Source organism: Dactylosporangium sp. NPDC006015, from assembly GCF_040614215.1.
Lineage (GTDB): Bacteria > Actinomycetota > Actinomycetes > Mycobacteriales > Micromonosporaceae > Dactylosporangium > Dactylosporangium maewongense.
The window spans coordinates 1-57671 of the sequence record NZ_JBEXUD010000031.1; the positions used below are offsets into that span (position 1 = coordinate 1).

Below are 57671 nucleotides of genomic sequence, written 5' to 3' on the forward strand. Positions count from 1 at the left end.
CCGGCGCGGCGGTGCCCGGCACCGGCATGCCCGGCGCCATGCCCGGCGCCATGCCCGGCATGCCCTCCGCGAACGGCAACATGCCCGTCAACGGCGCGCAGATGCCCGCGTACGGGGCCGCCTACGGCGCCGCGGCCGGCGTCCCCGCGATGCCGTCGCCGATGTCCTCCGTGCCGGCGCCCGGCTCCTACTACTCGTCCACGTCCTCCCTGACGTCGGAGGGTCACGCGTACGAGGTCCGGGCCCGCTGGCAGGAGCTGCAGCTGCGGTTCGTCGACGACCCGCAGACCGCGGCGGGCGAGGCGGAGCGCCTCGTCGACGACGCCCTCGCCGGGGTGACCGCGTCGCTGAACGCCCGCAAGGACCAGCTCAGCACCTGGCGCGCCAGCGGCCGGGACGACACCGAGCAGCTGCGCGCGGCGGTCCACGGTTACCGCGACTTCCTGACGCACCTCGTCGGTCCATAGTTACTGGTTTCGTTTGATACGCACTGTCTGGCGGGCATACCTCCTGTGAAGGAGGACCGCCATGACAACCACCCAAGTTCTCATCACGATCGTCGTGCTCCTGGTGATCGCGGCGATCGGTTACGGCATCTGGTTCGTCACCCGGCGGCGGGCGCTGCAGCACCGGTTCGGCCCCGAGTACGACCGGGCCGTCGCCGAGGGTGACAGCCGCGCCGCCGCCGAACGGGAGCTCCGCGAGCGGGAGCGCCGCCACGCCGAGCTGGAGCTGGAGCTGCGCGAGCTCACCCCGGAGGCGCGCACCCGGTACACCACCGCATGGACCGAGATCCAGGCCCGCTTCCTCGACGACCCCGCCGGCGCCGTCCGCGACGCCGACGCCCTCGTCACCGAACTGGTCGCCGAGCGCGGCTACCCGACCGGCGAGTACGAGGAGCAGGTCGCCCACCTTTCCGTCGAGCACGCGCGCACCCTCGGCCACTACCGCGACGCGCACGAGATCAGCGACCTCAGCGACCGCGGCGAGGCCACCACCGAACAACTGCGCCAGGCCGTCGTCCACTACCGCACCCTGTTCTCGGACCTGCTCGGCGTCGACGCCACCCCCGGCGCCACCCCGTCATCCGCGGCCCCCTCCGGTACTCCTATCTCCGGCGCTGCTATCTCCGGCGCTGCCGCCTCCGACGACGTCCGCGCTGCTCATGCGGTCCGCGCCGATGACGTCCGCGCCGATGACGTCCGTGCCGACGGTGTCCGTGCCGACGGTGTCCGTGCCGACGGTGTCCGTGCCGACGGTGTCCGTGCCGACGGTGTCCGTGCCGACGGTGTCCGTGCCGACGGTGCCCGCGCCGACGATGGCCGTGCTGACGGTGTCCGCGCTGACGGTGGCCGCGCCAATGCGGTCCACGCTGATGACGCCCGTGCCGACCATGTCCGTGCCGGCGCTGTCCGTGCCGACGATGCGGCTGACGCTTCCGCCGTCCGCGACACCGACGTGCCCGGGCAGCGCGACCCCGAGGACGTTCCCCGCGACACCAGCCGCCGGTCGTAGGCCGGGAAAGGAAACCCCCGATGCAGGATCAACGCGGCAACCTCGACGAGACGCACGTGCCCGGCCCCCGCCACCCCTCCGACGACGACAGCACCGACGACACCGCCGTGGGCACCGCTCACACCGACCACGAGACCGGCGTTGTCCACGACGCCGACGCCCGCACCGACGACGCGCGAGAAGGCGAGACGTACCCGGCGGGAACCTACGCCTCGGAGTCCGCCCTGACCGACGCCGACCACGACGGCATCGCCGACCGCGACGACGTCAAGCTCGTCGACCACGACCAGGCCCTGGAAGAAGAGCGCGCCGAGGACCGCGCCGACGGCGACCGCTCGGACGACACCCTGTCCGACGGCGGCTCCGACGACTGGACTGGGAACCGTGCCGGCGACGACCGCTCGGACGCCACTCAGGCCGAAGGTGGTCCCGACGACTGGGCGGGGGACCGTGCCGACGACGCGCGCTTGGACGACACCCTGGCCGACGAACGCTCCGACACCCGGGCCGACGATGGCTCCGTCGACCACTCCGACGATGGCTCCGCCGACTGGACCGGCGAGCGCTCCGACGACCGGGCTGACGACGGCTCCGGTGACCGGACAGACGATCGGAGCGGTGACTGGGCCGGCGGCGCGACGGACACCGGCAACCCCACCCGTGACGAGACGGCCGAGGAGATCGCGGCCCGTGACGAGGACGAGGCCCGGGGCGACGCCGACTTCGTCCCCGCGGACATCGAGTCGCGCGCCGACGAGCGCGGCGAGGAGGAAGCCGCCGCCGCGGAGGACGCCGAGGACCGTGCGTGGGCCGCGGACCACGCGACCCAGCTCCGGGCCGGCTCCCTGCCGGAGGACCAGTCGGACACCCGCGCGGGCGACCACACCGCAGTCCTCGCGGACGACCGCACCGACGACGAAGCTTCCGGCACGCGTTACGCCGACACCGCCGTCCTGACGGACGACCACACCGACGACAACGCCTCCGACACGCGCGACGCCCGCACCGACGGACGCATCGACGACGCGCCCACCTACGCGGGGGCCGACGACGCGTCCGCCTTCACCCACGCCGACGACGCGTCCGACTATGCGGCAACGGGCAACCGTGCCGACGACGATGCGGATGTCGATGTCGCCGACGACACTGATGCTGACACCGCGGACGACCGCCGGGACGGCACCCTCGCCGGGCCGGTCCTGACCGACGACCCAGTCGTGACCGACGAGCCCGTCACCGCCGGCGAGGACGGCGCCAGCAGCGAAGCGCTCGAAGGTGGCGAGGCGCTCGACGCCGGCGACGTCGTCGCGGTCCCCGTGCCGGCCGGAGCGGCGGACGGCGACACCACCGGCGCGGAGGGCGGGGCCGGGCAGGACCTGCGGCCCGGGGCGGTCGAGACGGTGCCGGTCGGAGCGATCTGGGCCGAAGGCGCCGCCGACGGCCTGCGCGAACGGTGGCGCGAGCTGCAGCTGCGCTTCATCGACGACCCGCGGTCCGTCGCCGGCGAGGCCGACCAGCTCGTCACCGAGGCGGTCACGGCCGTCACCGGAGCCCTCGAGTCGCAGCGGGCGCAGCTGAGCGCCTGGCAGCAGGAGGGCAGCGAGGACACGGAGCGGCTGCGGGCCGCGGTGCGCCAGTACCGCGACTTCCTGGACCGCCTGCTCGGCCTGTGACCGGATAGCTTCCCCGCGAAGATACCCGGTGGTAACCTCCCTGGTACCAGTCGGTACCAGGGAGGCTGCATGCACGTCAGGATCGCGATCGTCGGTGCGGGGTTCGGCGGCCTGGGCGCCGCGATCCGGCTCAAGCAGCGCGGCCACGACGACTTCGTCGTCTTCGAACGGGCGGCGGACCTCGGCGGCACCTGGCGCGACAACTCCTACCCGGGCTGCGCGTGCGACGTGCCCTCGCACGTCTACTCGTTCTCCTTCGCGCTGAACCCGGCCTGGAGCAACACGTACTCCCCGCAGCCCGAGATCTGGCAGTACCTGCGAAGCTGCGCGGACCGCTTCGGGCTGCGGCCCAGCATCCGCTTCGACACCGACGTGCGGCTCGCGTGCTGGGATGCCGCCGCCGGGCACTGGCGGATCGAGACGTCCCGCGGCGAGTGGACCGCCGACGTGCTGATCAGCGCCGGCGGCCCGCTCAACGAGCCGGTCGTCCCGAAGCTCGCCGGCCTGGAGACCTTCCGCGGCGAGACCTTCCACTCCTCCCGCTGGAACCACGACCTCGACCTGACCGGCCGCAGGGTCGCCGTCATCGGCACCGGGGCGTCGGCGATCCAGTTCGTGCCGGCGATCCAGCCCTCCGTCGCCCGCCTGACCCTCTTCCAGCGCACCGCCGCGTGGGTCATGCCGCGCAACGAACGCCCACTGCGTCGCTGGGAGCACACCCTGTACAAGCGGATCCCCGGCTCTCAACGCCTGATGCGCACGATCGTCTACTGGGCGATCGAGTCCACGGTCATCGGCTTCCTCCGCCCGCCCGTGATGCGGCTCGCGCAACGGATCGCGCTGCGCAACCTGCGCTCCGCCGTCACCGACCCGGCGCTGCGCGCCAAGCTGACCCCGGACTACGCGATGGGCTGCAAGCGGGTCCTCAAGTCCAACACCTACTACCCGTCGCTGACCCGGGACAACGTCGACGTGGTGACCGAGCCGATCGCGGAGGTCCGTCCACAAGGGATCGTCACCCGCGACGGCGTCGAGCACGAGGTCGACACCATCATCTTCGGTACCGGCTTCCACGTCACCGACCTCCCCATCTCCGAACGTGTCCGTGGCCGCGACGGCCGCAGCCTGGCCGAGGTGTGGCAGGGCAGCCCGCAGGCCTACCGCGGCACCACCGTCGCCGGCTTCCCCAACCTCTTCCTCCTGCTCGGCCCTAACACCGGCCTCGGCCACAACTCGGTCGTGCTGATGATCGAGGCCCAGATCGAATACGTCCTGGGCGCCCTGAAGACCCTGGATCGTGCGCGCAGCATCGAGCCGCGCGCGGAGGCGCAGCGTGCCTTCACCGCCGCCGTCGACCGCCGTATGACGAAGACGGTCTGGGCGACCGGTGGCTGCAGCAGCTGGTACATCGACACGACCGGCCGCAACTCCACCCTGTGGCCGGGGTCCACCTGGCGCTTCCGGCAGCGGATGAAGCGCTTCGACGTCACGGCATACGAGGTGACCGCATGACCGCACCGGAGCGCAGCGGAGGAGTGGGCATGACCCTGCACAGTGTCCGCAAGGGAACTGGTGAGCCGCTCGTGCTCATCCACGGCATCGGCCACCACTGGCGCGCCTGGGAGCCGGTCATCGACCTGCTCGCCGAGCACCACGACGTGATCGCGATCGACCTGCCCGGCTTCGGCCGCTCGCCCGCCCCGGCCGACAACCAGGGCATGCCGAGCGCCGTCGCGGCCCTGGCCGAGTACTTCGCCGAGACGGGCCTGGACCGGCCGCACGTCGCCGGAAACAGCCTCGGCGGTGCCATCGCCCTGGAGCTCGCCGCCGCCGGCCACGCCCGCTCGGCGACCGCCCTGTCGCCCGCCGGCTTCTGCACCCCCGCCCAGGTGCGCCGCGCGCTGAGCATCCTGCGCGGCCACCGTGTCGGCGCCTTCACCCCCACGCCGCTGCTGAAGGTCTTCTACCGCACCGGCTTCGGCAAGGCATTCTCCTTCGGCTGGCTGGTGCGCGACCCGAGCGTCCTCACCGCCGAACGCGCCCTCGCCGACACCCTGGCCCTGCGCGGCGGCAGGGGCTTCGGCGCCGTCGCCCGCCACGGCCGCGCCTACGCCTACACCGCCCGCCCCGACGTCCCGGTCACCGTCGCCTGGGGCTCCCGCGACCGCATCTTCCTGCCGGTCCAGGCAGGCGTCGCCCGCGAACGCCTCCCCGACGCCCACCACGTCGCCCTCGACGGCTGCGGCCACGTCCCCATGAGCGACAACCCCACCATGGTCGCGGAGGTCATTCTGCATACGACCACCGCCGCGACCATCCGTCCGCGCGCGCATTCATGACCGCCAGCGCCTCGCGCCGAACACCGTCTGGATCGCGGCGCAGGCGGGCGTGGGTGAACCGCACGACGGTCAGCCCCTCGGCCTGCAGCGCCGTGTCGCGGCGCAGATCCCGCTCCCGATCGGCGAGACCGGCGTGGAACTCCGTGCCGTCGAGCTCGAAGTCGACACCGGTGCGCGGGTCGAAGGCGTCCAGATACACCGTGTGCCCGCCCACCCTGACCGGTGCCTGCCATCGCAGGCCCTCGAATCCCGCACCGGCGAACACCCGCTGATACCCCCACAGCTCGAGGTGGCTCCTGCACCCCGCCTGCAGCAGCTCGACGAGCCGTGCCAGCCCGCGCCGCCCACCGATCCGTGGCGCGCGATCCAGGGCCGCCATGAGCCGATCGGGTGTCGTCATGCGGCGGTTGACCGCGACGATCGCCGCCGCCCGCCCCAGGTCCCGCTCCAGCAACGGCCAGCTGTCGACCACCGCCCGCTCGACGCGGACGACCCGCAACCCGTCGCGGACGACGACGTCGTCCAGCGGGGCCATCCGGCGATGGACACGGACGCCCGCCGCTCCGCGCAGGAAGTGCCCCGGCCCGATGGTGAGATGGATCGGGCCGGTGGCCGGCACGGGAAGCCGCCACACCTCCAGCGCACTGGTGTGTGACAGCGCGCCGCTCTCGCCGCCATACCGGGCGACGGCCCGCAGCAGTGCCCGCCTGTCGTCTGCCAGAGCCGAGTCGACGAACGTCTTCGGGCAGACCCTGACGATCTGGCCGCAGCCGGCGGCACGGTCGACAACAACCCGATCGACGACGCGGACGGCGGCGCGTCGGAGCACGACACCGTCGTTGGAGTCGGCGAACTGCTGGAGTGACCGGTGCATGCCTGAATGCTGCCCCGCCCGCGCTTTTCGCGCTTCGCGGCCTGCGCCGATCTGTGGATAACTGCCCGCTTGTGGACAACCGCGAAACGGCCACGGCCGCGCGCATGCGGATAGACGTTGCGCGATCTACCCACATTCCAGAGATCATTTTGTGGGTGGATCGCGCAGCGTCGATGGCGCAATTGGGGCAAGTTGGGGCATTGATCAGCGTATGTGTGAGAGGGGTGGCCGTGAGGTGCGGTTCGAGGTGAGGTGTGGCCGAGGTGCGGCGCTGGAGGTGGCGCCAGTGCTGCTGCGGGATGCGGTTCGAGGCTGGGTGCGACCTGAGGGGTGGGGCGGCGTTGATGGGTGCAGAGGGGGTGAATCGGGGCATTGATCAATGTCTGTGCGGATGGCGGGAGGCCGCGAGGTGTGGTTCGAGGCGAGGTGCGGCCCGAGATGCAGTGCTGGATGTGACGCCGGGTGCAGTGCGCGGTGTGGTTCGAGGGGGCGGGGCCAAGAAGTGCGCTCGCCGTGGGGCGAAATCCTGGGTGGAGCGGGCGTCAACGGCGCAACGGGCGGGCGTCGTGCCCCGCGACGGCCCCGCCGCCGGCGGGCGGCCGCACCCGCGACGGCCCCGCCGCCAGCGGCGGCCGCACCCGCGACACGTCCGCCGGCCATTGCCGGGTCGGGAGCGCGGGTGCGGGCGCCCGGAGTGACGTCAGAACCGCACGAGGGTGCGGGCGCCGACGCCGGAGCGCATGCGGTCGAAGGCGGCCGGCACCTCGGCCAGGGAGACGTGGTCGGTGACGAGGGCGGCCAGGTTCAGCGCCCCCGAGCGGTAGTGCGACAGCAGCACGGGCACGTCGACGGCGGGGTCGGTGCTGCCGTACATGCACCCGGTGAGCGTCCGGGCGAAGTACGCCACCTCCAAGGCGTTGAACGTCACCTCGTCGGTGCTGGAGCCCAGGCCGAGCACGGTGGCGCGCCCGCCGCGGCGGGTCACGGACCAGGCGGCGCGGATCGTCGCGGCGCGGCCGACGCACTCGATGGCGTGGTCGGCGCCCCGGCCGGAGGTCAGCGCGCGGACCTCCTTGGCCAGCGACGGGCCGGGGGCCAGGAAGTGGGTCGCGCCCAGCGACAGCGCCAGCGAAGACTTCGACGGGGACGCGTCGACGGCGATGACTGTGGACGCCCCGGCGATGCGGGCGCCCTGCAGGGCCGCGAGACCGACGCCGCCGAGGCCGATCACGACGACCGATTCCCCGGAACGCACCCGGGCGGAGTTGAGGACCGCCCCCACGCCGGTGAGGACCGCGCAGCCGAGCAGGGCCGCCTCCTCGAGCGGGATGTCCGCCGGCACGGGGATGCAGGCGTGCGCGCCGATGACCGTCTCGGTGGCGAACGCCCCGGTGCCGAGGCCCGCGTAGAGGTCGTCTCCGAGCGCGGTGCGCGCGTAGGGCACCCCGCGGGCGTCGTCGGCGTGCGAGCACAGATACGGCTCGCCGGCTGAACAGAACCAGCAGGAGCGGCATGGCGGCGACCAGTTCAGCACCACGTGGTCGCCGACCGAGATGTCCGAGACGGAGGACCCGACCTCCACGACGACGCCGGCGCCCTCGTGGCCGAGCACCACCGGGAACGGCTGGCGGAGGGTGCCGTTGGCCAGGGACAGGTCGGAGTGGCAGACCCCGGCCGCCGCCAGGCGCACCCGCACCTGCGACGGGCCGACGGGGTTCAGCACGACGTCCTCGACCGAGGCGGGACCGTCCACCGCTCGCAGTACCAGCGCGGACGTCACAGCTGGATCGCCTTCACCGACGTGAACTCCTCGAAGCCGTGGACGCCGAGCTCACGCCCGTATCCGGAGTCCCCGATCCCGCCGAACGGCGCGAGGGGGTTGAACGAGCCGCCGTTGACGTCGACCTGACCGGTCCGGAGGCGGCGGGCGACCGCGAGCGCACGCTCGGGGGACCCCGACCAGACGCTGCCGGCCAGGCCGTACGGCGTCCCGTTGGCGATCTGGACGGCGTCGTCCTCGTCGCGGTACCGGATGATCGACAGGACCGGCCCGAAGATCTCCTCCTGCGCGATGACGGAGGCGGGGTCCACGTCGGCGAAGACGACCGGCGCCACGTAGTAGCCGACGTCGGGCACGGAGCCGTCGCCCAGCGCCATCCGGGCACCGTCGGCGACGCCACGCGCGATGTAGGACCGCACGCGGTCGCGCTGGGCGGCGGAGGCGAGGGGTCCGAGACGGGTCGCCGGGTCGGTGGGGTCGCCGACGGTGTACTTCGAAGCGGCCGCGACGGCCAGGTCGACCACCTCGTCGTGCTGGGACTCGTGCACGAGGAGGCGGGTCCAGGCGGTGCAGGTCTGGCCGGAGTTCAGGTAGCAGTTGCCGATGCCGACCTTCACCGCGGCGGCCAGGTCGGCGTCCGGCAGGATCACGTTGGCGGACTTCCCGCCGAGCTCGAGCGAGACCCGCGCGAGATGCGACGCGGCGAGGGCGGCCACGGTACGGCCGGCGCCCGTCGACCCGGTGAACGACACGAGATCCACCCCGGCGTGCCCCGCCAGGGCCGCCCCGGTCGGGTCGCCGTAGCCGGTGACCAGGTTGTACACGCCCGACGGCAGCCCCGCCTCGCGGACCAGCTCGGCGAGCCGCAGCGCGGACAGGGGCGCGACCTCGCTCGGCTTGTGCACGACGGTGTTGCCGGCCGCGAGGGCCGGGGCGAGCTTCGCGACCGTCTGGTGCAGCGGATAGTTCCACGGGGTGATCGCCGCGACGACCCCGACCGGGTCGCGCACGACGAGGGAGTTGCCGATCCGCTCCTCGCACTCGTCGCGGTTGAGCAGGTCGACCATCGAGGACAGCACCGCGATCGGCAGGCCCACCTGCACCTTGCGGGCGATGGCCAGCGGCGCGCCCATCTCCGCGGTGATGATGCCGGCGAGCTCGTCGGCGTGCGCGACGAGCAGGTCGCGCAGCGCCGCCAGGTGCGCGGCGCGCTCGGCCCGCGGCAGCGCCGACCACGGCCCGAGGGCGGCCCGGGCGGCGGCAACGGCCGGGTCCACGGAATCGGTCTCCGGAACGGACCCGATGACCTCCTCGGTCGCCGGGTTGTAGACGTCGATGCTCATGCCGCCACCTTCCGCTGCGCTCCGCTCATTCAGGCCCCCTAGACGAACGCGTTCACGCCGGTGAGGGCGCGACCGATGATGAGTTTCTGGATCTGGCTCGTCCCCTCGTACACGGTAGTGACCCGTGCGTCGCGCAGGTACTTGCCGACGGGGTATTCGTCGATGTACCCGTAACCGCCGAAGACCTGCAGCGCCGCGTTCGCCGAGCGGACGGCGGCCTCGGAGGCGTACAGCTTCGCGGTGGACGACTCGGTGGCGAAGGGCAGCCCCCGGTCGATCAGGTCGGCGACCCGCCAGGTCAGCAGCCGCGCCGCGTCGGCCTCGACGGAGATGTCGGCGATGAGCTGCTGCACCAGCTGGAACGAGGCGATCGGCCGCCCGAACTGAGAACGCTGCTTCGCGTAGGCGACGGCGGCGTCGAGGCAGCCCTGGATGATGCCGACGCAGCCGGCCGCCAGGGACATCCGGCCTTTCGCCAGGGCCGACATCGCGATCTTGAAGCCCTGGCCCAGCTCGCCGAGCAGCGCGTCCTCGCCGACCGTGACGCCCTCGAAGGTCAGCGCCGCGGTCGCCTGCCCGCGCAGGCCGAGCTTGCCGTGGATCTCCTCGATCCGCAGGCCCGGCGTGTCCGTCGGCACCAGGAAGGCCGACACCCCCTTCGGGCCCGGTCCGCCGGTGCGGGCGAAGACCACCGCGACCTGCGCCCAGGTGCCGTTGGTGATGAACATCTTCGCGCCGTCCAGCCGCCAGCCCCCGTCCACCCGGGTCGCCCGCGTCGACAGCGCACCCGCGTCGGAGCCCGTGTCGGGCTCGGTCAGCGCGAAGCAGCCCAGGGCGTCGCCGGCGCACAGCCGCGGCAACCAGGCGGCCTTCTGTTCGGGCGTGCCGTAGCCGTTGATGCTCTTGGCGACCAGGCCGAGGGACACCGACACGATGCCGCGCACCGACGAGTCGCCCTTGCCGAGCTCCTCCAGGACCAGGCAGTACGTGGTGTGGTCGCCACCGCTGCCGCCGTGCTCCTCGGGGATCGTGATGCCGAAGATCCCCAGGTCGGCGAGCTTCTTGACGATCGCGAGGTCGACGTGCTCGGCGCGGTCCCAGGCGGCGGCGTGCGGGGTGATCTCGCGGCTGACGAAGTCGGCGGTGACCTGGCGGATCGCGCGCTGATCGTCGTTGAGCGTGAAGTCCATGCAAGCTCCAAGAAACCCGGTCCGTTAACTAACGCCGTTAGTTTCTAAGATCGTAGCCATGGTTCGCCCCAGAACGCCACTCCTCAGCCGTGACCGCATCGTCGAGGTCGCCACCGCGATCGTCGACGCCGACGGGCTCGACGCGCTGTCGACCCGGCGGCTGGCCCGCGAGCTGGGCGTCCAGGCGCCGTCGCTGTACAACCACTTCGCCACGAAGGAGCAGATCGTCGACGCGATCGGCGACGCCATCGTCGCCGGTGTCGACCTGTCCATGCTCGGCCGCGACCCGTGGCCGGAGGCGCTGAAGGCGTGGGCGCGGGCCTACCGGGCGGCGTTCCGCGCGCACCCCAACGTGGTGCCGTTCCTGGCGCGCGGCCCGGCCCGCCGGCCCGCGTCGCTGCGCCTGGCGGACGCGGTCTACGGCGCGCTCGTGGACGCCGGGTGGTCGCCGGGGCACGCGACCCGGATCGGCGCGACCATGCGGTTCTTCGTCGCCGGTTCGGCGCTGGGCTCGTTCGCGCTCGGCTTCGTCGACGACCCGGACCTGTACGCGAGGGACTACCCGCACCTGCGCGACGCCCATCGCCTGGCGGAGCGGCACACCCACGTCGACGACAGCGCGTTCGAGCTGGGCCTGGAGGCGCTGGTGGACGGCCTGGAGCGCAAGTTCGAGCGGCTTCAAGAGTCGGATTAGGACAGGGGCCAGGCCCCGCCTCCTGCGGCATGACAACCCGTGGCACGACCGGCGGTGGCGCGACCGGCAGTGGCACGACCGACAGTGGCACGACCGGCGGTGGCGCGACCGGCGGTGGCGGCGCGCCGCGCGAGCGCGGCTAGGCCGCGACCTCCTGCGGCATGACCAGCAGCAGCTGGCCGCCGGGGCGGGTGCTCATGCGGACCGGCAGGCTCATCATCCGGCCGGCGCGGATCAGGACCGTGGCGGTCTCCAGGTCGGGGACCCGCAGGCCGGGGGAGCCGGACCGGGACGGCCCCGACACCATCAGCACGCCCCGCCACGCCGACTCGGCGAGCTGGCGGGCGTGGCGGATCTGGCGCGCCGACCGGGGCAGCTCGGGCGCGCCGCACAGGTCCGCGTACCCCTGCTGCCAGGCGCGGTCGAGGAAGGAGACGGCGTCGCAGAACACGCGGAAGATCTCGTAACGGTGGCGGGTGCCGGCGGTGTAGCGGTGCACGCTCGCCGAGTGGCCGGCCGCTCCGAGCAGCTCGACCAGCCGGTCCGCGGCGACGGAGCGGTTGAACTCGGCGAGCACCCCCGCTGGCACGTGTGTGAACGCGGAACGGACCCGGGCACCCCCCAGCGCCCGGGCTCGTCCTCCTCCGCCACACACCCCTGCACATCGCACCAGCACGGCCGCCTCGAACGCGGCGACGGTCGAGGCCCGATAGCGCTCGCCGGTTGACACGATGTCCACCCGTTCACCGTGGCGGTTCGGACCGTACCGGCGGAATCGCGCACGTCGTTCCTTGAGAGAAACTTGACGCTGCGAAACCGGGCCGAAAAGGTCAGACCGCCATGAGAACCTGCGTGCAGCGGCTGGCCGCAAGCGTGGTGCCGTCGGCGTCGTACAGCTCCGCGGCGCAGAACACGACCTTCCTGGTCCGGCGCAGGACGGTGCCCACGGCGCGCAGCGTCCCGGGCCGGGTCGGCCGGAAGAACTCGACCCGCAGGTCCGCGGTCAGGAACAGCTCGTCGCGGTCCAGCGTCGTGAAGCAGGCGCCGCCCATCGCCGAGTCGAGGATCGCGGTCACCAGGCCGCCCTGGATCACCGGGCCGCCGGGGGTGGTGAAGCCGTAGTCGACGGTCGCGTCCCACTCCACGGTCGAGCCGCCGGGCTCCCAGCCGGTGCGCCGGAAGCCCAGCGTCCGCCACAGGTTGGGGCCGGCGCTTCCGTTGACGCCCCGGCTGGAGCCCCAGTCGCCGACGTCGGCGAACCGCTCGCCGGCGGTGATCGGACGGTCCGTCATGATGCGGCTCCCTCGCGAGGACTTGACAGTACCCAGGTATCGGCATAGTCAGTGTAGAAACATTGCGACTGGAGGTCGTCGATGCCCAACCTCGCCCGCCTCGCGGAGGCGTCCCTCGACCGGCACGGCGACTACCCGGCACTCTGCTTCGAGGGCGCCTGGCACACGTCGGGGGAGGGGCACGAGCGCGCGACCCGCATCGCCGGAGGGCTGCGCGCGGCCGGGGTGCGCCCCGGCGACCGGGTGGCGGTCGTCATGGCCAACTGTCCCGAGGTTTCGCAGGTGTACGAGGCGGTATGGCGCGCCGGCGCGGTGGTCACACCGGTGGTCTTCCTCGTCACCGCCGACGAGCTCCGTCACGTCCTGCGCGACTCGGGCGCCGTCGCCGTCGTCACCTCGCCGGAGCTGGTGCCCAAGTTCGGCGACCTGTGCCGCGAGCTCGGCGTGCCCGCGATCGTCGTCGGCACCCCGTCCTTCGACGCGCTGCTGGCGGCCGACCCGATCCCGGTCGTGGACCGGGACCCCGGTGAGCTCGCGGCACTGCTGTACACCGGCGGCACCACCGGACGGAGCAAGGGTGTCGCGCTCAGTCACGCCAACCTGGCGCACGCGGGGCGGGTCTCGCGGGAGGCGGCCCACACGCCCGGCCTCAACACCGGCATCACCGCACTGCCGCTGTCGCACTCCTACGGCCTGATGGTCACCGTCGGCGCGATGCAGGCCGCGGAGCCGCCGGTCGCGGTGCTGCAACGGTGGTTCGAGCCCGCCGGCTGGCTGCGGCTCGCCGCGGAGCAGCGGGCGCAGACCGCCGCCGTCGTCCCGTCGATGATCGTCATGCTGCTCGGCCAGCCCCTGGCGGAGCACGACCTGAGCGCGCTGCGGTTCGTGTTCTCCGGCGCCGCCCCGCTGCCACCCGCCGCGGCCGCGGCGTTCGAGCGGCTGGTGCCGTCCGCGCGGGTCCTCGAAGGGTACGGCTGCACCGAGACCGGCGGGATCGTCAGCGGCAGCCCCCTGGACGCGCCCCGCCGCGGCACGGTCGGCAAGCCCCTCGAAGGCATCGAGGTCCGGCTCGGCGACGACGGCGAGATCCTCGTCCGCGGCCCGAACGTGATGCGTGGCTACTGGGGCGCGCGGGACAGCGGCGCGACGGGCGGGTGGTTCGCGACCGGCGACATCGGCGCGATCGACGGCGACGGGTACCTCAGCATCATCGACCGCAAGAAGGACCTCATCATCCGGGGCGGGTTCAACGTGTACCCGCGTGACGTCGAGGACGCGTTGACGGCCCACCCCGCCGTCGCGATGGCCGCCGTGGTCGGCCGGCCCGACGAGCGGCTCGGCGAGGAGGTGGTCGCGTTCGTGTCGCTGACGGCCCCCGGCGCGGCGACCGCCGACGAGCTCGACGCCTACGCCCGCGAGCACCTCGCCCCGACGAAACGGCCGCGGGAGATCCGCGTCCTGGACCAGATCCCGCTGACCAGCGTCGGCAAACTCAACCGGAAGGCGCTGCGGACCCTCATCTGAGCACACGCGCTGTTGCCCTTGCGAATACCATGGCGCACGATGCGAGTGATGCTGGTCGAAGATGACGCCCGGGTGGCGGCCGCGCTGGCCACCGCCCTGCGCCGGCGCGGGCACGACGTCGCGCACTGCCCGACCGCGCAGACGGCCCTCGACACGTTCGCGGGCGAGCCGTTCGACCTGGTGCTGCTCGACCTCAACCTGCCCGACGGCGACGGCATCGAGGTGTGTCGCACCCTGCGCCGCAAGGACGAGTCGGTCGCGATCATCGCCGTCACCGCCCGCGGTGAGGAGCGCGACCGGGTCATCGGGCTGCAGACCGGCGCCGACGACTACGTCGTGAAGCCCTACTCGATGGCGGAGCTCAACGCGCGCATCGAGGCCGTGCTGCGCCGCGCGACGCGGGCGCAGCAGAGCGCCGTCGAGGTCCTCGCGGCCGGACCGGTCCGGGTCGACGTGGCCGCCCGCCAGGTCACCGTCGCCGGCCGGGACGTCGCGCTCACCCGCAAGGAGTTCGAGATCCTCGCCGTGCTCGTGCGCACGCCGGGCGTCGTCGTCACGTACGACCGGCTGATCCTCGCCGTGTGGCAGACCAGCTTCGTCGGCCGGCACACCCTGGACGTGCACGTCGGCTCGCTGCGGGCGAAGCTCGACGTGCCGGGCCTGGTGCAGACCGTCCGCGGCGTCGGTTACCGCCTCGTGCCGGGACTCTGACCGTGCGGGTCCGCCTCGTCGCCACGTACGTGCTGCTGCTCCTGCTGGTGCTCATCGCGCTCGAGGTGCCGTTCGCGCTCAGCATCGCGAGCCGCGACACCCAGCAGGTCGTCGCCGACCGGCTCGCCGACGCCAGCCGCTTCGCCACGATCGCCGAGCCGGCGCTGCGGGCACCCCGCGAGACCGACGAGCTCGCCGCCGAGCTGGCCCGCTACGACGCGGTCTACGGCATCGCCGCGATCGTGCTCAACCAGGACGCGGTCAACATCGTGTCGTCCCGCCCCGGTGCCAACCTGGTCGACCTCGCCGACAAGGCGGTGCTGCGGCAGGCCCACCGCGCCCTCGAAGGCCGCGAGGCCAGCGACGACGGCACGATCTGGCCGTGGCGGACGGCACCCTTCGTGGTCGCGGTCCCGGTCGGCCGTGGCGGCGAGGTCATCGGGGCCGTCGTCACCGTCTCGCCCGTCGGCGGACGCGTCACCGGCGTCCGCACCACCTGGAGCATCCTTGCCGGCGGCGGGCTGGTCGTGCTGTTCGTCGGCATCGTCGCGGCCTGGTCCTTGGCCCGCTGGACGCTGCGCCCGGTCGCCGAGCTCGACGCGGCCGCCCACGAGCTCGCCGCCGGTGACTACGCCGCCCGCGTGCCCGCCGCCGACGGCCCGCCGGAGCTGCGCCGCCTCGGCACCGCGTTCAACGAGATGGCCGCGACCGTCGCCGACTCCCTGGAGCGGCAGCGGGCGTTCGTCTCCCACGCCAGCCACCAGCTGCGCAACCCGCTGACCGCGGTGCGGCTGCGGGTCGAGGACCTCGGCGCAGACCTCACCGACCCGCAGGCCGTCGAGGGCCACCGGCTCGCCGTCGAGGAGGTCGAACGCCTCGGCGAGGTGCTCGACAGCCTCCTCGCGCTCGCCCGCGCCGAGCGGGGCCGCTTCGAGCTCGCCGACATCGACGCCGGCGAGGTCGCGTGGGCGCGGGTCGTCGCGTGGCAGCCCGTCGCCGCGAAGAAGCACATCACGCTGCGCTACGTCCGGCCGCCGCACGCCCTGAAGGCCCGCGCGCTGACGACCGCGCTGGACCAGGCGCTGGACGCGCTGATCGACAACGCCGTCAAGTTCTCGGCCGAGGGCAGCACCGTCACGGTCCGCCCCACCGCCGACAAGGGCGGCGTCGCCGTGCACGTGATCGACACCGGGCCGGGCCTCACCGAGCAACAGCGCGAGCTGGCCACCGAACGGTTCTGGCGGGCGCCCGGCACGCAGAACGTCGACGGCAGCGGTCTCGGCCTGCCGATCGTCGCGGTCCTCGTCGAGGCGTCGTCGGGCCGCCTGGACCTGCTCGCCAACGAGCCGAGCGGCCTGCACGCGCGCCTGTGGTTCCCGAGCCCCTGACCCGAGCCCCTGACCCCGGCCGGGGTGGCGACGGTCGGGGCGGCGACGGCCGGGGCGGCGACGGCCGGGGCGGCGGCAACCGCCGGGCGGTGCGGAAGAACTGGCGGATCGGCGGACCGGCGCGGACACCCGACGCATCGAGCGCTGTGACATCGTGGCTCCGTGAACCCTGAGACACGCATCGTGGTCGGCGACAGCACGGCGGACACCGAGGAGCTGTGGCGGTGGCTGCGGGAGGAGCCCGAGCTGCGCGGCCGGCTGCGGCTCGCCCAGGAGCCGCCGCCCGAGGGCACCATGGGCGGCACGACCGCGCTGGTGGTGCAGGCCGCCGCGACCGTCGCCGGGGCGGGCGCGCTGTGGGTGGCGCTCGCGAAGTCCGTCGGCGTGTGGCTGACCCAGCGGCGTGCCGACATCGCGGTCACCGTGAAGACCCCCGACGGCAGGGAGATCACCCTCGACGCGAAGCGGGTCGCTGACCCGCAGGCGTTCCTCCGCGAGGTCCTGAACCAGCCCGCGATCGAGCCCGGAGCCCAGCCCGGAGCCCAGCCCGGAGCCCAGCCCGGAGCCCAGCCCGGAGCCCAGCCGGCCGGTCAGGGCTGACGGGGTGCGGCTCCCCGACCCGGCGCGGTCCCGGGCGGTGCTCATCGGCACCGGCACGTACGCCTCCGCGGCGCTGCCCGACCTGCCCGCCGTCGCCAACAACCTCGACGCGATGCGCCGCGTTCTCACCGACCCCGACCTCGGCGGGCTGCCGCCGGAGCACTGCGTGGTCATCCAGGACCCCGCCGACGACACGTCCGTCCTCGACCAGCTGTGGAACAGCGCCGTCGAGGCCGAGGACACCCTCATCGTCTACGTCGCCGGGCACGGCCTGCCGGGCCCGCGGACCGGGGAGCTGTACCTGGCCATCGGCACCACCGACGTCGACCGGCTGCCGTTCCGCACGCTGCGCTACGACGACCTGCGCACCGTCGTCATGGACCGGGGCCGGTTCCCGGCCGCGAACCGGGTCGTCGTGCTCGACTGCTGCTTCTCCGGCCGGGCGATCCCGGCGATGTCGGGGGAGAGCATCGTCGGCCTGACCGGCATCGAGGGCGTCTACATCCTCACCGCCACCGCGGCGAACCATCTCGCGCTCGCGCCGCCCGACGCGGAGCACACCGCGTTCACCGGGGAGCTGGTGTCGCTGCTGCGCTCCGGCGTGCCGGACGGCCCGGAGCTGCTGACCCTCGGCCTCATCTACGAGCGGGTCCTGCACACGATGGTGTCCCGCGGGCTGCCCCGCCCGGAGCAGATCAACCGGGACACCGCCGCCCGGCTCGCGCTGAGCCGCAACGCCGCGTTCGCGGCCGTCCTCCCGGCACCGCGGCCGGCGCCCACCGCCGCCGTCCCGGCGTCGCCGCCCGACATCAGGGTCGTCGGCATCGGCGGCGGCGGGATCAACGCGGTGAACCGGATGATCGAGGAGCGGATCGACGGCGTCCGGTACATCAGCGTCAACACCGACGCGCAGACGCTGCTGATGTCCGACAGCGACGTGAAGGTCGACATCGGCGAGGCGGTCCGCGGCCTCGGCTCGCGCGGCGACCCCGAGACCGGCCGGCTCGCCGCCGAGGCGCACGAGGCCGACCTCAAGGCCGTCCTCACCGGGGCGGACCTCGTCTTCCTGGCGTGCGGGGAGGGCGGCGGCACCGGCTCCGGCGGCGCGCCCGTGGTCGCCCGCGTCGCCCGCTCCCTCGGCGTGCTGACGGTCGGCGTGGTGACCCGGCCGTTCGCGTTCGAGGGCCGCAAGCGGCAGGCGGTCGCCGACGAGGGCATCACCGAGCTCCGGAAGCACTGCGACACGCTGATCGTCATCGCCAACGACCGCCTGCTGAGCCTCGGCGACCGGAGCGTCAGCATGATGGACGTGTTCCGGGAGGCCGACCGGGTCCTCGACACCGCGGTCCGCGGCATCGCCGGCCTGCTCACCGCGCCCGGCATCATCCGCATCGGCTTCGACACGGTCCGGGCCGCCCTGACCGGCGGCGGCACGGCCCTGATCGGGGTCGGCCAGGCCGGCGGCGACCAGCGGGTCGTCGCCGCGGCCCGGGCGGCGGCCGGCGGGCTGGAGCACCTCCTCGACGACCGCGTCGACGGCGCCCGCACCGTGCTGGTGTCGGTGTCCGGCGACGCCGGCGTCACCTACGACGAGGTCGCCACCGCGATGGAGGAGATCGCCGGCCGCGCCCACCCGGACGCGGAGATCGTGTTCGGCGCCGCGCTCGACGGCGCCCTCGGCCCGCAGGTGCAGGTGGTGGTGGTCGCCGTTCAGGCCTTCTGAGCGCGGTAGTAGCGGACGGCGCCGGGGTGCAGCGGCAGCGGCGGGGTGCTGATCGCGGAGCGGATGTTGAGCCGGGCCGCCGCCTGGTGCGCCTTGGCGAGCTCGTCGCGGCCCTCGAAGAGCAGCCGCGTCACGCCGTAGGCGAGGGGCTCGGGCATCGACCCCCGCACGACGAGATAGTTGGCGATGCCGATCGCGACCGTCGGGTTGATGCCGTGGTACGCCGAGGCGGGCACGACCCGCTCCGCGTAGTAGTTGCCGAACGCCTTGCGCAGCGGCTGGACGAACGTGTCGAGGGCGAGGAGCCGGATCGGGAACTTCTCCGCCAGCTGCCGGATCAGGCCGACGGCCAGCCCGCCGGAGAAGAAGAACGCGTCGATCTGGCGGGCCTGCAGCGCCTTGACCGAGTCGTCGAGGTTGAGCGGGCGCTGGATGATGCTCGCCTTGAGGCCGGCCCCGGCGACGTCGAGGATGTGGTCGGCGGTGCCCGCGGTGCCGGAGCCGGCGGCGCCGACCGACACCTGCCTGCCGTGCAGGTCCGCGACGGTCTCGATCGGGCTGTCCCGGGCGACGACGAGGTGCACGTAGTCGTCGTAGATGCGGGCGAGCGCGGCGAGCTGCCCCGGCGCGGCCCGGTCGCCCTCGCCGGCGGTGTCGGCCTGGGTGAAGCCGAGCTCGGCCTGGCCGGCGAGGATCGCGCCGACGTTCTCCTTCGACGCGTTCGTGGTGAGGACGCTGGCGTGGACGTCCGGCAGGTACCGCTTCGTGAGGTCCGCGATCGCCTTGCCGTACTGGTAGTAGACGGCGCCCGTGCTACCGGTCGCGATCCGCAGGTTTCCGGTCGCCCCGGCGCCGTCCGACTCGCACGCCGAGAGCAGCAGGGCGCCGGCACCGCCGAGCAGGAGCGCCCGGCGGTTCACGAGAGCCCGCCCGTCGGGAGCGCCCGGCGGTTCACGCCGGCCCGCCCGGTAGGAGCGCGCCCGCTCATGCCGGGGCGTCCTGCAGGCACGCCGTCAGGATCTCCAGGGTCTCCTCCGGGGTGCGGTGCCGGACCGTCGTCATGCCCAGCGCCCGCGCCGGCTTGAGGTTGCCCGGCAGGTCGTCGACGTAGACGCACTCCTGCGGCGGCAGCCCGATCGCCGCCGCGCCCAGCACGTAGATCTGCGGGTCGGGCTTGCGCACCCCGACGTCGCCGGAGATCACGATCCCGTCGAACAGCTCGTCGAGCAGGATCCGGTCGTACCGCTGAGAACCCCACGAATTGGAGATCAGGCCCGTGCGGATGCCGCGGCCGCGGGCGGCCCGGACGAAGTCGAGCATCGCCACATCGGCGGTGGTGGCGCCGAGGAGCCGCTCGATGAGGCCCTCCGGCGACACCCCGAGCAGCGCCGCGAACCCGGCCTCGAACTCGGCGTCGGGCAGCGTGCCGTCCTCCAGGCCGCCGAGCAGCGACCGGGCGGCCGGGTCGTCGCGGAAGAGGTCGCGGACCGTGCCGGGCGGCAGGCCCTCCCGGGCGCAGAACGCGTCGAAGGAGGCGAACACGTCGGTGGTGAGGACCCCGCCGTAGTCGACCAGCAGCCCGCGCAGCGTCATCCGGAACCTGTCCCTTCGGCCGTCTCCTTTGCCAGGGACTGTACGACCTCGCGGTGGTCCTTGAGCGCCCGCTGCCGGGTCGCCGACGTGCCGCGCCCGCGGAGGTCCTCCAGGAGGTCGACGGCGATCTCCCACTCGCCGCGGGCCTCGAGGGCCGGGCGGACGTGCTCCATCAGCGCGTCGACGCGGGCGATCGCCGGCAGCGCGGACCGGGTCGACGGGTCGACGAGGTGGCCGCTGAGCCCGGACCGGGCGGCCCGCCACGTCGCGGCCCGCAGCAGCACCTGCGGCGCCTCCGGCAGGGGCCGGCCGGCGGCGTCGTCGTCGGCGGCGACCGTGACGAGACCGCGGGCGAGCGCGGCGAGCAGCACCGCGTCGTCGACGTTCGGGCACGAGTCGGCGACCCGCACCTCGACCGTCGGGTACCGCGCGGACGGCCGGGCGTCGAAGTAGACCATGCCCGCGTCGCTGATCACGCCGCTCTCCACGAGCGTGTCGACGACCCGCTGGTATTCCGCGGCGGAGCCCAGGTCCGGCGGCGGGCCGACGGTCGGCCAGCGCGACGTGACGACCGTGCGGTAGGACGCGTAGCCGGTGTCGTTGCCGGCGAAGTACGGCGAGCTGACGCTGAGCGCGAGCAGCGCCGGCAGCCACTCCCGGATCCGCCGGGTGATCCGCACCGCGAGGTCCCTGTCGGGCACGCCGACCTGCACCTGGCACGCGGCGACCTGCTGCTCGTCGACGAGCTGCCGGTACTCCTGGGCCATGCGCTCGTAGCGCTCGTCCGGGTAGACCCGGCTCGGGGCCGCGCCCGAGCCGGGGACCGTGCCGGCGGCGACGATCGCCAGGCCGTGCCGCCCGGCGGACTCCACCAGGGAGCGGCGCTTCTCGATCAGGTCGGCGCGCAGCGCGGTGAGGTCGGTGTGCACGGCGGTGGCCGTCTCGACCATCGACCGGTGCAGCTCCGGCTCGGCGTCGGCGCCGCGCAGCACCCGCCGGGCGGACGGCGACAGCTCGCCGGTCTCCGCGTCGACGACGTGGAACTCCTCCTCGACACCGATGGTGTCGCCAGTCGCTACCACCTGCTGTGGACCGACTGGCGGATGAGGTCGTCGTACACCTCGCGGACCGCCTCATGGGTGGCGGCGGGCAGCGGGTCGGCGCTCCCGACGGCCGCGTTGGCGCGGGCCTGCTCGCCGCTGCGGGCGCCCGGGATGACCACCGACACGGCGGGGTGGTCGACGATCCAGCGCAGCGCGAACTGCGCCATCGTCAGCCCTTCGGGCTTGAGCGGCGCGAGCCGGCGCACGGCGGCGAGCCCGGTGTCGTAGTCGACACCGGAGAACGTCTCGCCCTGGTCGAACGCCTCGCCGTGCCGGTTGTAGGTGCGGTGGTCGTCGGCGCCGAACGTGGTGTGCTCGTCGTAGCGCCCGGACAGCAGGCCGCTGGCGAGCGGGACGCGGGCGATGATGCCGACGCCCATCTTCTCCGCCGTGGGCAGCACGTCGTCCAGGGGCTTGAGCCGCAGCATGTTGAAGATGATCTGCACGGTGGCGACGCCGGGCCGGGCGATCGCGGTCAGCGCCTCGGCGACCGTCTCGACGCTCACCCCGTAGGCCTTCATGCGGCCTTCCTGCACCATCAGGTCCAGGCCGTCGAACACCTCGTCGGTGGAGTACACCTCCGACGGCGGGCAGTGCAGCTGGACCAGGTCGATGGTGTCGACGCCGAGGTTCTCCCGGGACCGGTCGTTCCACGCGCGGAAGTTGTCGAGGTTGTACCGGTCGGCCTCCTGCGGCACCCGGCGCCCCATCTTCGTGGCGACCGTGATGCCGGGCCGGTCCTTGATGAAGGCCCCGACGAGGCGCTCGCTGCGGCCGTCGCCGTACACGTCGGCGGTGTCGATGAACGTCACGCCCGCCTCGTGCGCGGCGGCGAGGGTCGCGAGCGCCTGGTCCTCGTCGACCTCGCCCCAGTCGGCGCCGAGCTGCCACGCGCCGAGCCCTACCACGCCGACCGGGGCACCGGTCCGTCCTAAGATCCGTTCCTGCATGCCGCCCAGAGTATGGCGTTACGCGAAGACCGGCACGTTCTCCCGCACGAGCCGCCAGTTCGGGGTGAAGAAGTCGGCCGGATCGATCGAGCCCTTCGCCTGCGCCCAGTCGATCAGCAGCTGCCGGATCTCCTGCTGCGCGTTGTACACCTGCGACTTCACGATGCCGGGGAAGTTGCCGCCGCCGGAGCGCCGGTAGTTGTTCACCGCGACCACGAACTGCTCGGTGTCGCCGACGGGCGTGGTGGTGCCCGGGTGCACGAGCCGCGTGATGCGCTGCCCGACCGGCTTGCTGATGTCGATGTCGTACTCGACGCCGGAGATCACGTCGTAGTTGTAGTCCGGCACGGACGGGTCGTTGATCGTCGCCGGGTCGACGGGCGCGCCGACCGGCAGCGTCACGAAGTACTTCGCCGAGTACTCCAGGTAGGCGCGCACCTCGGCGCCGGTCAGGACGACGGCCTCCAGGGTGTTGTCGTAGATGTACAGCCCCGCCACGTCCTTGATCTTGACGTCGCCGGCGGGGAACACCGCGGTCCGCGAGAACGGGGCGGCGATCGACAGCACCGGCAGCGCCGTGCCGAGCGCGGCGGTGACCGTGTCGGTCTGGACCTTGTTGATGTAGTCCAGGATCGCGGTGTCCTTGTAGCGGGACTCGGCCGCCGACAGCGTCTCGGTGGAGGTCGCGACGACCTGGTTGACGTAGGCGACGGTCTTGTTGTGCTGCGCCCGCACGGCGGCGACGACCTTCGGGTCGGCCTCGACCGTGTTGGTGTTCAGCGACGTCGACGCCTTCGACGTGATCACCCAGCGGCCGCGGTCGCGGCTGAGCTGGAAGTCCATCCGGGTCAGCCGCTGGCCCCACCGCGACGGCTCCGACAGCAGCACCTGCGCGCCGGTCGCCGTGTTGGTCACGAAGCGCTGCGGGATGTCGCTGTGCGCGTGGCCGAAGAGGATCGCGTCGATGCCGGGGACCTGCTCGGCGATGAGCGCCGACGGGTTCTCGTTCGGCAGCTCCGGGCCGTAGCTGGACTTGCCGCTGTCGCCGCCGTGCGCGGAGATGAGCACGATGTCGGCGCCGCGGCGGCGCATCTCGGGCACGTACTTCGCGGCGGTGGCGACGCAGTCCTCGAAGCGGAGCGTGCCCTCGACGTTGGCGCGGTCCCAGATGGCGACGCCGGGGTTGGTGAGGCCGAGGATGCCGACCCGGAGGTTCGGCGCGCCGTGGCCCAGGTCGACCTTCTTGATGACGTACGGCACGAACGCGGGCCGGCCGGTCTTCACGTTGACGGCGTTCGCCGCAAGGGCCGGGAAGCCCAGCTGGCGGATCCACAGGGCGAGCAGCGGCAGCCCGTAGTTGAACTCGTGGTTGCCCAGGGTGACGGCGTCGTAGTCGATGACGTTCATCGCCCGCGCCATCGGGTGCTTCTCGCCGGTCGTGGTGATCGGCTCCTGCTTGGCGTAGTACGTCGCCAGGGGCGTGCCCTGGATCGTGTCGCCGGCGTCGAGGACGAGGGTGGCCTTGCCCCGCCGCTCGGCCCGGATCTGGTTGACGAGCGTGGCGACCTTCGCCAGGCCGATGTCGTTGTGGGCGCTGTCGTCGTACTCGGCGTCCTTGTAGTAGTCCCAGTTGTAGACGTTGCCGTGGGTGTCCGAGGTGCCGAGCAGCGTGAGGTCCCAGGTTGTGGGTTTCGCCGCGGGTGCCGCGCCCGCCTCGCCGCCGGCGACGAAGGGTGCCGCCGCCGTTGCCGCCGCGGCGGCCAGGACGGTCCGCCGGGAGGTGCCTGAAGGGTTGTTCATGTCCGGCACCTTATGCGTGTATCAATGCGATGAGCGAATCGAAAGCTTGACGCATTTCGATGTCTCTCGGGACCATGGCAGACGGCCAGGCGGCTGACGGCTGACCTCTCCCGCCGGGCCGTGACCCCCTCGACCCCCGGGAGCTGTCCACGTGAAGAAGGTCCGCACCGTCGCGCTGGCGGTGGCCCTGGCGGCCACCGCGCTGCCGGCGCCCGCCTCGGCGGCGCCGGCGAAGATCCTGCTCGCCGCCGCGCCCAACATCTCCGTTGCCAACGTCAAGGCGCACCTGAGCCAGCTGCAGAGCATCGCGACCGCCAACGGCGGCAACCGGGCCCACGGCCGGCCCGGCTACCTGGCCTCGGTCAACTACGTGAAGGGGCAGCTCGACGCCGCCGGGTACACCACGGTCGTGCAGTCGTTCACGTACAACGGCGCCACCGGCTACAACCTGATCGCGGACTGGCCGGGCGGCGACCCCGACGACGTGCTGATGGTCGGCGCCCACCTGGACAGCGTCACCGCCGGGCCCGGCATCAACGACAACGGCTCCGGCTCCTCGGCCAACCTGGAGGTCGCGCTCGAGGTGTCCCGGCAGGCGCTGAGCACCACCAAGCACCTGCGTTTCGGCTGGTGGGGCGCGGAGGAGCTCGGGCTGCGCGGCTCGACCGCGTACGTCAACAGCCTGTCCGCGGCCGAGAAGGCGAAGATCAAGGCGTACCTGAACTTCGACATGGTCGGCTCGCCGAACGCCGGCTACTTCCTCTACGACGGCGACAACTCCGACGGCGTCGGCTCCGGCCCCGGCCCCGCCGGCTCGGCCGCCCTCGAGCAGACGCTGAAGGACTACTTCACGTCGATCGGCGTGCCGACGGAGGGCACCGACTTCGACGGCCGCTCCGACTACGGCCCGTTCATCGCCAACGGCATCCCCGCGGGCGGCATCTTCACCGGGGCGGAAGGCACCAAGACCGCGGCCCAGGCCACGAAGTGGGGCGGCACGTCCGGCACCGCGTTCGACGTCTGCTACCACCGCGCCTGCGACACCACGAGCAACATCAACGACACGGCCCTGGACCGCAACAGCGACGCCATCGCATACGCGGTGTGGACCATCGCGACCAGCACCCCGGTCCCGCCGGGCACCACCGTCTACAGCGACACGTTCGAGACGGCCACCGGCTGGACCACGAACCCGTCCGGCACCGACACGGCCACGGCCGGCGCGTTCGAGCGGGGCGACCCGGCCGCCACCAGCTCCGGCGTCGCGCTGCAGCTCGGCACCACCGTCAGCGGCAGCTTCGACCTGGTCACGGGCGCGGCGGCGGGCAGCAGCGCCGGGACCTACGACGTGGACGGCGGGGTCACCAGCATCCGCTCGCCCGCGATCACGCTGCCGGCGGTGCCGTCAGGTGGCACGCTGACGCTCTCGTTCTCCTGGTACCTCGCCCACCTCAACAACGCGACCAGCGCCGACTACCTGCGGGTGCGCGTCGTCGGCAGCACCACGACGACCGTGTTCACCCAGGCGGGCGCCGCGTCGAACCGGGCCGGCGCGTGGGCCACGGCCTCGGTGAGCCTGACCGCCTATGCCGGGCAGTCGATCCGGATCCTGATCGAGGCGAACGACTCCGGCACGGCCAGCCTGGTCGAGGCCGGCGTCGACGACGTCAAGATCACTCGGTCGTGACGGTGCGGGGCCGGTCCTCGTGGCCGGCCCCCATCAGGGCCGCGATGCCGCTCATGTACGACTCGCGGTCGACCTCGCCGATGAGCACCCGCTGCAGGATGTACCCCTGGATGAGCCCGAAGAGCGCCGAGCCGATCGCGACCGGGTCGGCGCCGGCGGGCAGCTGGCCGCTCTCCTGGGCGCGCCGGGCCAGGGCGACCGCGTTGCCCCGGATCCGGCCGTAGATCTCGGTGATCAGCCCGGAGAACTCGGGGTCGTGCACCGCCTCGCCCCACACCTGCACGGCGATGCGGACCGTGCCGTCGTCGGTGAGGTTGATGTCGATCTGGCGCAGCAGGTCGTCGATCACCGCCAGCACGGGTGGCGGCGGGTCCTGCCGCAGCAGGTGGTCGGCGGTCGCCTGCACCACACCGATCTTCTCGCCGGCGATCGCCTTGATCAGCGCGGCCTTGCTGTCGAAGTAGCGGTAGAACGCCCCGACGGACAGCTCCGCCTCTTTGATGACATCCTGCATGGACGTCTGGTGGAACCCGTTGCGCAGGAAGCAGCGCGTCGCCGCGTCGATGATCTGTTCCCGGCGGGCGGCGAGGTGGGCTTCGGAGACGCGCGGCATCCTCTGATTATAGAGCGAACGCTCGCTTTCCAAATCGGGGCGTGCGTTTTCCCCGCCCAGGTGCCATGATCCACCGCTGTGACCGCTCTGCTCGCCCGCCGCTGGCGGGTGCCCGCCGTCCTCGCCGTGATCGCCGTCTGCGCCTGGGTCTCCTGGTTCACCCAGGTCGGCCACGAGTGGTTCACCCAGGCGGTGGCGCTGCCCGTCCCCGCCCTGATCGCGGTGTTCATCGCGCCCACCTGGCGGGTCGGGGTGCCTGCGGTGGCCGCGCTGCTCGTCGCCGCTCCCGCGCTCGTGCTGCTGTCGACCGGGCGGGCCGGGGTGCTGCAGCCGCCGGCGACGGACTGGTTCGTGCCGTACGTGCTGCTCGCCCTGATCGCCTGGGCGGCCGGCTTCGCGTTCCGGGTCCGGGCGGCCGGGCCGGACGCCCGGGGCACCCTGCTCATGATCGGCGGCGGGGTCGCGGCCCTGCTCCTGTGCGTCGGGACCATCGTCGTCGGCGGTGGCGGCAGGGCGCTGCCGTCCGGCGACGCCAGGCAGTGGGTGCACGGCGACGACCTGCCCGACGGGGTAGGGCTGCGCCGGATGGTCGTCCGGGGCGGCTGCGAGACCGGGGAGGGCGAGATCGTGGAGTGCCCGCAGGCCAGCGAGTTCTGGGCGACCGACGGCCGGTCCACCGGGGAGGTCATCGCGCAGCTCGTCGGGGAGCTGCGCGCGCTGGGCTGGCCGGTCACGGAGCAGGCGCCGGGCTTCTACGTCGGGTGCCTGCCGATGCGGGGCGTGCTGACCTGGGACGACAGCATCTGCGCCGAGGTCGCGGCGGCCGGCGAGGCATCGCTGCGGCCGGATGAGCCGAACAGCCCCACGTCCGTCATGCTCACACTCGGGTAGCACCGCACCCTCGGACGCAGGTAGCGCTTCAGACGCGGGTGGCGCTGAAGATCATGGTGGTCATGACGACGCCGCCGGCGCCGGCGTTGGCCAGCATCAGCCTGGGGGAGAGGCGGGTCACCGGGTTCGTCTTGTCGACCGCGGTCGCCTTGCGGTTGCCGGTCGAGAAGGCGGTCAGCTCGATCCCGCCGTCCGCGGTCGGCTTGCAGGTGACCTGCAGCGGCGTCGAGGCGGTCGGCGGCGGGCCGGCGTTCTTCGGCTTCGCCGACGCGGCGAGCCTCGCCGGCTGCCCGCCGGTCAGCTTGAAGATCTCGATGATGCCCTCGGGGCCGACCTCGAAGGTGTAGCCGTTGCCCAGGTCGGCGCCGTCGAGGCAGGCCGCGCCGATCTTGGCGCCGCCGGCCGCCTTGCCGATCGCGGCGAACTCCAGGTCCATCGTGAAGCCGGCGCCCTGCACCGCGAGCCGCTGCTCCGGGCCGGGCGCGACGCAGCGGATGTTGGGCTGCTCCGCGGTGACCCGCAGCGCGTCCGGCACCTCGACCTTGCAGCCGCCCGCGGCGCCCCACGGCACCTTCTGCTGCAGCGCGGCGACCGTCTTCGTGCCCTTGAGCGTCCACGGCCCGACCGACGTGACGGAGCACGCGATGACGGGCCGCTGCGTCCAGCCCGCCGGGAGCATCGGCTTGTCCAGGGGCAGGAACGACTGGCCGTACGGGACGCCGAGGTACGCGCCGTAGGACTGCTCGCAGACCGCCTTCGCGGCCGCGTCGACGGCCTCGCGGCCCGGGTCCTCCAGGAACGGCAGGTGCCCGACGTACGTGACCTCGCCGATGTGCGCGGCGTTGCACGGCGTCACGTAGCGCAGCTGCGACGACCCGCCGATCCAGTCGAAGCACTCGCCGGCCTTGAGCTCGAACTGGTCGCCGACGAACAGCTCGGCGGCCGCCTTCGACGGGTCCGCCAGGGCCCGCGCGATCCGGTCGCCGTCGTCGTTGCCGGTGACCTGCAGCCCCTTGTCGAGCAGCGCGACCAGCGACGGCGCCAGGCCGTCCACGGGCACGGCGGTGTCGTGGACCGCCTGCCGGTGCGACGGGGACAGGCCCGCGACGACGACCACCTTGCCCTGCTCGGTGCGCAGGTAGTACTCGAAGCCGAGCCAGTGCCCGGCGCCCGCACCGACCAGCGGCACCAGGACCGCGACGGCGAGCACCGAGTAGCCGGCGACGGTGCCCCACGCGCGGCCGACGGACGCGGCGATGACCGCCGCGGCGCCGACGAGGACCCCGCCGAGCAGGCCGATCGCGCCGCCGGTGGACAGGATCAGGCGCAGTGGCTCGGCGAGCAGCCAGCCGGCGAGCCCGCCGGCGCGGGACGTGCCGCCGTCCAGGAGGCTCGGGTTGCCGCGGACCAGGTGCAGCAGCCCGAGCGTGGCCAGGGCGATGCCGGTGGTGCGGGTCAGGACCCGTTCGCGCAGGTAGTGCCCGGTGGCGACGGCCAGGTCGCGCAGTTCGGCGCCGGTCCACAGCCGCCGGTCGACGATCGGCACCAGGGGCAGCTGCCACGGCCAGGTGGCCCGGGGCAGGCGCGGCAGCGGCCAGAGCAGCAGCAGCGGCAGGACCGGCAGCACGTACGCCGCGTAGCCGAACCCGAACGTGAGGATCGCCGTGGCGACCCCGTGGACCGGCACCTGCGGCACCCACAGCAGCGCGACGAGCACGACGACGACCGCCGCGATGATCCCGATCCGCCGCCACGACGGCCGCTTCGGCCGGGGCCGGGCGGGCTTCTCGAGCGGCTGGTCAGGGTCCTGGACGGGAGCCGGCCCGCGGCGGCCCCGCCGGTGCGACCCAGCCTCGGCGGTGGCCGCGCCCTGCCAGTCAGTGAGGGCGGCGCGGACCTGGTCGGTGGCGGCGACGCCCAGCAGCAGGCCCGCGACCAGCGTCAGGACGACCTGCCAGATCGGCGGCGCCGCGGCGATCCCGAGCAGCGTGGACAGGCCGAGGACGGCCGCGGTTGCCAGGGTCAGCAGCGCGACCGCGGGTAACGCCGCGCGGACGCGCGCACCGACCTCGGACATGGCTCTGGAGCATGGCACCCGCCGTACCCCATCGCAACTGGCCTAAGTCTGGCTTAAAAGTTTGCGTCACATCTCGGTGCGGTTGGCGGCGCAGGCGTCGATGACCGGCTTGAACGCGTCACGCTCCGCATCGGTGATCTTCAGCTCCGTGTACAGCGGCGGGCCGCCGTCGAGGCTGAGCCAGGCGGGGAACACGTACGGCTTCTTGATCTCGGCGAGGGCGTGCGGGGTGCAGCGCTCGCCGTCGACCACGACCGGGACCGTCACCTCGGTCTGCCCGGGCTGCAGCACCGCGTACGGCTTCGGCGTCTGCTCCCGCGCGGGCAGCGGCAGCACTTCGAGCAGGATGCTGCCGACGAACTCCTGCAGCGTCACGGTGCCGGTGTACCCCGTCCGCTTCAGCACCACGGTGCCGTTGAGCCAGCCGCTCGGCAGGTGCGTCCAGGGGCCGAACGTGAGCGAGACCTGCCGGTCCAGGTACGCCTGCTGGCAGTCGATAGCGAGCAGCTTGTCGAGCATCGGGTCCGGGTCGGGCAGCGGCAGCCGCAGTTCGTGGAGCTTGCCGTCCTCGGTACGGACGGCGAATCCGACATGCGAGGCGGCGCTGCGGGGCTTGAGCTCGTCGCCCTGGCAGATCCCCGTGCCGTAGGAGACGGGCACGTCGACGCGCAGGCCGCCGACGGGCAGCGGGGCGTCGACCGCGACCGGCCCGACCCCCTTGAACGAGGGCGCCTGCAGCTCGACCCGCTCGACGGTGACCTTCGCGGGGCCCTCGTTGTGCATGGAGATCTGCACCGTGTGCCGGACCTCGTCGACCCGGCCCTGGGTCAGCTCGATCCGCAGCTTGACCGGGCTCTCCTTCTCGCCGCCGCCGTTGCCGCAGCCGGCCAGAAGGGCGAGCACCACCACCAGCGCCACCCGCTTCATAACCGCCTATGTTGGCACGATCCAGTGCAGGAGCGCACGGGCCGCTTCGAGCACGAGGTCGCGGTCGTACGTGAGGGCGTAGGTGAACCGCCGGTCGTCGTCGGGTCCGTCGTCGGCGAGGTCCCGCGCGACGAGGGCGCCGGCGAAGTGCGGCCCGACGACGACCACGTTCCACTCGCCGCGCAGCGGGTCGTCGCCGGCGATCGCGGCGCCCCTGACGCCCGGCACCGGTGCGCTCGGGATCTCGGTGCCGAGGGCGCAGACCAGGGCGGCGGTCCGCGCGACGGTCGCGTAGCGGCGGGCGGTCGGCGGGGTCAGGAACCGCGCCTCCTGGAAGCAGCCGAGCAGGATCGGCGGCTCCGCCGCGTCGAGCGCCTTCTCCTCCAGGTATCGGCTCAGCGGCATGAGCATCCGCTTCGTCGCCTCGGCGGTCGGGCGGCGGCCGGCGACGATCTCGTACGGAGTCCTGGTCCCAGTCCCGGCGGGCGGCGCGACGAACGGCACCGGCAGGGTCGCGCTGCGCTCGGCGACGTCCTCCGGCAGCGGCCCCGGCCGGCCGAACAGCCAGCCCTGGCCGAGCGTCGCGCCCATGCCCAGAGCGGCGGCGACGTGCTCGCGGGTCTCGACCCCCTCGGCGAGGATCGCGGAGCCGGTGCGTTCGGCGTAGGCGACGATCGCGTTGACGACGCGGGCGGCGTAGGCCCCCTCGGGCTGCTGGGTGAGGTGCCGGTCGACCTTGACCACGTCCGGGTGCACGAACGGCATGACCGCCAGGGACGCGGGCTCGGCGCCGACGTCGTCCAGCGCCACGCCCCAGCCGGAGCCGCGGCACGCCTCGGCGGCGGTCAGCAGGGCCGCCGGGTCGTCGGCGATCGCCCGCTCGGTCATCTCGACGACGACCCGCAGCCGCAGCTGGGCGTCGAGGATGGCCGGGGCGAGGTCCGGCGGGCACGGCACGCCGAGCGCGGCGGGCTCGGCGTTGACGAACAGGGTGAGGCCGAGCGGCAGGCCGGCGTCGATCGCGGCACGGTACGCGGCGGCGCGGCAGACCCAGTCGAGCTCGGCGAGGCGCCCGGCCCGGCCGGCGGCGTCGAACAGCTCCAGCGGCGCCTCCCACGGCGTGCCGGCCGGGCCGCGGGTCAGCGCCTCGTAGCCGACGACCTCGGGCCGGTGGCGGCGCCACGAGTCGAGCCGCACGATCGGCTGGAACACGGTGGTGACGGCACGGGCATCGATGACGTCGTCGATGCTCTTGATCAGGGTGGTGCCGTCCATGTCTTTCGGTTCGGCCCGGAAGCTCCAGAACTGAGACAAATCGCCGGTTTCGCTGGCTTTGGGCCCCGCTCCGCCCTGCCTACCGCCGCGGGCGCCCCGGTGCATGCTCCGGTAGGTTGGCGGTGATGCGACGTGTACTGGTGGTGGCGCTGCTGCTCGGGCTGACGGCCTGTACGTCGGCGGCTCCGTCCTCGTCCGCCTCGCCCGGCGGCTCGGGTGGCTCGGGCGCGGTCGTGAAGACCGCCGGGTGCGGCGCGTCGCCGTCCGGGGACCTGGTGGAGGTCGTCTCGCAGATCGACGCGAAGGGCGAGGCCGACTTCGCGGCCGTGTTCGCCGGAGCCCGGGTCGGCGACGACGGCGTCGAGGTCTACCGCAAGCCGTCCGCCGACCTGGACAAGTGGATCACCGGCACGTTCGCGGCGTCGTGCGTGCTCGTGCACGACGCGAAGTTCTCCGCCGCCGAGCTGGCGAAGCGCTACCAGCAGGTCAACGACGACAACACCTACTGGGCCGAGCAGGGCGTGCACGTCAACAGCGTCTCGTCCGACTTCGTGCGCGGGGTGGTCATCGTCGGCACGGAGGAGGTCGACAAGGGCAAGCCGCTGTTCGCCGCGCGCTATGCCGACGGGCCGCCCGTGGAGCTCGTGGACGAGGCACCCGCCTAGATGGGTGGGTGGCGGGAGATCATCGACGGGATCGGCGAGCGCACCGAGTTCGGCAACGCCAGGCTGGTGCGCGACCCGCGCCGCAAGGGCGGCTGGACGCTGCTCTTCGAAGAGGTGCAGCAGTCGTACGTCGACGTCGCGGACCCGACCTACCTCAGCTTCGAGTACACCCGCCGCATCGCCGCGGTCGTCGACACGATGGCACCGCAGGCGCGCCCCCTCACCGTGCTGCACCTGGGCGGCGGCGCCTTCACGATGCCGCGCTACGTCACCGCCACGCGCCCCGGCTCCACGCAGGTGATCGTCGAGCGGGACCGGCGGCTCGCCGACTTCGTGCAGCGGGTCGTGCCGCTCGCCGACGCCACCGGCGTCTCGTTCGTCTTCGGGGACGCCCGAGAGGTCGTGTCCGACATTCCGGATTCGTCCTACGATCTCGTCATCGGCGACGTGTACGACGCCGCGCAGATGCCGGAAAGCGTGTCGGACGTCACGTTCGCCGCGGAGGTGGCCCGGATCCTGCGCCCCGAGGGGGTCTACGCGGTCAACGTCGCGGACCTCGCGCCCCTGACCTTCTCCCGGGGGCAGGCGGCCACCCTGCGCACCGCCTTCGCCGACGTGTGCCTGCTCGTGCGTCCGGAACTCCTGCGGGGCCGGCGCTTCGGCAACGTCGTTTTTGCGGCGTCCCGCGGCGCGGACCGGCTTCCTGTCGCGCGGCTGGCCGCGATCCTCGGGCGGGACCGGCAGCCCGCGCAGGTCGTCGGCGGCGCCGGACTGGACCTGCTGACCGCCGGCGCGGACCCGGTCGTGCTGCCGCCCGCGTGAGATCTTGCGTGCCCCGGGTGGGATTCGAACCCACACTGTCGGAGGTTTGAGCTCCGTTCCTCTGCCGATTGGGATACCGGGACGGGTACGCCGCACCAGGGTACCCACTAGTCTGATCGCGGCGGTAATCGCCGTCAGTCGTGTCGGATCGGATCGGGAGTTGCGCGTGGCCGAGGCACAGAGCCGTCGGGTGCTCATCGCGGAAGACGAGGCGCTCATCCGTCTCGACCTCCGGGAGATGCTCGTCGAGGAGGGCTACGACGTGGTCGGCGAGGCCGGCGACGGCGAGACGGCCGTCCGCCTCGCCGAGGAGCTCAAGCCCGACCTGGTCATCATGGACATCAAGATGCCGATCATGGACGGGCTGGCCGCCGCGGAGAAGATCGCCGGCGCGCGCCTCGCGCCGGTCGTCATCCTCACCGCGTTCAGCCAGCGGGACCTGGTCGAGCGCGCCCGCGCCGCCGGCGCGATGGCCTACCTGGTGAAGCCGTTCCAGAAGAGCGACCTGGTGCCGGCGGTGGAGATCGCCGTGTCGCGGTTCGCCGAGCTGGCCGTGCTCGAGCAGGAGGTCGCCACGCTGACCGACCGGCTCGAGACCCGCAAGGTCGTCGAGCGCGCCAAGGGTCAGCTCATGGCGACCTACTCGATGAACGAGCCGCAGGCGTTCAAATGGATTCAGCGCACCGCGATGGATCATCGAATGACCATGCGCGAAGTGGCGGATCGGATCATCGCGGAAACCGCCACCGGTAACAGCACGGTAACCCCTGAGTCCTGACCTTTTACCTGCGCAGGGCGTGTCTGCGCAGGTAGTGCTCAGGGTCGAATAACGGCTTGGTAACGGACCGCAATCGGCTTCTGGGGCGGGCTATGATCCGCCAGTCCCGAGGGTCGGGACGATTGCTGCCATCTGTTATTCGAGGAGCACCATTGCGTAGAGCCGTGATCATGCTCACGGCCTTCCTGGCCTGCGTGATGCTCTCCTTCGGTCTAGGCGCCACAAGCGCGTGGGCCGAAGGGGAAGCGCTGCAGGGGACGTTGACCAACAACGGCGCTCCGGTCGCCGGTGTCAAGATCAAGGCGTCTACCCAGGACGGCGCGCCCGCCGGTGAGGCCACATCCGACGAGCAGGGCAAGTGGAGTATTCCCGTAACCGGTCCGGGCACCTACAAGGTGGAACTCGATGTAGCGTCGCTGCCCTCCGGGGTCGGTCTCACCAACAACCGGCCCGTGCTGCCCACCGTCACCGTGGCGGACGGGCAGCTGCGCAACGTGCTGTTCCCGCTCGGCGCGGCCGGCACGACCGGCGGCAGTGGCAACAACCAGCCCGGCACCAAGACCGAGGGGTCGTCGTCGTTCGACCGCGTCGCCGACCTGCTGTACTCCGGCCTGCACTTCGCGCTGATCATCGCGCTGGCGGCGCTCGGCATCTCGCTGATCTTCGGCACCACCGGTCTGACCAACTTCGCCCACGGCGAGATGGTCACGCTGGGTGGCCTCATCACGTTCCTGTTCAACGTGACGATCGGGATGCCGCTGGTGCTGTCCGGCATCATCTCGGTGGCCATCGGCGCCGCCCTGGGCTACTTCCAGGACCGCGCGTTCTGGGGCTGGCTGCGCAAGCGCCGCACCAACCTGGTCACCATGATGATCATCTCGATCGGCCTGTCGCTGCTGATCAGGTACGTCTTCCTGTACTTCTTCGGCGGTGAGTCGCGCAACTTCGCCGACTACAACGCCCAGGCGGGCGTGCAGTACGGACCCTTCCTGATCGCGCCGAAGAACCTGATCGCCGACGGCATCGCCCTCGTCGTCCTCGCCGCGGTGTCCTTCGCGCTGGTCGGCACCCGGCTCGGCAAGGCCACCCGCGCCGTCGCCGACAACCCGGCCCTGGCCGCCGCGTCCGGCATCAACGTCGACCGCATCATCCGCCTCGTGTGGACGATCGGCGGCGGCCTCGCCGCGCTCAGCGGCGTGATCCTGGGCGCCTTCCAGGGCGTGGGCTTCCAGATGGGCTTCCAGATCCTCCTGCTCATCTTCGCCGCGGTGACCCTCGGTGGCTTCGGCACGGCCTGGGGCGCGCTGCTCGGCAGCCTCGTCATCGGGTTGTTCATCCAGCTCTCCACGCTGTGGATCCCGACCGAGCTGAAGTCTGTGGGCGCCCTCGGGGTGCTGATCGTGATCCTGCTCTTCCGGCCGCAGGGCATCCTCGGCCGCCGGGCCCGGATCGGCTGAGGGGACGACGATGAACTGGGAAAGCATCTTCAGCGTGTCGTTGGAAGCGATCATCGGTTCCACCGCTATTGCCTACGCCCTCGCGGCCATCGGACTCAACGTCCACTTCGGCTACACTGGCCTGCTCAACTTCGGCCAGTCCGCCTTCCTCGGCGTCGGCGCCTACGGCATCGCGATCACGGTGGCGACCTTCGGGCTGCCGCTGTGGCTCGGCGTCCTCGTCGGCCTGCTCGCGGCGGTGGTCCTCGCGCTGCTGCTCGGTATCCCGACGCTGCGACTGCGCGCGGACTATCTGGCCATCGTCACGATCGCCGCGGCCGAGATCATCCGGCTCTTCTACCGCGCCACCGACCTGCGCAAGTGGACGGGCGCCTCCGACGGCCTGCAGAGCTTCTCGCAGGACTTCTACGCGCTCAACCCGTTCGCCGGCGGCAAGGGCATCGACCTCGGACTCATCACGTTCACCGACCGTGAGCTGTGGATCCTGGTCGTCGGCTGGACCCTGGTGCTGCTCAGCTGCCTCGTGGTCTGGCTGCTCATGAGCAGCCCGTGGGGCCGCGTGCTCAAGGCCATCCGGGAGGACGAGGACGCCGTGCGCAGCCTCGGCAAGAACGTCTTCTCGTACAAGATGCAGTCGCTGGTCCTCGGCGGCGTCATCGGCGCCCTCGGCGGTTTCGTCTTCGCCCTCGACCGGGCGGCGGTCCAGCCGGACACGTACGGCACGGAGTTCACGTTCTTCGCGTACACCATCGTGATCCTCGGCGGCGCGGCCCGGGTCTTCGGCCCGGTCGTCGGCTCGATGATCTTCTGGGTCCTGCTGGTCTTCATCGACTCGGCCCTGAGCGAGGCCTCCAACAACAAGGTCTTCCCGGAGTGGTTCATGACCACCTCGCAGGCCGGCTCCGTCCGGTACATCCTGGTCGGTCTCGGCCTCATCCTGCTGCTGATCTACCGGCCGCAGGGCATCTTCGGCGACAAGAGGGAGGTCATGCTCGATGGACGTTGAGAACAAGCCCGACCGGGCCGCTCGGGCGCGAGCCGTGCAGGCCCTGGCCGGCCTGCCGTGCGAGCCCGGCGTCCCGAAACCGGACCCGATCCTCGTCGCCGACAACGTGGTGCGCCGCTTCGGCGGCCTCACCGCCGTCGACGTGAAGCACGTCGAGATCCAGCGCGGCTCGATCACGGCCCTCATCGGCCCCAACGGTGCCGGCAAGACGACCTTCTTCAACCTGCTCACCGGCTTCGACGCGCCCGACGAGGGCTCGTGGACGTTCAACGGCAAGTCGCTGTCCGGCGTGGCGGCGCACAAGGTCGCGCGGGCCGGTATGGTCCGCACCTTCCAGCTCACGAAGGCCCTGTCCAAGCTCAAGGTCATCGACAACATGCGGCTCGGCGCCACCGGGCAGCGCGGCGAGAGCTTCTGGCGCGCGCTGCTGCCCGGCACCTGGAAACAGCAGGAAGCCGAGGTCACCGCCCGCGCCGAGGACCTGCTCACCCGGTTCAAGCTCATCGCCAAGAAGGACGACTTCGCCGGCAGCCTCTCCGGCGGCCAGCGCAAGCTCCTGGAGATGGCCCGGGCGCTCATGGTGCAGCCGGAGATGGTCATGCTCGACGAGCCGATGGCCGGGGTCAACCCGGCGCTGACGCAGTCGCTGCTCGGCCACGTCAAGCAGCTGCGTGAGGACGGCATGACCGTCCTCTTCGTCGAGCACGACATGGACATGGTCCACGACATCAGCGACTGGATCATCGTCATGGGGCAGGGCGGCGTCATCGCCGAGGGCACCCCGGACAAGGTCATGGCCGACCCGCGCGTGATCGACGCCTACCTGGGCGCGCACCACGACGGCGCGGTCAAGACCGTCGGCGGCGAGGAGGTGGACGCCTCTACGCTGGACGAATCCGACGGCGAGGTGACCCTGATCGGCGCCGTCGACGAGCTTTCTGCTGCTCCTGAAGAAGACCCGAAGGGGGGACCGGCATGACCGTTCCGATCGAGGACGACGCCCCGGTCGCCAGCAACGAGATCGTCGACCGCGGCGACCACCTGGCACACGCCGACGGGGCGGTCCTGCGGGCCGACGACGTCGTCGCGGGCTACCTGCCCGGCGTCAACATCCTCAACGGCGCTGACCTGTACGTGCACGACGGCGAGCTGGTGGGCATCATCGGCCCCAACGGCGCCGGCAAGTCGACCCTCCTGAAAGCCATGTTCGGCCTGGTCAATATCCGCTCGGGGGCAGTCACCCTGCGCGGGGAGAACATCACCAACCTGAAGGCGCACGCGCTGGTGGAGCGGGGCATCGGCTTCGTCCCTCAGAACAACAACGTCTTCGCCGCGCTCACCATCGAAGAGAACCTGCAGATGGGCACGTTCCTGAAGCCGAAGCGGTACAAGGAGCGCTTCGACTTCGTGACCCAGCTCTTCCCGACCCTGGCCGAGCGGCGCAAGCAGCGGGCCGGGCTCATGTCGGGCGGTGAGCGGCAGATGGTCGCCATGGCCCGCGCGCTCATGATGGAGCCGACCGTGCTGCTGCTGGACGAGCCCTCAGCGGGCCTCTCGCCGGCGCTGCAGGACGAGGTGTTCTTCCGGACCAAGCAGATCAACTCGACCGGCGTGACGGTCGTGATGGTCGAGCAGAACGCCCGCCGTTGCCTGCAGATCTGCGACCGGGGATACGTCCTCGATCAGGGCCGCAATGCCTACACGGCGTCCGGTCAGGATCTGATCAACGACCCGCGGGTGATCGAGTTGTACCTGGGTACGCTCGCTCGCGCCTGAACCATCGTTTTTGGATTCCCGCGCCTGCCGTTTGTTCTTCGGCAGGCGCGGGATTTCTTTGTGTGGTGCACCTATGGAAAAGGGCCCCACCGCTTCCGCGGTGGGGCCCTTTTGCCTATTCAGATCAGATCTTGCCGTTCTGGTACTTCACGTCCGACGTGAGCTTGTTGTTCTCGTCGTAGGTGTAGACACCGATGGTGGCCTCGGCCGGGTCGCCGGCGTCGTTGAAGGAGATCGGGCCGCTCAGGCCGTCGTAGTCGATGTCCTTCTTCTGCTTGATCAGGTCCGCGCAGGACTTGAAGTCCGTGCACTTCTCGCCGCCCTTGGAGACGGTGATCAGGTGCTTCGCGATCTCGGCCGGGTTGTCGCTGCCGGCCTCGAGGGCCGCGAGGGCCGCGAGGATGGTGGCGTCGTAGGACTCGACGGCGTAGTTCCAGTCCTTCAGGTCCTTGTTGATCTCAAGGGCGCGCTTCTTGAAGTCGTCCTTGGTCGCGGCGCCGGGCTGGGTGCCCTTGTAGCCCTTCAGCGTGCCGGGGGCGAAGTCCTTCGAGTAGTCGGCGATGTTGCCGTCCACGAAGTACCACTTCTTGGTCTTGAGACCGGCCTCGATCAGCTTGGGGACGATCTTCTTGGTCTCGTCGAAGCCGATGATGGCGATGGCGTCCGGGTTGGCAGCCTTGATCTTCGCGACGTCGGCCGAGAAGTCCGCGGCCTTCGGGTCGTAGGTCACCGACACGGCGACCTTGCCGCCGCCGCTCTCGATCTCCGCCTTGGCGTTCTCGGCGAGGCCGGTGCCGTAGGAGTCGTTGAGGACCAGCATGCCGGTGGTGGCGTTGCCGTCCTGGACGATCAGGTCACCGAGGACGCGGCCCTGCAGCGTGTCCGGCGGGGCGGTCCGGAAGTAGAGACCCTTGTCGTTGTAAGTGGTCAGCGCCGTCGACGTGTTGGCCGGCGAGATCTGGACCACGCCCGCGCCGGTGATCTTGTCGATCACGGACAGCGAGACGGACGACGAGGCGGCACCGATGATGACGTCGGTCTTGTCCGTGAGCAGCTTGTTGACCGACTGGGTGGCGATGTCCGTGGAGGTGTCGCCCGAGTCCATGTGCTGGATCGTGACGGGCTTGCCCAGGACGCCACCGTTGGCGTTGATCTCCTTGATCGCGACGTCGACGCCCGCGAACTCCGGGGGGCCGAGGAACGCCAGCGAGCCGGTCTGCGGCAGGATGGTGCCGATCTTCAGAACGCCGTCGCCAGGGGCGGCACCGCCGGTGGTTGCGCCGGTGCTGGGCTTATCTGCATCGTCACCACATGCACTGAGTGCCAGGACGGCAGCGCTCAGCACGGCGACCGAGCGCCATGCGAGGTTGGGGCGGATCATCACCTGTCTCCTTTTTACAGCGCGGTAGGCGTGGTTGCGCCTAGATGCCAAGACGCTGATAGGGGCAGAACCTAATGAAACTCGGGTGCTGGCACTAGGCCTTCGGGGCAACACGCCCCAGGAAGTTGCGCAGTCGTAATCTTCCTGTTCGCAACCGTCGCGGGAATCGGTTTGTCGCGTCACGGCGCGGGGTCTCCGCGGGGAACTGTCATACCCCCCGACTAGGCTCAAGGATGTGACGGGTTCAACAGAGGACACCAGGCTCCTGCTGCTCGACGGGCACTCCCTCGCCTACCGGGCGTTCTTCGCCCTCCCCGCGGAGAACTTCTCCACGAAGACGGGGCAGGTGACCAACGCCGTCTTCGGCTTCACGTCGATGCTGATCAACATGTTGCGGGACGAGAAGCCCACGCATGTGGCGGTCGCCTTCGATGTGTCGCGCCAGACCTTCCGCCTGGAGAAGTATGCGGAATACAAGGCCAACCGCTCGACGACCCGGCCGGAGTTCTCCGGCCAGCTCGACCTGATCAAGGAGGTCCTCAACGCGTTGCGGATCCCCTTCATCGAGAAGCCGGGTTACGAGGCCGACGACGTGATCGCCACCCTCGCCCGGGAGGCCGCCGCGCAGGGCATCCCCACCTCGATCATCACCGGCGACCGCGACGCGTTCCAGCTGGTCACCGGCCTCGTGACGGTGCTCTATCTCAAGCGCGGCGTCTCCGAGATGGACCGCATGACGCCGGCCAAGGTCGAGGAGCGCTATGGCATCCCGCCGTCGCTCTACCGGGCGAAGGCGGCGCTCGTCGGCGAGGACAGCGACAACCTCCCCGGCGTCCCCGGCGTCGGCGACAAGACCGCCGCCAAGTGGATCCTGCAGTTCGGCGACCTCGACGGGATCATCGCCCGGGTCGACGAGATCAAGGGCAAGGCCGGCGAGAATGTGCGCGCCCACCTCGCCGACGTCATGCGCAACTATGAGCTCAACGGGCTCGTCGACGACCTCGAGCTGCCGATCACCCCCGACGAGCTGCACTGGCGCGGCTGGGACCGAGAGGCCGTCCACCAGGTCTTCGACGCCCTGGAGTTCCGTATCCTGCGCGACCGGCTCTACCAGTATCTCGACGCCGTGGAGCCCGAGGCGGAGAGCGGTTTCGACCTGTCCGGCACGGTCCTGCGCGAGGGCGTCGGCGCCTGGCTCACCGAGCACGCGCCGGCCGGCACCCGCGTCGGCGTCGCCGTCGCCGGCAAGTTCGGCCGCGGCACCGGCGAGGTCACCGGCATCGGCCTCGCCGTCGCCGGCGGCCCGGCCGCCTGGTTCGACCCGACCGAGCTCGACGCCGCCGACGACGCGGCCGTGGGGGAGTGGCTCGCCGCCGCTGACCGGCTCAAGGTGCTGCACGACGTGAAGCCGGCCCGGCTCGCGTTCGGCGCCCGCGGCTGGGCGCTCGAGGGCGTCGCCAGCGACACCGCGCTCGAGGCCTATCTGGCCCGCCCCGACCAGCGCTCCTACGACCTCAACGACCTGGCGCTGCGCTACCTCAAGCGCGAGCTGCGGGTCGACGCCCCCGACACCGGCCAGCTCGCCCTGGACGGCCTGGGTGGCAACACGGGAGAGGCGGAGGAGAATCTGATGCTCCGCGCCCGCGCCACCCTCGACCTCGCCGACGCGATCGCCGAGGAGCTGCGGCGCGACGGCGACTCCTCCGCCCGCCTGCTCGCCGAGGTCGAGCTGCCGCTGGTCACCGTGCTCGCGGAGATGGAGCGGGTCGGCATCGCCGCCGACACCGACTATCTCAGCGAGCTGGAGTCGAAGTTCGCCAGCAACGTCAAGGCCGCGGCGCAGGGCGCCTATGAGGTGATCGGCCGGGAGTTCAACCTCGGCTCGCCCAAGCAGCTGCAGGAGATCCTGTTCAACGAGCTCGGCCTGCCGAAGACCAAGCGCATCAAGACCGGCTACACCACCGACGCCGAGGCGCTGCAGAATCTGCACAAGCAGACCGAGCACCCGCTGCTGGCGCACCTGCTGAGCCACCGCGACTGGGCCAAGCTCAAGACCACCGTCGACGGCCTGCTCAAGTCGGTCAGCGACGACGGCCGCATCCACACCACCTACTACCAGACCGTCGCGGCCACCGGCCGGCTCTCCAGCACCGACCCCAACCTGCAGAACATCCCCATCCGCACCGAGGACGGCCGGCAGATCCGCCGCGCCTTCATCGTCGGCGAAGGCTTCGAGTCCCTGCTCACCGCCGACTACAGCCAGATCGAGATGCGGATCATGGCCCACCTGTCGAAGGACGAGGCGTTGATCGAGGCCTTCAACTCGGGCTTCGACTTCCACGCCGCGACCGCCTCGTCGGTCTTCTCGATCCCCGCCGACGAGGTCGTCCCCGACCAGCGCCGCAAGATCAAGGCCATGAACTACGGCCTCGCCTACGGCCTGTCCTCCTACGGTCTCGCCTCGCAGCTCGGCATCACCCCCGCCGAGGCCACGGTCCTCATGGAGGAGTATTTCGCCACGTTCGGCGGCGTCCGCGACTACCTGCGCCAGATCGTCGTCCAGGCCCGCCGCGACGGCTACACCGAGACCGTCCTCGGCCGCCGCCGCTACCTGCCCGACCTCAACAGCGACAACCGCCAGCGGCGCGAGATGGCCGAGCGCATGGCCCTCAACGCCCCCATCCAGGGCTCCGCCGCCGACATCATCAAGGTCGCCATGCTCCACGTGGACGCAGCCCTGCGCGAGGCCGGCCTGCGGTCCCGCATGCTCCTGCAGGTCCACGACGAGCTGGTGTTCGAGGTCGCCCCAGGCGAGCACGACGCCGTCGAGGCCCTCGTCCGCCAGCAGATGGGCGAGGCCTACCCCTTGGACGTCCCGCTGGGCGTCTCGGTCGGCTCAGGCCGCGACTGGAACGCCGCCGACCACTGATCCCCGTCCACTGACCGCTGTCCCACTGGCCCCTGACCTCTGACCTCTGATCGCGTCGTCTCGCACCGCCGGTGTCGCCCCGTCCACGGGCCGACACCGGCACCGAGCCGCCGGGACGCTCCGCCGCCGTGCTCGCCTGCTCGCGTGCCTCCGGTTCGGCGGCTTTGGTCGGCTGCCTGGCTCGACGGCTCAGCTCGGCTGCTGGACTGACGGCTCGACTTGGCTGTTCGGTCGCTGAGCGGCTCGGTATGGCCGGGCCGGTCAACGCCCGGCTCCTCCACGCCCCGTGGACGACGAGGCGGTCGGTCGCCCTACCTCCTCGACTTCCACGTTCCACCAACGGGCGGATCGCGGTCCACGTGCGCCCTCCGTCGTTCCGCTCGCCGCCTTCGCCCGTACGGTGGACCGCTCGGCGCCCTCTTTCTCCCGAATACCCGTCTTACGCTGATTTCGACGGGTCCTCTCTTCCGGTTCCACGGCGCTTGCGCTCGCGAGGGACCTTTATTTCCGGTTTATCAGGCGCTCCGCGCCCGCTAAACCGGAAATATCAGCATTTTGTGGGGGTTGGACCGACTCGCGGACTGCTGGCGCGGGCGCGGTGGCGCGGCCGAGGCGCGGTCAGGTCGGCTTGGTGGCGATGAAGATGGCGGTGCCGGGGAAGATCTTGCCGCGCAGGGGGCTCCACTGGCCCCAGGTGCCCTTGTGGTCGTCTGGCCACTCGGGCTCGATGAGGTCGTTGAGGACGAAGCCGGCCGTGACGAGCTCGCGGATGCGGTCGCCGAGGGTGCGGTGCTGCTCGACGTACGTCGGGACGTGTGCCTCGTCCTCCTCGACGTAGGCGCGGCGGTCGAAGTAGGAGTGCACCGCGACCAGGCCGCCCTCGCCCGGGTCGTCCAGGAACACCCACCGCATCGGATGGGTGATCGAGAAGGCCCAGCGGCCACCGGGGCGCAGCACGCGGTACACCTCCCGCATGACGCGACCGGAGTCGGCGACGAACGGCACGGCGCCGAACGCGGTGCACACGATGTCGAATACGCCTTCGGCGAACGGCAGGGCCGTGGCGTCTGCCTGCAGGAGCGGCACTTTTACACCCGATCGGGTGTTTCCGGCGGCGGCGTGCCGCAGCATGCCGGCCGACAGGTCGCTGGCGATGACCCGCGCGTCCTGGGTGTGCAGCCAGCGCGAGCACGATGCCGCGCCGCAGCCGATCTCCAGGACGTCCTTGCCGGTGACGTCGCCGAGCAGCCGGGCGTCGGCCTCGCGCAGGCCTTCCGGGCACCAGACGAAGTCGGCGTCACCGAGGAACGCGCCGTGTTCGGCCTGGTAGGCGTCGGCGTCAGCGTCCCACCAGCCCCGGCTCGCGCGGCGGCTCTCGGCTGGGTTCACTGCGCGTCGTGTGACGCCTGCGTCTGGTGACGTTTCCATGGACTGCAACGGTAGGCCCCGCAAAAGTCGGCGGATCGGGTCTGGGGGAGGGTTGGACCATGTGGTATTGCGCAGGGTAGGCTGATCGGTGCACTCGTGGGTTGTGCGCCTCGGCATGGAGCAGGCTCACGATCGTCTGACACATCCTGAGCTTCCAATGCACTGATCCTGCACTGCGACAGGCGGGTTGTGCCCCGACGATGGTCCGCGGGAGCGCAGGTCCACCGAAGTCACCCACCGACCGGAGCAACAACCCACATGACGAGCAGCATCGAGGCCACCTCGAGCGCCAGCAGCAACAAGGTCGTCGACGAACTCGCGTCCGATGAGGCGTTCCTCGCCGCGATCGACGAGACCATCAAGTACTTCAACGACGGCGACATCGTCGAAGGCACCGTCGTCAAGGTCGACCGGGACGAGGTCCTGCTCGACATCGGCTACAAGACCGAGGGTGTCATCCCCTCGCGCGAGTTGTCGATCAAGCATGATGTCGACCCTGCTGAGGTCGTGTCGGTCGGTGACCACATCGAAGCCCTGGTCCTTCAGAAGGAGGACAAGGAAGGGCGTCTGATCCTCTCGAAGAAGCGCGCGCAGTACGAGCGGGCGTGGGGCACGATCGAGAAGATCAAGGAAGACGACGGGATCGTTCGCGGCTCCGTCATCGAGGTGGTCAAGGGTGGTCTCATCCTCGACATCGGGCTCCGTGGCTTCCTGCCGGCGTCCCTGGTCGAGATGCGCCGGGTCCGCGACCTGCAGCCGTACGTGGGGCGCGAGCTCGAGGCGAAGATCATCGAGCTGGACAAGAACCGCAACAACGTGGTCCTGTCCCGCCGGGCCTACCTCGAGCAGACCCAGTCCGAGGTGCGCACCGAGTTCCTGCACAAGCTGCAGAAGGGCCAGGTCCGCAAGGGCGTCGTGTCCTCGATCGTCAACTTCGGTGCGTTCGTCGACCTCGGTGGCGTCGACGGCCTGGTGCACGTGTCCGAGCTGTCCTGGAAGCACATCGACCACCCGTCCGAGGTTGTCGAGGTCGGCCAGGAGGTCGAGGTCGAGGTGCTCGACGTCGACCTGGACCGTGAGCGCGTCTCCCTGTCGCTGAAGGCGACCCAGGAAGACCCGTGGCGCCAGTTCGCGCGCACCCACGCGATCCAGCAGATCGTCCCGGGCAAGGTCACCAAGCTCGTTCCGTTCGGTGCGTTCGTCCGCGTCGACGACGGCATCGAGGGCCTGGTGCACATCTCCGAGCTGGCCGAGCGCCACGTGGAGATCCCGGAGCAGGTCGTGCAGGTCGGCTCCGACGTCATGGTCAAGGTCATCGACATCGACCTCGAGCGTCGCCGGATCTCGCTGTCGCTCAAGCAGGCCAACGAGGGCTTCGTCGAGGGCGAGGAGCACTTCGACCCGACCCTCTACGGCATGTCGGCCACGTACGACGAGCAGGGCAACTACATCTACCCGGAGGGCTTCGACCCGGAGACCGCCGAGTGGATGGCCGGCTTCGAGAAGCAGCGTGAGGCGTGGGAGCAGCAGTACGCTGAGGCCCGCCAGCGCTGGGAGGCCCACACCAAGCAGGTGCAGACGGCCCGCCAGGCCGACGCCGCCGAGCCCGCCGCCACTGCCGCGGCCGGCGCGACGAGCAGCGGCCCGGTCACCTCGTCGACCCCGACGGCGGCTCGCGCCCCGGAGGAGCCGGCAGGCACCCTCGCGACGGACGAGGCCCTCGCGGCCCTGCGCGAGAAGCTGGCCGGCGGCAAGAGCTGACGGCTCGCAGAACATAGGAGAGGCCCCGTAGCCGGATTCGGCTACGGGGCCTCTCCCGTTCCCGCCGTTCCCACCAGGCACGGCGCTGTCCGCGGACCACACGGTCGGCTCCGGGGGGCTTTGTTCGGCCCCGCCTTGTGCGTGGGTGTGGCGCATTTCGGGCGCGCTTCGGCCGTGCCACGTACGGACTTCACCTGCGCGTCCACGGTGGCGTGAGTGCCGCCCGCGCCGCGGTCGCGGTGATGTTCCCCAGCCGCCGTCCTCACCTGGTCAGCGCACGAGAGCGCCACCTGGTGCATCCACGCCGTCGCTGGTCTTGCAGTCATCGCGGGGGCACCCGCTGGCGCGTCGGCTCGCATCGACGCTGCGCGATCCGCCCACATTTTCAGAGATCATTTTGTAGGTGGATAGCGAAAAATCTATGGCGCAAAAGGTGCAAATTATTGCATTGATCGACGTCTGTGTGGAGTCGTGAGTCGGGGTGGCGGCGCATCGTCCCAGACGGTGATCACCCCGGACGCCTCAGATCTACAGTCGCCGGCGAGGGCGAGGTTTAGCCATTCGAGGGACTTGCGCTGGTTCTGAGACCACCGGCGGTGTGGCAGCACTGAACGACGAAGCTGGATCCTTGTGAGGGCGGAGTCGGGGGGCAATACCGCCAACCCGCCCTGTGCTGCCCGCGTGCAGCCGGAGATGGCGACGGGCAGGTCCACGCCTGGGTGGGCAGCGCCTGCGGTGGGAGTGGAGCTGCAGTCGGAGACAGCGGTGGAAAGCTCCGTGCCGGTCGTTGACGGCATTGCCGGCTGGGCGGGGTTGCGGCCGACGGGCGCGATGGGTGGCGGCAGACGGACGGCGCTCTCGGTGGCGTCGAGCGCTGCCTGCATGCAGCCGCAGTTGGTGGCAACAGGGTCCGCGCCCGGGTGGGTGGCGTCTCCGGTAGGCGCGAAGTGCTGCCTGCCGACGATGGTGGGTGGGTGTCGCTGGTGGGTGTGGGGCGTTGCCCGCGTGCGGCCGGAGGTGGTGCTGTGCGGCGGGTCCGGTAGGTGTGGATGTGCTGCCTGCCTGCCGAGTGCGCTAGGTGGCTGGGTTCGGTAGGCGCGAAGTGCTGCCCGCCGAAGACGGCGGGCGGGTGCCGCTGGTGGGAGTGAGCGTTGCCCGCGTGTAGCCGGAGGCGGTGGTGTGGGGCGGCTCTGAACGGGCGCGGACGTGCTGTCTGCCGATGGTCGCCGTGCCCACCGTCGCCCCTGACATCGTGGCACCAGGCGGTGTCGTCGGTGGGTGTGGAGCGCCGCCCGCCGCTGGCCCCGTCCGCGGCTGGCCCCGTCCGCGGCTGGCCCCGTCCGCGGCTGGCCCCGCCCGCCGCTGGCCCCGTCCGCAGCTGGCCCCGCCCGCTGCCGCGGACGGCGGCAGGCGGGGGCGCTGGTCGGTGCGGGTGCTGCCTGCGTGCGGGCCTGGGAGGCCGTGGCGTGCAGCGGCTCCGGTAGGTGTGGAGCCGCTGCACGCGGTGCCGGGGACGGGGTGGGTGGGTGGGTGGGTGGGTGGGTGGTTACTTGACGCCAGCTACATCCATGGCGCGGAGTTCCTTCTTGAGTTCGGAGACCTCGTCGCGGAGGCGGGCGGCGAGCTCGAACTGCAGCTCGCGGGCGGCGCCGAGCATCTGGTCGTTGAGCTCCTGGATGAGGGTGGCGAGCTCGGCGCGGGCCATGCCCGCGCGGGCTGGGGTGGCGGCGCCGGCGGTGCCCTTCGTGCCGCCGCCCTTCTGGCGGGCGCGGGTGTTCTCGGGGGACTTGCCGCGGCTCATCTGGCGGCCGCCGCCGACGGTGATGGCGCCGCCCGGACCGTGGCCGACGACGGCGCCGGCGGTGTCCTCGGCCTCGCGGTAGATGTCGTCGAGGATGTCGCCGAGCTTCTTGCGCAGCGGCTGGGGGTCGATGCCGTTGGCGAGGTTGTAGGCGATCTGCTTGTCGCGGCGCCGGTTGGTCTCGTCGATGGCGAGGGCCATCGACGGGGTCATCTTGTCGGCATACATGTGGACCTGGCCGGAGACGTTACGTGCGGCGCGGCCGATGGTCTGGATGAGGCTGGTGCCGGAGCGCAGGAAGCCTTCCTTGTCGGCGTCGAGGATCGCGACCAGGCTCACCTCGGGCAGGTCGAGGCCCTCGCGGAGCAGGTTGATGCCGACGAGCACGTCGAACTCGCCGCGCCGCAGCTCGCGCAGCAGCTCGACGCGGCGCAGGGTGTCGACCTCGGAGTGCAGGTAGCGCACGCGGATGCCGTGCTCCAGCAGGTAGTCGGTGAGGTCCTCGGCCATCTTCTTCGTCAGGGTGGTGACGAGGACCCGCTCGTCGAGCTCGACCCGCTGGTTGATCTCGTGCATGAGATCGTCGATCTGGCCCTTGGTGGGCTTGACGATGACCTGCGGGTCGACGAGGCCGGTCGGGCGGATGACCTGCTCGACGAACTCGCCCTGCGTGCGGCCGAGCTCCCACGGGCCGGGGGTCGCCGACAGGTAGACGGTCTGGCCGACCCGCTCCTCGAACTCGTCGAAGCGCAGCGGCCGGTTGTCCTGAGCGCTGGGCAGTCGGAACCCGTGCTCGACGAGTGTCCGCTTCCGTGAGGCGTCGCCCTCATACATGCCGCCGATCTGCGGCACGGTGGCGTGCGACTCGTCGATGACGGTGAGGAAGTCGTCGGGGAAGTAGTCGAGCAGGCAGTGCGGCGGGCTGCCCGCCTCGCGGCCGTCGATGTGGCGGGAGTAGTTCTCGATGCCGTTGCAGAAGCCGACCTGGCGCATCATCTCGATGTCATACGTGGTGCGCATGCGCAGCCGCTGGGCCTCCAGCAGCTTGCCCTCGCGGTCGAGCTCGGCGAGGCGCTCCTCCAGCTCCACCTCGATCTGCGAGATCGCCCGCTCCATGCGCTCGGGGCCACCGCCGTAGTGCGTCGCGGGGAAGATCATCAGCTGGTCGACCTGGCGGATCTCGTCGCCGGTCAGCGGGTGCAGGTAGGACAGGCGCTCGATCTCGTCGCCGAAGAACTCGATCCGGATCGCGAGCTCCTCATAGGCGGGGATGATCTCCAGCGTGTCGCCGCGGACCCGGAACGTGCCACGGTTGAACGCGAGGTCGTTGCGCGTGTACTGGATGTCGACCAGCCGCCGCAGCAGCTTGTCGCGCTCGAGCTCCTGCCCGACGGTCACCTTGGCGGCCCGGTCCAGATACTCCTCGGGCGTGCCCAGACCGTAGATCGCGGAGACGGTCGCGACCACGATGACGTCGCGGCGGGTCAGCAGGCTCATCGTCGCGGAGTGGCGCAGCCGCTCGACCTCCTCGTTGACCGACGAGTCCTTCTCGATGTAGGTGTCGGTCTGCGGGATGTAGGCCTCGGGCTGGTAGTAGTCGTAGTAGCTGACGAAGTATTCGACCGCGTTGTTGGGCATGAGGCCGCGGAACTCTGTGGCCAGCTGCGCTGCGAGGGTCTTGTTGTGGGCGAGCACGAGCGTCGGGCGCTGCAGCCGCTCGACGAGCCATGCGGTCGTCGCGCTCTTGCCGGTGCCGGTCGCGCCGAGCAGCACCGAGTGCCGCTCGCCGGACCGGATGCGACGCGCCAGCTGCTCGATGGCGGCGGGCTGGTCGCCGGACGGAACGTATTCGCTGACCACCTCGAAGCGGTTGTCCAAGCGGGGAATGTCGAGCGCCATGACCCCAACCGTACGCGGGGGGTATGACAACTTTCGGGTTCCTCGCCCTGGGTGGTTGATCGTATTCAACCTGGCGATTGTGTGGGGAAGATCACCGGACTACCGTAGAGCTGTAGGCCGCTCGCGGCGGCCGACCGGAGAGCAGGCCGGCCATTTACTCGGTCCGGCCCTCCCGGCGCCAGGTTGCTGCCCCGGCCCGTCACGGTCGGCGAGCGCACCGTGGATGGATCGCGCGACACGCGCGACCGGCCGCCGCGAGCGCCCCTGCGTCAGGGGCGCAGACGTCAGGCGGCGCCGGCGATCAAGGGCCAAGCCGCCGCGACCGCCGCGTCCAGCTCGGCCGGTGTGCCGTCGTTGACGATCGAGACGTCCGCGACCGCCCGCCGCTGCTCGTCCGTCGCCTGCGCCGCGATCCGGGCCCGGGCCTCCTCGGGCGTCATCCCGCGCAACCGCACCAGCCGGTCCAGCCGCGTGGGAAGCGAGGCGAACACGATGACCACCGTCTCGTACAGGCGCGACATCTGCTTCTCGACGAGGAGTGGCACATCGTTGACGACGACGGCGCCGTCAGGCGCGGCCGCGACCAGCTCGGCCGTCCGTGCCCGGACGAGGGGGTGCACGATGCCCTCCAGCGTCGCGCGCGCCTCGTCGGAGCCGAAGATCCGGCTCGCCATCGCGGCCCGGTCGAGCGCGCCGTCCGCGGTGAGCACGCCGTCGCCGAACGCCTCGACGACCGCGGCCAGGCCGGGCGTGCCGGGCTCCACGACCTCGCGCGCCAGCCGGTCCGCGTCGATGATCACGGCGCCGAGGGCGGCCAGCCGCTCCGCCACGGCGCTCTTACCGGCGCCGATGCCGCCGGTCAGCCCCACCATCCTCATCCGCCCATCACAGCAGAGCGGACGGACCCGCCGCGCACCGGTCAGGTGATCTCCGGCGTGTACGGCGCGGAAAACGGCATTTGCGAAGATAACCTCCGTGCTGAGGAAGACGACATAGCGGGGCGAACATGACACAAGGGCGACACTGCATCGGCCGGCCGGGCCTGGGGCGCCGTGACATCACCATGATCATTGCGGCCGCCGACGTGGCCGAACAGGGACCACGGCACCGCCGCGGCCGCTCGCTGCGCCGGTCGACGACCGAGGCCGCGGGCATCTTCGCCGCCGCCGCCGTGCTGGCGGTACTCGCGGTCAGCGGCTGGTACGCGGCGTCGGGGGCGACCGCGGTCGCGCAGATGCTGGCGCGCTGACCAGGCGACCCGAGCGGGTGCAGGCGGGCACCCGAACGGTGGGTCATCAACGCCATCAGCCGTGGCGCGAGACGCGGGCTGTCAGCGATACTCTGCCCGGGCGAGTGCACGAGTGCCGTGCGCAAGTGCACGATCTGCACCGACGCCAGGACCAGAAGGACGCGCTGCATGGAGCCGGGACACCCCCCACGGCAGGATCCGCCGACGGAGCCGAGCCACGACCAGGTCAACGGGTCGCCGCCGCGACCCCGCAGCCGGCGTGGCTGGATGTCGGACTCGCCGCTCGACGGCGGGTCCGGCTGGCCGACCTCGGCCTACGCGATCGTCCCCAGGCAGGCGACTCCCCCGAAGGAAGAGCAGCGGGCGCCGCAGGAGGCACCGCAGGAAGTGCCGCCGGTCGCGGCCACCGAGCCGCCCCCGGAGGCGCACAGCCGCCGCTGGCGGATCGCCGCCCTGGTCATCGGCCTGATCGTGCTCCTCGCCGCGGCGGTGGGCGGGGTGCTCGCCACCCGGAAGTCGTCCGGCGACACGCAGACGCCGACCGGTGAGAACCGTGCCGCCACCGCGCCGCTGACCGAGGCGACGACGCCGGCCGGGTCCGGGGCCACCGCCGGGGCCACTGCGGGGGGCACAGGGTCCCCGAGCCTCGACGCCAACGGATCGCCCGTGCCCGCGCTCAGCGCCGGCACCCCCGACCCGAGCGCCGTCGTGACCAGCCCCGTGCCGGAGGGCACCGTCACCGACGTGCTGCGCGCCGGCACCGTGCGGATGACCGTCCTCGCGGGGCAGCCCGACGAGACGTTCGACTTCGACAACGGCGCCAAGCAGGCGTCCGGCGCCGACATGGCCGCCGGCGCGCTCGGGCTGACCGCCGTGGGCGGCGCGGCCTTCGCCCCCGTCCTGGTTACGCCGACCCTCGCCGTCTGCTCGGCGGTCCCGGCCGCCCAGTGGGGCGACCGGGTCCTGCTCAGCGCGCTGCTGCCCACCACGAAGGTCTGCGTCCGCACCGGCGACCAGCGGTTCGGCTGGTTCACGCCCCGGTCCGGCGAGGCCGTCGTCAGCGGCCAGCTCTACACCACGTACCTCGACTTCACCGTGTGGAAAAAGGCCGGCGACTGACCGGTCAGGCGGGCACGTCGACGAAGTGCTCGACGGTCGGAGCGCCGTTGAAGAACGGCCCGAGCAGCCCGCGCCACTGCGTGAAGCGGTCGGTGGCGCGGAAGTTGTCCAGGTGCGCGTCGACCGAGTCCCACTCCACCAGCAGCACGAACCGGGTCGGTGACTCGACGCCGCGTGTCATGCGCACGGACCGGCAGCCGGGGGTGGTCGCGAGCAGCGTGTGTGCCTTGCTGTACGCGGCGGCGAACTCGTCCTCGCGACCGGCGAGCACGTCGATGAGTGCAACTTCCAGAACCATTCGGACAGGGTAGGGGACATCGTGCTCGACTGGCTCACATCCACCGCCTTCCACGCTTTCGGCGCCCCCACCACATGGGCGGAGCTGCTGGGGTTCCTGACGGGGCTGGTCACGGTCTGGCTGGTCGTGCGGCAGCACATCGCGAACTGGCCCATCGGCATCGCCAACGTGCTGCTGCTCATGGTCGCGTTCTGGCACGTCGGCCTCTACGGCGACGCCTGGCTTCAGGTGGTCTATGTGGTGCTCGGCGCCTACGGCTGGTGGCGGTGGCGTCCGGGTGCCACGACGGTAGTCCGTCGCACGACCCGCGTCGAATGGGGTGCACTCGCTGTCGCCGGTGTGTCGCTCACCGTGGCGTTGTGGTGGTACCTCGACCGTTTCACCAGCTCGACCGTGCCGTGGCCGGACGCCGCGACCACCGCTCTCTCCCTGCTCGCGACCTACGGACAGACCCGCCGGCTCGTCGAGAGCTGGTGGCTGTGGATCGCGGTCGACGTCGTCTACGTGCCGCTCTACGGGTACAAGGACCTGTGGCTCACCGCGGTGCTCTACCTCGCCTTCCTCGCCCTGTGCGTCCTGGGGTTGCGCGCGTGGCGGCAGGCCCTCGACCCGCGGCGCGAGACGGTGCCGGCGTGACCCACGGCCTCGTCGTCGGCAAGTTCTACCCGCCGCACGCCGGGCACCACCTGCTCATCGACACCGCTGCCCGTACATGCGACCGGGTCACCGTCGTCGTCGCACCATCGAGCACCGAGTCCATCCCGCTCGAGACCCGCCTCGACTGGCTGCGCGAGGTCCATTCGGCCAGCCCGCACGTGCGCTTCGCCGGCGTGTACTGCGACCTGCCGATCGACTACGACGACCCCGACATCTGGCAGGCGCACTACGAGGTCTTCCGCGGGGCCGTCGGTCCGGTGCAGGTCGACCTGGTTTTTTCGTCCGAGTTGTACGGCGATGAGCTCGCCCGACGGTTCGACGCGCGGCACGTCCCGGTCGACCCGTCGAGGCGCGGTGTGCCGGTCTCGGGCACGGCCGTCCGCGCCGATCCGGTGGCCAACTGGGCGTTCCTGGCCCCTCCCGTACGCGGCTGGCTGGCCCGGCGGGTGGTCGTCGTCGGCGCCGAGTCGACCGGCACCACCACCCTCGCGCGGGCGCTCGCCGCCCAGCTCAGACTGCGCGGCGGAGCGTTCGCCGGCACGCGCTGGGTCCCGGAGTACGGGCGGACCCTCACCGAGCTGAAGATGGCCGCCGGCGTCAAGGTCGAGGACCTCGTCTGGGACCGCGAGGACTTCCTGACCGTCGTGCGCGAGCAGAACGCCGCGGAGGACGCCGCGGCCCGGGCCGGCGGGCCGCTGCTCATCTGCGACACCGACGCGTTCGCCACCGCCGTCTGGGAGGAGCGTTACCTCGGCTCCGCCTCGCCGGAGGTCCGCGCCGCCGCCCGCGAGCCCGCGCTGTACCTGCTGACCCCCGACGACGACGTGCCCTTCGAGGACGACGGGATGCGTGACGGCGAGCATCTACGCGGGTGGATGACCGACCGGTTCCGCACCGAGCTCGCCGCCGGCCGGGTCCCGTGGATCGAGCTGACCGGGACGTACCGGATGCGACTGCGCACGGCGCTTGCGGCCTGCGACGAGCTGCTCACGCAGGGTTGGCGGTTCGCCGCGCCGCAGCTGCCCCGCCGGTCGCCGGGAAATGTCGGGGGGTCCTGTTAGGGTCCCGCGCATGAGGCACATCACGACGTTCGCCGGGCTTCCGGTGATGCAGTTCGGGCCCGGCGTCGTCGACAAGCTGGACCGGGCTGGCACCCCGCGCAGCGCCGTCGCGTGGCGGATCGAGACGGACTATGAGGACAGCGAGGAGGTGTTCGGCTCCACCCTCGACCGGTGCCTCGACGTCGTCGGCGGCGAGTCCATCCACGCGTTCGTCATCGGCCAGTGGGGCGAGGCGTATGACACCGCGCCGCCCCTGCACCTGCTCATCGCCGCCCGCGCCCGCCTGCCGCACCTGCGGGCGCTGTTCATCGGCGAGATGACCGGCGAGGAGTGCGAGATCTCCTGGATCAACCACACCGACGTGGCGCCGCTGCTCGCCGCGTTCCCGGGGCTGGAGATCCTGCGCATCCGCGGCGCCGACGGGCTGCAGCTGTCGCCGGTGCGGCACATGCGCCTGCGTGAGCTGGCGGTGGAGAGCGGCGGCCTGCCCGCGGCCTTCCTCCGCGGCGTCGTCGACTCGCACCTGCCGGCGCTGACCGACCTGGAGCTGTGGCTCGGCGTCAGCGAGTATGGCGGCGACATCACCGTCGATGACCTGACGCCGGTCCTCAGCGGCTCGGGCATGCCGCGGCTGCGCCGGCTCGCGCTGCGCAACGCCGAGATCGCCGACCAGGTCGCGGCCGCGCTCGCCGGCGCGCCCGTCGTGCCCCGCCTCGAGGAGCTCGACCTGTCCCTCGGCATCCTCTCCGACCGGGGCGCCGAGGCGCTCCTGCTCGGCCAGCCGCTGACCCACCTGCGACGGCTCGACCTGTCCCACCACTTCGTCTCGGCCGAGCTTGCCGACCGGCTCCGGGCCGAGCTGCCCGGCGTCGACGTCGACCTGTCCGACCAGCAGGAGGAGGACGACGGCGAGCGCTACACGGCAGTGTCGGAATGACCGCCATCACCGTCGTCGGCGTTCCCGGCAACCGGCGGGTCAGGCTGTTCCGCGACGCGGCCGTCGCCGCGGGACTCCCCGAGCCCACGGTCGTGAGCTGGCGCGACGTCTGCGCCGGCGCGCGGGTCGACGGCGGCGGGTCGAGCTGGATCCGGCTGGAGTCACCGGGGGAGGACGCCGAGACCGACCGGCTGCTGCGGGGCGCGGGGAGCGAGGCCGCGCACGGCGAGATCGTCGGGCTCGCCGCCTGGCACCGCGGCCTCGTCGCGGCGGCCCGCCGGGTCGAGGCGTGGGGCGTGCCGCTGCTGACCGCGGTCGACGAGCTCGACGTCATGTTCGACAAGCGGCGGTGCCACGCGCTGCTGCGGTCCAGGGGCGTGGCGGTGCCCGAGGCGTTCGCCGCGGCCGGCTACCAGGAGATCCGTGAGCGCGGCTGGCGGCGGGTGTTCGTCAAGCCGCCGCACGGGTCGTCGGCGTCGGGGGTCGTCGCGCTCGGGTTCGGCGGGGCTCGCGAGCGGGGGCGGGTCGTCGCGTACACCTCCGCGGCCCTCGACGGCGACAAGCTCTACAACGAGCTGCGGGTGCACAGGTATACCGACGAGCGGACCATCGCCGCGATCGTCGACCGGCTCGCCGTCGACGGCCTGCACGTCGAGCGGTGGCTGCCGAAGGCGTCGCACGACGGGCTCGTGTTCGACCTGCGGGTGCTCGTCGTCGCCGGCCGGGTCAGCCACGTCGTCGTGCGCACCGGCAGGTCCCCGATGACCAATTTGCACCTGGGCAACGCCCGCGGCGACCTGCCCGGCGTCCGGGCCGCCGTGGGGGAGGAGCACTGGGCGGCCGCGATGCGCACCTGCGAGGCGGCGGCGGCCTGCTTCCCCGGCAGCCTGCACGTCGGCGTGGACCTGATGTTCGGCCGCGACCACGGCACCCACGCCGTCGCCGAGGTCAACGCGTTCGGCGACCTGCTGCCCGGGCTGCTCGTCGCCGGCCGCGACACGTACTCCGCCGAGCTCGACGCCCTCCTCTCCGGCCGCTTCACCGCCCCGTCGCCTTCGGTCACCGCTGCGCCGCCGTCTCCGGTAGCAGGCGTGCAGGCGCAGGTCGTCGCTGACCAGCCGTCGCAGTCGGTCGACCGCGAGTCGTCGCGGCTGATTGCCTTGCCGCAGCTGGCCGGCGGCACCGTGCGCGCGCCGATCCGGGTCAGCGAACCCGCTACGGTCACGGCACTGCCTGGGACGTTCGCCCGTGGCACGGTTGCCGCGCGCCTGCCGCATGTCGTGCTTGCCGGGCAGCGTGCTCTGGGTGGCGTGGTCGCTGGGCCGGGTGTTCCCCGCGTTGTGGTTGCCGGGTCGGGCGTTTCCGGCGTTGCGGTCGGCGGGCAGGGGGCTCCGCGTGGTGAATCAGCGGCGGGTGCGGCTGCTCGTGGAGGCGCCACGGAGAGCTGGGCTGTGCGGTGAAGAGGTTTGTCGGCAGCCATGACCTGCTGTTCGTCACGTTGGACACGCTGCGGCACGACGTCGCGGCCGGGCAGCTGCGGGCCGGGCAGACGCCCAACCTGGCGAAGGTGCTTCCCGGTGGGGAGTGGGAGCGGCGGCACACGCCGGCGTCGTTCACGTATGCGGCGCACCACGCGTTCTTCGGCGGGTTCCTGCCGACACCGGTGACGCCGGGGCCGCACGAGCGGCCGTTCGCGGCGCGCTTCCCGGGCAGCACGACGGTCGGCGAGGACACGTGGGAGTTCGACGAGGGTGATGTCGTCACCGGGTTGCGGGCCGCGGGGTACCACACCATCTGCGTCGGCGGCGTGGGCTTCTTCGCGATGACGTCGGCGCAGGGCGGGGTGCTGCCGGGGCTCTTCGACGAGGCGCACTGGACGCGGGACTTCGGGGTCACCAACCCGGGCTGCTTCGAGGCGCAGCTCGAGCGGCTCAAGACGGTGCTGCCCGATGACGGGCCGCTGTTCACGTTCGTCAACGTCGCCGCCATGCATCAGCCCAACCGGCACTACCTGCCCGGCGCCGCCGAGGACACGGTCGCGTCGCACGGGGCGGCGCTGGCATACGTCGACCGGCACCTGCCGACGCTGTTCGGGCTCGTCACGTCCCGCGGCCGGCCGTGCCACGTGATCATGTGCAGCGACCACGGCACGGCGTACGGCGAGGACGGGCACATCGGGCACCGCTTCGCGCACGAGGTGGTGTGGACGGTGCCGTACGCCGAGTTCACGCTCGAGCCGGGGGAGTGGTGATGCTCGGATCTCCGTATCAGGGGTACCTGTACGCGTACCCGCACAAGACCGCATACCGGCCGCTGCGTCCCCGGCCGGCGCTCGCCGACGTGTGGGCGGCGGAGGCGACGGACGCGCTGTTCCTCTACGTCCACGTGCCGTTCTGTGAGATGCGGTGCGGGTTCTGCAACCTGTTCACCAGGGCGCGGCCGCCCGCCGAGCAGGTCACCGCATACCTCGACCAGCTGGCCCGGCAGGCGGGCCGGGTCGCCGCCGCCGTGCCGGGCGCGAGCTACGCCCGGGCCGCGATCGGCGGCGGGACCCCGACGTACCTGACGGCGGCCGAGCTGAGCCGGCTGTTCGACACCGTCGAGCGGGCCACCGGCGCGGACCTGCGCGCGGTGCCGACGTCGGTGGAGACGTCGCCCGCCACGGCGACCGCCGACCGGCTCGCGGTCCTCGTCGAGCGCGGCACGACCAGGGTCAGCATCGGCGTGCAGAGCTTCCTCGACGCCGAGGCGCACGCCGCGGGCCGGCCGCAGCGTCGCGCCGAGGTCGACCGGGCCCTCGACACGATCCGCGCGGCCGGTCCGGCCGAGCTGAACATCGACCTCATCTACGGCATCCCCGGCCAGACCGCCGCCACCTGGACCGCGTCGCTGCGCACGGCGCTGACGTGGCGGCCCGAGGAGCTGTACCTGTACCCGCTGTACGTGCGGCCGATGACCGGGCTCGGCCGGCGCGCCCCCGGCACGCCCGACCCCGAATGGGACGCGCAGCGGCTCGGGCTCTACCGGCACGCCGTCGACCTGCTCGCCGACGCGGGCTACGAGCAGCAGTCGATGCGCGCGTTCC

General features: G+C 71.8%; 48 protein-coding genes, 1 tRNA gene and 2 pseudogenes (1 of these 51 running past the window's edge). 30 read left to right on the forward strand and 21 right to left on the reverse strand.

Annotated features, from left to right (window positions below):
* The 5 genes and pseudogenes from ABZ321_RS39015 to ABZ321_RS39035 all read left to right on the forward strand — a co-directional run.
* Positions 1-467 (forward strand): annotated as a pseudogene (locus ABZ321_RS39015) (hypothetical protein); the annotation flags it as partial.
* A gap of 61 nt (positions 468-528) precedes the next feature.
* Positions 529-1515 carry a hypothetical protein gene (locus ABZ321_RS39020; protein ID WP_354900593.1) on the forward strand — a complete coding sequence of 329 codons (987 nt, stop codon included), beginning with the start codon at positions 529-531 and terminating at the stop codon, positions 1513-1515.
* A gap of 20 nt (positions 1516-1535) precedes the next feature.
* A complete protein-coding gene (locus ABZ321_RS39025; protein ID WP_354900594.1) occupies positions 1536-3188 on the forward strand; it encodes a hypothetical protein in 1653 nt (550 codons plus the stop codon).
* Between the two features lie 69 nt (positions 3189-3257).
* Positions 3258-4700 (forward strand): NAD(P)/FAD-dependent oxidoreductase, encoded by a 1443-nt coding sequence (locus tag ABZ321_RS39030; protein ID WP_354900595.1) that lies wholly within the window; start codon positions 3258-3260, stop codon positions 4698-4700.
* A 29-nt stretch (positions 4701-4729) separates the two neighbouring features.
* Positions 4730-5527: an alpha/beta fold hydrolase gene (locus ABZ321_RS39035; protein ID WP_354900597.1), complete on the forward strand. Its 798-nt coding sequence runs from the start codon at positions 4730-4732 to the stop codon at positions 5525-5527.
* Here the strand turns inward: ABZ321_RS39035 and ABZ321_RS39040 are convergent.
* From ABZ321_RS39040 to ABZ321_RS39055, 4 genes are all read right to left on the reverse strand, one after another.
* A complete protein-coding gene (locus tag ABZ321_RS39040; RefSeq protein WP_354900598.1) occupies positions 5475-6401 on the reverse strand; it encodes a DUF559 domain-containing protein in 927 nt (308 codons plus the stop codon). The genes ABZ321_RS39035 and ABZ321_RS39040 overlap by 53 nt on opposite strands.
* Positions 6402-7101: 700 nt before the next feature.
* The gene (locus ABZ321_RS39045) at positions 7102-8181 is read right to left on the reverse strand and encodes a zinc-binding dehydrogenase (protein ID WP_344503440.1); all 1080 of its coding nucleotides are present in this window, start codon (positions 8179-8181) and stop codon (positions 7102-7104) included.
* The gene (locus ABZ321_RS39050; protein ID WP_354900599.1) at positions 8178-9524 is read right to left on the reverse strand and encodes an aldehyde dehydrogenase family protein; all 1347 of its coding nucleotides are present in this window, start codon (positions 9522-9524) and stop codon (positions 8178-8180) included. Before ABZ321_RS39050 ends, ABZ321_RS39045 begins: the two co-directional genes overlap by 4 nt.
* A 38-nt stretch (positions 9525-9562) precedes the next feature.
* Positions 9563-10714 carry an acyl-CoA dehydrogenase family protein gene (locus ABZ321_RS39055; protein ID WP_354900600.1) on the reverse strand — a complete coding sequence of 384 codons (1152 nt, stop codon included), beginning with the start codon at positions 10712-10714 and terminating at the stop codon, positions 9563-9565.
* A gap of 58 nt (positions 10715-10772) precedes the next feature.
* Here ABZ321_RS39055 and ABZ321_RS39060 point away from each other — a divergent pair, with 58 nt between their 5' ends.
* On the forward strand, positions 10773-11408 hold the full coding sequence (locus ABZ321_RS39060; RefSeq protein ID WP_344503443.1) for a TetR/AcrR family transcriptional regulator: 636 nt from the start codon (positions 10773-10775) through the stop codon (positions 11406-11408).
* A gap of 139 nt (positions 11409-11547) precedes the next feature.
* On the opposite strand, the gene ABZ321_RS39065 is transcribed toward ABZ321_RS39060, so the two are convergent.
* Both ABZ321_RS39065 and ABZ321_RS39070 read right to left on the reverse strand, forming a co-directional pair.
* Entirely contained in the window at positions 11548-11997 is a 450-nt protein-coding gene (locus ABZ321_RS39065; protein ID WP_344503444.1) for a hypothetical protein, read from the reverse strand.
* 241 nt (positions 11998-12238) lie between these two features.
* Positions 12239-12700 (reverse strand): PaaI family thioesterase, encoded by a 462-nt coding sequence (locus ABZ321_RS39070; protein ID WP_354900602.1) that lies wholly within the window; start codon positions 12698-12700, stop codon positions 12239-12241.
* A gap of 81 nt (positions 12701-12781) precedes the next feature.
* Between ABZ321_RS39070 and ABZ321_RS39075 the strand changes: the two genes are divergently transcribed.
* From ABZ321_RS39075 to ftsZ, 5 genes are all read left to right on the forward strand, one after another.
* Complete coding sequence (locus ABZ321_RS39075; RefSeq protein WP_354900604.1) at positions 12782-14224, forward strand: AMP-binding protein; 1443 nt, start codon at positions 12782-12784, stop codon at positions 14222-14224.
* Between the two features lie 39 nt (positions 14225-14263).
* Positions 14264-14935, forward strand: a complete 672-nt coding sequence (locus ABZ321_RS39080; protein WP_344503447.1) for a response regulator transcription factor — start codon at positions 14264-14266, stop codon at positions 14933-14935.
* Positions 14936-14937: 2 nt separating this feature from the next.
* Entirely contained in the window at positions 14938-16323 is a 1386-nt protein-coding gene (locus ABZ321_RS39085) for a HAMP domain-containing sensor histidine kinase (protein WP_344503448.1), read from the forward strand.
* 162 nt (positions 16324-16485) lie between these two features.
* Positions 16486-16923 carry a hypothetical protein gene (locus ABZ321_RS39090; RefSeq protein WP_354900605.1) on the forward strand — a complete coding sequence of 146 codons (438 nt, stop codon included), beginning with the start codon at positions 16486-16488 and terminating at the stop codon, positions 16921-16923.
* A 4-nt stretch (positions 16924-16927) separates the two neighbouring features.
* The gene (ftsZ, locus tag ABZ321_RS39095; RefSeq protein ID WP_354900606.1) at positions 16928-18646 is read left to right on the forward strand and encodes a cell division protein FtsZ; all 1719 of its coding nucleotides are present in this window, start codon (positions 16928-16930) and stop codon (positions 18644-18646) included.
* On the opposite strand, the gene ABZ321_RS39100 is transcribed toward ftsZ, so the two are convergent.
* The 5 genes from ABZ321_RS39100 to ABZ321_RS39120 all read right to left on the reverse strand — a co-directional run bounded on the left by ABZ321_RS39100 (position 18634) and on the right by ABZ321_RS39120 (position 24092).
* The gene (locus tag ABZ321_RS39100; RefSeq protein ID WP_354900607.1) at positions 18634-19566 is read right to left on the reverse strand and encodes a TAXI family TRAP transporter solute-binding subunit; all 933 of its coding nucleotides are present in this window, start codon (positions 19564-19566) and stop codon (positions 18634-18636) included. The two genes, ftsZ and ABZ321_RS39100, sit on opposite strands and share 13 nt — an antisense overlap.
* Positions 19567-19630: 64 nt before the next feature.
* Positions 19631-20239, reverse strand: coding sequence for an HAD family phosphatase (locus tag ABZ321_RS39105; protein ID WP_344503452.1), 609 nt, complete (start codon positions 20237-20239; stop codon positions 19631-19633).
* On the reverse strand, positions 20236-21321 hold the full coding sequence (locus tag ABZ321_RS39110; protein WP_344503453.1) for a glutamate--cysteine ligase: 1086 nt from the start codon (positions 21319-21321) through the stop codon (positions 20236-20238). Before ABZ321_RS39110 ends, ABZ321_RS39105 begins: the two co-directional genes overlap by 4 nt.
* On the reverse strand, positions 21315-22292 hold the full coding sequence (locus ABZ321_RS39115) for an aldo/keto reductase (RefSeq protein ID WP_344503454.1): 978 nt from the start codon (positions 22290-22292) through the stop codon (positions 21315-21317). The genes ABZ321_RS39110 and ABZ321_RS39115 overlap by 7 nt, the downstream gene beginning before the upstream one ends.
* Before the next feature lie 18 nt (positions 22293-22310).
* The gene (locus tag ABZ321_RS39120) at positions 22311-24092 is read right to left on the reverse strand and encodes a 5'-nucleotidase C-terminal domain-containing protein (RefSeq protein WP_344503455.1); all 1782 of its coding nucleotides are present in this window, start codon (positions 24090-24092) and stop codon (positions 22311-22313) included.
* A gap of 202 nt (positions 24093-24294) precedes the next feature.
* Between ABZ321_RS39120 and ABZ321_RS39125 the strand changes: the two genes are divergently transcribed.
* Positions 24295-25779, forward strand: coding sequence for a M28 family peptidase (locus ABZ321_RS39125; protein WP_344503646.1), 1485 nt, complete (start codon positions 24295-24297; stop codon positions 25777-25779).
* Here the strand turns inward: ABZ321_RS39125 and ABZ321_RS39130 are convergent.
* Positions 25766-26392, reverse strand: coding sequence for a TetR/AcrR family transcriptional regulator (locus ABZ321_RS39130; RefSeq protein ID WP_344503456.1), 627 nt, complete (start codon positions 26390-26392; stop codon positions 25766-25768). The genes ABZ321_RS39125 and ABZ321_RS39130 overlap by 14 nt on opposite strands.
* Positions 26393-26470: 78 nt before the next feature.
* Here ABZ321_RS39130 and ABZ321_RS39135 point away from each other — a divergent pair, with 78 nt between their 5' ends.
* Positions 26471-27283: a hypothetical protein gene (locus ABZ321_RS39135; protein ID WP_354900608.1), complete on the forward strand. Its 813-nt coding sequence runs from the start codon at positions 26471-26473 to the stop codon at positions 27281-27283.
* 28 nt (positions 27284-27311) lie between these two features.
* Here ABZ321_RS39135 and ABZ321_RS39140 read toward each other — a convergent pair whose 3' ends face one another.
* The 3 genes from ABZ321_RS39140 to ABZ321_RS39150 all read right to left on the reverse strand — a co-directional run bounded on the left by ABZ321_RS39140 (position 27312) and on the right by ABZ321_RS39150 (position 31562).
* Complete coding sequence (locus tag ABZ321_RS39140) at positions 27312-29360, reverse strand: hypothetical protein (RefSeq protein WP_354900610.1); 2049 nt, start codon at positions 29358-29360, stop codon at positions 27312-27314.
* Between the two features lie 66 nt (positions 29361-29426).
* Positions 29427-30287 (reverse strand): hypothetical protein, encoded by an 861-nt coding sequence (locus ABZ321_RS39145; RefSeq protein WP_354900612.1) that lies wholly within the window; start codon positions 30285-30287, stop codon positions 29427-29429.
* 6 nt (positions 30288-30293) lie between these two features.
* Positions 30294-31562 carry an EAL domain-containing protein gene (locus tag ABZ321_RS39150; RefSeq protein WP_354900614.1) on the reverse strand — a complete coding sequence of 423 codons (1269 nt, stop codon included), beginning with the start codon at positions 31560-31562 and terminating at the stop codon, positions 30294-30296.
* A gap of 125 nt (positions 31563-31687) precedes the next feature.
* On the opposite strand from ABZ321_RS39150, the gene ABZ321_RS39155 reads away from it, so the two are divergent.
* Complete coding sequence (locus tag ABZ321_RS39155) at positions 31688-32227, forward strand: hypothetical protein (RefSeq protein WP_344503461.1); 540 nt, start codon at positions 31688-31690, stop codon at positions 32225-32227.
* Entirely contained in the window at positions 32228-33049 is an 822-nt protein-coding gene (locus tag ABZ321_RS39160; RefSeq protein ID WP_344503462.1) for a fused MFS/spermidine synthase, read from the forward strand. It abuts the gene before it with no gap.
* A 9-nt stretch (positions 33050-33058) separates the two neighbouring features.
* Here ABZ321_RS39160 and ABZ321_RS39165 read toward each other — a convergent pair.
* A tRNA-Leu gene (locus ABZ321_RS39165) sits at positions 33059-33132 on the reverse strand.
* An 83-nt stretch (positions 33133-33215) separates the two neighbouring features.
* On the opposite strand from ABZ321_RS39165, the gene ABZ321_RS39170 reads away from it, so the two are divergent.
* From ABZ321_RS39170 to ABZ321_RS39190, 5 genes are all read left to right on the forward strand, one after another.
* Positions 33216-33827, forward strand: coding sequence for a response regulator (locus tag ABZ321_RS39170; protein ID WP_344503463.1), 612 nt, complete (start codon positions 33216-33218; stop codon positions 33825-33827).
* Between the two features lie 152 nt (positions 33828-33979).
* Positions 33980-35284 (forward strand): branched-chain amino acid ABC transporter permease, encoded by a 1305-nt coding sequence (locus ABZ321_RS39175; protein WP_354900616.1) that lies wholly within the window; start codon positions 33980-33982, stop codon positions 35282-35284.
* A 10-nt stretch (positions 35285-35294) separates the two neighbouring features.
* Positions 35295-36290, forward strand: coding sequence for a branched-chain amino acid ABC transporter permease (locus tag ABZ321_RS39180; protein WP_344503464.1), 996 nt, complete (start codon positions 35295-35297; stop codon positions 36288-36290).
* On the forward strand, positions 36280-37269 hold the full coding sequence (locus tag ABZ321_RS39185; RefSeq protein WP_344503465.1) for an ABC transporter ATP-binding protein: 990 nt from the start codon (positions 36280-36282) through the stop codon (positions 37267-37269). The genes ABZ321_RS39180 and ABZ321_RS39185 overlap by 11 nt, the downstream gene beginning before the upstream one ends.
* On the forward strand, positions 37266-38066 hold the full coding sequence (locus ABZ321_RS39190; RefSeq protein WP_344503466.1) for an ABC transporter ATP-binding protein: 801 nt from the start codon (positions 37266-37268) through the stop codon (positions 38064-38066). The genes ABZ321_RS39185 and ABZ321_RS39190 overlap by 4 nt, the downstream gene beginning before the upstream one ends.
* A 124-nt stretch (positions 38067-38190) precedes the next feature.
* Here the strand turns inward: ABZ321_RS39190 and ABZ321_RS39195 are convergent, their stop codons facing one another.
* Complete coding sequence (locus ABZ321_RS39195; protein ID WP_344503467.1) at positions 38191-39447, reverse strand: ABC transporter substrate-binding protein; 1257 nt, start codon at positions 39445-39447, stop codon at positions 38191-38193.
* 235 nt (positions 39448-39682) lie between these two features.
* On the opposite strand from ABZ321_RS39195, the gene polA reads away from it, so the two are divergent.
* A complete protein-coding gene (polA, locus tag ABZ321_RS39200) occupies positions 39683-42376 on the forward strand; it encodes a DNA polymerase I (protein WP_344503468.1) in 2694 nt (897 codons plus the stop codon).
* Between the two features lie 618 nt (positions 42377-42994).
* On the opposite strand, the gene ABZ321_RS39205 is transcribed toward polA, so the two are convergent.
* Entirely contained in the window at positions 42995-43804 is an 810-nt protein-coding gene (locus tag ABZ321_RS39205; RefSeq protein ID WP_344503469.1) for a class I SAM-dependent methyltransferase, read from the reverse strand.
* A gap of 258 nt (positions 43805-44062) precedes the next feature.
* On the opposite strand from ABZ321_RS39205, the gene rpsA reads away from it, so the two are divergent.
* Positions 44063-45565 (forward strand): 30S ribosomal protein S1, encoded by a 1503-nt coding sequence (gene rpsA, locus ABZ321_RS39210; RefSeq protein ID WP_344503470.1) that lies wholly within the window; start codon positions 44063-44065, stop codon positions 45563-45565.
* A 1546-nt stretch (positions 45566-47111) separates the two neighbouring features.
* Here rpsA and uvrB read toward each other — a convergent pair.
* Both uvrB and coaE read right to left on the reverse strand, forming a co-directional pair.
* Complete coding sequence (gene uvrB, locus ABZ321_RS39215) at positions 47112-49265, reverse strand: excinuclease ABC subunit UvrB (RefSeq protein ID WP_354900619.1); 2154 nt, start codon at positions 49263-49265, stop codon at positions 47112-47114.
* A gap of 308 nt (positions 49266-49573) precedes the next feature.
* Positions 49574-50143 (reverse strand): annotated as a pseudogene (gene coaE / locus ABZ321_RS39220) (dephospho-CoA kinase); the annotation flags it as partial.
* A gap of 128 nt (positions 50144-50271) precedes the next feature.
* Here coaE and ABZ321_RS39225 point away from each other — a divergent pair.
* Together ABZ321_RS39225 and ABZ321_RS39230 are read left to right on the forward strand one after the other, a co-directional pair.
* Positions 50272-50514 (forward strand): hypothetical protein, encoded by a 243-nt coding sequence (locus tag ABZ321_RS39225; RefSeq protein ID WP_344503472.1) that lies wholly within the window; start codon positions 50272-50274, stop codon positions 50512-50514.
* Positions 50515-50682: 168 nt separating this feature from the next.
* Positions 50683-51633 (forward strand): hypothetical protein, encoded by a 951-nt coding sequence (locus ABZ321_RS39230; protein ID WP_354900621.1) that lies wholly within the window; start codon positions 50683-50685, stop codon positions 51631-51633.
* Positions 51634-51637: 4 nt separating this feature from the next.
* Here the strand turns inward: ABZ321_RS39230 and ABZ321_RS39235 are convergent, their stop codons facing one another.
* Positions 51638-51931, reverse strand: coding sequence for an antibiotic biosynthesis monooxygenase family protein (locus ABZ321_RS39235; protein WP_354900622.1), 294 nt, complete (start codon positions 51929-51931; stop codon positions 51638-51640).
* Between the two features lie 21 nt (positions 51932-51952).
* Here ABZ321_RS39235 and pnuC point away from each other — a divergent pair, with 21 nt between their 5' ends.
* The 6 genes in view from pnuC to ABZ321_RS39265 are tightly spaced (at most 10 nt apart) and all read left to right on the forward strand, a layout consistent with a single transcriptional unit that may run on beyond the window.
* Positions 51953-52567: a nicotinamide riboside transporter PnuC gene (pnuC, locus tag ABZ321_RS39240; RefSeq protein WP_344503475.1), complete on the forward strand. Its 615-nt coding sequence runs from the start codon at positions 51953-51955 to the stop codon at positions 52565-52567.
* On the forward strand, positions 52564-53649 hold the full coding sequence (locus ABZ321_RS39245; protein WP_354900624.1) for an AAA family ATPase: 1086 nt from the start codon (positions 52564-52566) through the stop codon (positions 53647-53649). The genes pnuC and ABZ321_RS39245 overlap by 4 nt, the downstream gene beginning before the upstream one ends.
* Before the next feature lie 10 nt (positions 53650-53659).
* Complete coding sequence (locus ABZ321_RS39250; RefSeq protein ID WP_344503477.1) at positions 53660-54586, forward strand: STM4015 family protein; 927 nt, start codon at positions 53660-53662, stop codon at positions 54584-54586.
* On the forward strand, positions 54583-56046 hold the full coding sequence (locus ABZ321_RS39255) for an STM4014 family protein (RefSeq protein ID WP_354900626.1): 1464 nt from the start codon (positions 54583-54585) through the stop codon (positions 56044-56046). The genes ABZ321_RS39250 and ABZ321_RS39255 overlap by 4 nt, the downstream gene beginning before the upstream one ends.
* A complete protein-coding gene (locus ABZ321_RS39260; RefSeq protein WP_354900628.1) occupies positions 56043-56837 on the forward strand; it encodes an STM4013/SEN3800 family hydrolase in 795 nt (264 codons plus the stop codon). The genes ABZ321_RS39255 and ABZ321_RS39260 overlap by 4 nt, the downstream gene beginning before the upstream one ends.
* Positions 56837-57671, forward strand: the 5' portion of a protein-coding gene (locus ABZ321_RS39265; protein WP_354900630.1) for an STM4012 family radical SAM protein. Its footprint extends 476 nt past the window's final position; 835 of the gene's 1311 nt are visible here — the first part of the coding sequence; it begins with the start codon at positions 56837-56839; its stop codon lies off the right edge, out of view. The genes ABZ321_RS39260 and ABZ321_RS39265 overlap by 1 nt, the downstream gene beginning before the upstream one ends.

Bases quoted from the DNA above. Each gene is read 5' to 3' on its own strand.
- ABZ321_RS39020 (WP_354900593.1), top strand. From the start codon at position 529: ATGACAACCACCCAAGTTCTCATCACGATCGTCGTGCTCCTGGTGATC.
- ABZ321_RS39025 (WP_354900594.1), top strand. From the start codon at position 1,536: ATGCAGGATCAACGCGGCAACCTCGACGAGACGCACGTGCCCGGCCCC.
- ABZ321_RS39030 (WP_354900595.1), top strand. From the start codon at position 3,258: ATGCACGTCAGGATCGCGATCGTCGGTGCGGGGTTCGGCGGCCTGGGC.
- ABZ321_RS39035 (WP_354900597.1), top strand. From the start codon at position 4,730: ATGACCCTGCACAGTGTCCGCAAGGGAACTGGTGAGCCGCTCGTGCTC.
- ABZ321_RS39040 (WP_354900598.1), bottom strand. From the start codon at position 6,401: ATGCACCGGTCACTCCAGCAGTTCGCCGACTCCAACGACGGTGTCGTG.
- ABZ321_RS39050 (WP_354900599.1), bottom strand. From the start codon at position 9,524: ATGAGCATCGACGTCTACAACCCGGCGACCGAGGAGGTCATCGGGTCC.
- ABZ321_RS39055 (WP_354900600.1), bottom strand. From the start codon at position 10,714: ATGGACTTCACGCTCAACGACGATCAGCGCGCGATCCGCCAGGTCACC.
- ABZ321_RS39060 (WP_344503443.1), top strand. From the start codon at position 10,773: ATGGTTCGCCCCAGAACGCCACTCCTCAGCCGTGACCGCATCGTCGAG.
- ABZ321_RS39070 (WP_354900602.1), bottom strand. From the start codon at position 12,700: ATGACGGACCGTCCGATCACCGCCGGCGAGCGGTTCGCCGACGTCGGC.
- ABZ321_RS39075 (WP_354900604.1), top strand. From the start codon at position 12,782: ATGCCCAACCTCGCCCGCCTCGCGGAGGCGTCCCTCGACCGGCACGGC.
- ABZ321_RS39080 (WP_344503447.1), top strand. From the start codon at position 14,264: ATGCGAGTGATGCTGGTCGAAGATGACGCCCGGGTGGCGGCCGCGCTG.
- ABZ321_RS39105 (WP_344503452.1), bottom strand. From the start codon at position 20,239: ATGACGCTGCGCGGGCTGCTGGTCGACTACGGCGGGGTCCTCACCACC.
- ABZ321_RS39115 (WP_344503454.1), bottom strand. From the start codon at position 22,292: ATGCAGGAACGGATCTTAGGACGGACCGGTGCCCCGGTCGGCGTGGTA.
- ABZ321_RS39120 (WP_344503455.1), bottom strand. From the start codon at position 24,092: ATGAACAACCCTTCAGGCACCTCCCGGCGGACCGTCCTGGCCGCCGCG.
- ABZ321_RS39130 (WP_344503456.1), bottom strand. From the start codon at position 26,392: ATGCCGCGCGTCTCCGAAGCCCACCTCGCCGCCCGCCGGGAACAGATC.
- ABZ321_RS39140 (WP_354900610.1), bottom strand. From the start codon at position 29,360: ATGTCCGAGGTCGGTGCGCGCGTCCGCGCGGCGTTACCCGCGGTCGCG.
- ABZ321_RS39145 (WP_354900612.1), bottom strand. From the start codon at position 30,287: ATGAAGCGGGTGGCGCTGGTGGTGGTGCTCGCCCTTCTGGCCGGCTGC.
- ABZ321_RS39150 (WP_354900614.1), bottom strand. From the start codon at position 31,562: ATGGACGGCACCACCCTGATCAAGAGCATCGACGACGTCATCGATGCC.
- ABZ321_RS39155 (WP_344503461.1), top strand. From the start codon at position 31,688: ATGCGACGTGTACTGGTGGTGGCGCTGCTGCTCGGGCTGACGGCCTGT.
- ABZ321_RS39160 (WP_344503462.1), top strand. From the start codon at position 32,228: ATGGGTGGGTGGCGGGAGATCATCGACGGGATCGGCGAGCGCACCGAG.
- ABZ321_RS39180 (WP_344503464.1), top strand. From the start codon at position 35,295: ATGAACTGGGAAAGCATCTTCAGCGTGTCGTTGGAAGCGATCATCGGT.
- ABZ321_RS39185 (WP_344503465.1), top strand. From the start codon at position 36,280: ATGGACGTTGAGAACAAGCCCGACCGGGCCGCTCGGGCGCGAGCCGTG.
- ABZ321_RS39190 (WP_344503466.1), top strand. From the start codon at position 37,266: ATGACCGTTCCGATCGAGGACGACGCCCCGGTCGCCAGCAACGAGATC.
- ABZ321_RS39195 (WP_344503467.1), bottom strand. From the start codon at position 39,447: ATGATCCGCCCCAACCTCGCATGGCGCTCGGTCGCCGTGCTGAGCGCT.
- ABZ321_RS39205 (WP_344503469.1), bottom strand. From the start codon at position 43,804: ATGGAAACGTCACCAGACGCAGGCGTCACACGACGCGCAGTGAACCCA.
- rpsA (WP_344503470.1), top strand. From the start codon at position 44,063: ATGACGAGCAGCATCGAGGCCACCTCGAGCGCCAGCAGCAACAAGGTC.
- uvrB (WP_354900619.1), bottom strand. From the start codon at position 49,265: ATGGCGCTCGACATTCCCCGCTTGGACAACCGCTTCGAGGTGGTCAGC.
- ABZ321_RS39225 (WP_344503472.1), top strand. From the start codon at position 50,272: ATGACACAAGGGCGACACTGCATCGGCCGGCCGGGCCTGGGGCGCCGT.
- ABZ321_RS39230 (WP_354900621.1), top strand. From the start codon at position 50,683: ATGGAGCCGGGACACCCCCCACGGCAGGATCCGCCGACGGAGCCGAGC.
- ABZ321_RS39235 (WP_354900622.1), bottom strand. From the start codon at position 51,931: ATGGTTCTGGAAGTTGCACTCATCGACGTGCTCGCCGGTCGCGAGGAC.
- ABZ321_RS39250 (WP_344503477.1), top strand. From the start codon at position 53,660: ATGAGGCACATCACGACGTTCGCCGGGCTTCCGGTGATGCAGTTCGGG.
- ABZ321_RS39255 (WP_354900626.1), top strand. From the start codon at position 54,583: ATGACCGCCATCACCGTCGTCGGCGTTCCCGGCAACCGGCGGGTCAGG.